55 protein-coding genes (2 of these 55 only partly in view) are annotated in these 57,395 nt (G+C 66.0%); 18 read left to right on the plus strand and 37 right to left on the minus strand.

Annotation, left to right across the window (positions count from 1 at the left end; genetic code table 11):
* Both OVA31_RS05100 and OVA31_RS05105 read right to left on the minus strand, forming a co-directional pair.
* A protein-coding gene (locus tag OVA31_RS05100) for a cytochrome P450 (protein WP_267630019.1) crosses the window boundary here: on the minus strand, window positions 1–1,168 show its 5' portion. The gene continues 74 nt to the left of window position 1, outside the view; 1,168 of the gene's 1,242 nt are visible here — the first part of the coding sequence; its start codon is at window positions 1,166–1,168; the stop codon falls past the left edge of the window.
* The gene (locus OVA31_RS05105; RefSeq protein WP_267630020.1) at window positions 1,168–1,749 is read right to left on the minus strand and encodes a TetR/AcrR family transcriptional regulator; all 582 of its coding nucleotides are present in this window, start codon (window positions 1,747–1,749) and stop codon (window positions 1,168–1,170) included. Before OVA31_RS05105 ends, OVA31_RS05100 begins: the two co-directional genes overlap by 1 nt.
* Window positions 1,750–1,813: 64 nt before the next feature.
* Here OVA31_RS05105 and OVA31_RS05110 point away from each other — a divergent pair, with 64 nt between their 5' ends.
* The 6 genes from OVA31_RS05110 to OVA31_RS05135 all read left to right on the plus strand — a co-directional run bounded on the left by OVA31_RS05110 (window position 1,814) and on the right by OVA31_RS05135 (window position 7,395).
* Window positions 1,814–3,280 (plus strand): aldehyde dehydrogenase, encoded by a 1,467-nt coding sequence (locus OVA31_RS05110; RefSeq protein WP_267630021.1) that lies wholly within the window; start codon window positions 1,814–1,816, stop codon window positions 3,278–3,280.
* 76 nt (window positions 3,281–3,356) lie between these two features.
* Window positions 3,357–4,106, plus strand: a complete 750-nt coding sequence (locus tag OVA31_RS05115) for an SDR family oxidoreductase (protein ID WP_267630022.1) — start codon at window positions 3,357–3,359, stop codon at window positions 4,104–4,106.
* On the plus strand, window positions 4,103–4,972 hold the full coding sequence (locus tag OVA31_RS05120) for an NAD(P)-dependent oxidoreductase (protein ID WP_267630023.1): 870 nt from the start codon (window positions 4,103–4,105) through the stop codon (window positions 4,970–4,972). Before OVA31_RS05115 ends, OVA31_RS05120 begins: the two co-directional genes overlap by 4 nt.
* A complete protein-coding gene (locus OVA31_RS05125; protein ID WP_267630024.1) occupies window positions 4,969–5,352 on the plus strand; it encodes a carboxymuconolactone decarboxylase family protein in 384 nt (127 codons plus the stop codon). Before OVA31_RS05120 ends, OVA31_RS05125 begins: the two co-directional genes overlap by 4 nt.
* A complete protein-coding gene (locus OVA31_RS05130; protein ID WP_420714141.1) occupies window positions 5,349–6,710 on the plus strand; it encodes an alpha/beta hydrolase domain-containing protein in 1,362 nt (453 codons plus the stop codon). The genes OVA31_RS05125 and OVA31_RS05130 overlap by 4 nt, the downstream gene beginning before the upstream one ends.
* A 31-nt stretch (window positions 6,711–6,741) precedes the next feature.
* Window positions 6,742–7,395, plus strand: a complete 654-nt coding sequence (locus tag OVA31_RS05135) for a PaaI family thioesterase (RefSeq protein ID WP_267630025.1) — start codon at window positions 6,742–6,744, stop codon at window positions 7,393–7,395.
* Window positions 7,396–7,454: 59 nt separating this feature from the next.
* On the opposite strand, the gene OVA31_RS05140 is transcribed toward OVA31_RS05135, so the two are convergent.
* Genes OVA31_RS05140 through OVA31_RS05150 form a run of 3 tightly spaced genes read right to left on the minus strand, consistent with a single transcriptional unit; the run spans window position 7,455 to window position 12,244 of the window.
* Window positions 7,455–8,174: an ABC transporter ATP-binding protein gene (locus OVA31_RS05140; RefSeq protein WP_267630026.1), complete on the minus strand. Its 720-nt coding sequence runs from the start codon at window positions 8,172–8,174 to the stop codon at window positions 7,455–7,457.
* A complete protein-coding gene (locus OVA31_RS05145) occupies window positions 8,171–10,954 on the minus strand; it encodes a branched-chain amino acid ABC transporter permease/ATP-binding protein (RefSeq protein ID WP_267630027.1) in 2,784 nt (927 codons plus the stop codon). Before OVA31_RS05145 ends, OVA31_RS05140 begins: the two co-directional genes overlap by 4 nt.
* A 48-nt stretch (window positions 10,955–11,002) precedes the next feature.
* The gene (locus tag OVA31_RS05150) at window positions 11,003–12,244 is read right to left on the minus strand and encodes an ABC transporter substrate-binding protein (RefSeq protein WP_267630028.1); all 1,242 of its coding nucleotides are present in this window, start codon (window positions 12,242–12,244) and stop codon (window positions 11,003–11,005) included.
* 329 nt (window positions 12,245–12,573) lie between these two features.
* On the opposite strand from OVA31_RS05150, the gene OVA31_RS05155 reads away from it, so the two are divergent.
* Window positions 12,574–13,512, plus strand: coding sequence for an amidohydrolase family protein (locus OVA31_RS05155; protein WP_267630030.1), 939 nt, complete (start codon window positions 12,574–12,576; stop codon window positions 13,510–13,512).
* A gap of 13 nt (window positions 13,513–13,525) precedes the next feature.
* On the opposite strand, the gene OVA31_RS05160 is transcribed toward OVA31_RS05155, so the two are convergent.
* The 4 genes from OVA31_RS05160 to OVA31_RS05175 all read right to left on the minus strand — a co-directional run bounded on the left by OVA31_RS05160 (window position 13,526) and on the right by OVA31_RS05175 (window position 17,494).
* Window positions 13,526–14,275: an amino acid ABC transporter ATP-binding protein gene (locus OVA31_RS05160; protein ID WP_267630031.1), complete on the minus strand. Its 750-nt coding sequence runs from the start codon at window positions 14,273–14,275 to the stop codon at window positions 13,526–13,528.
* A gap of 5 nt (window positions 14,276–14,280) precedes the next feature.
* Entirely contained in the window at window positions 14,281–16,020 is a 1,740-nt protein-coding gene (locus OVA31_RS05165; protein ID WP_267631410.1) for an ABC transporter substrate-binding protein/permease, read from the minus strand.
* Between the two features lie 161 nt (window positions 16,021–16,181).
* On the minus strand, window positions 16,182–16,457 hold the full coding sequence (locus OVA31_RS05170; protein WP_267631411.1) for a DUF2277 domain-containing protein: 276 nt from the start codon (window positions 16,455–16,457) through the stop codon (window positions 16,182–16,184).
* A 68-nt stretch (window positions 16,458–16,525) separates the two neighbouring features.
* Window positions 16,526–17,494 (minus strand): NADPH:quinone oxidoreductase family protein, encoded by a 969-nt coding sequence (locus tag OVA31_RS05175; RefSeq protein ID WP_267630032.1) that lies wholly within the window; start codon window positions 17,492–17,494, stop codon window positions 16,526–16,528.
* A gap of 49 nt (window positions 17,495–17,543) precedes the next feature.
* Here OVA31_RS05175 and OVA31_RS05180 point away from each other — a divergent pair, with 49 nt between their 5' ends.
* The gene (locus OVA31_RS05180; RefSeq protein WP_267630034.1) at window positions 17,544–18,233 is read left to right on the plus strand and encodes a class I SAM-dependent methyltransferase; all 690 of its coding nucleotides are present in this window, start codon (window positions 17,544–17,546) and stop codon (window positions 18,231–18,233) included.
* Between the two features lie 120 nt (window positions 18,234–18,353).
* On the opposite strand, the gene OVA31_RS05185 is transcribed toward OVA31_RS05180, so the two are convergent.
* The 5 genes from OVA31_RS05185 to OVA31_RS05205 all read right to left on the minus strand — a co-directional run bounded on the left by OVA31_RS05185 (window position 18,354) and on the right by OVA31_RS05205 (window position 22,572).
* Window positions 18,354–19,061 (minus strand): hypothetical protein, encoded by a 708-nt coding sequence (locus OVA31_RS05185; RefSeq protein WP_267630035.1) that lies wholly within the window; start codon window positions 19,059–19,061, stop codon window positions 18,354–18,356.
* A complete protein-coding gene (locus tag OVA31_RS05190) occupies window positions 19,040–19,318 on the minus strand; it encodes a hypothetical protein (protein WP_267630036.1) in 279 nt (92 codons plus the stop codon). The genes OVA31_RS05185 and OVA31_RS05190 overlap by 22 nt, the downstream gene beginning before the upstream one ends.
* 148 nt (window positions 19,319–19,466) lie before the next feature.
* Entirely contained in the window at window positions 19,467–20,228 is a 762-nt protein-coding gene (locus OVA31_RS05195) for an SDR family NAD(P)-dependent oxidoreductase (protein ID WP_267630037.1), read from the minus strand.
* Entirely contained in the window at window positions 20,225–21,172 is a 948-nt protein-coding gene (locus OVA31_RS05200) for an alpha/beta hydrolase (protein ID WP_267630038.1), read from the minus strand. Before OVA31_RS05200 ends, OVA31_RS05195 begins: the two co-directional genes overlap by 4 nt.
* A complete protein-coding gene (locus OVA31_RS05205; RefSeq protein WP_267630039.1) occupies window positions 21,169–22,572 on the minus strand; it encodes a flavin-containing monooxygenase in 1,404 nt (467 codons plus the stop codon). The genes OVA31_RS05200 and OVA31_RS05205 overlap by 4 nt, the downstream gene beginning before the upstream one ends.
* Before the next feature lie 122 nt (window positions 22,573–22,694).
* On the opposite strand from OVA31_RS05205, the gene OVA31_RS05210 reads away from it, so the two are divergent.
* Complete coding sequence (locus OVA31_RS05210; protein ID WP_267630040.1) at window positions 22,695–23,312, plus strand: TetR/AcrR family transcriptional regulator; 618 nt, start codon at window positions 22,695–22,697, stop codon at window positions 23,310–23,312.
* Between the two features lie 156 nt (window positions 23,313–23,468).
* On the opposite strand, the gene OVA31_RS05215 is transcribed toward OVA31_RS05210, so the two are convergent.
* The 5 genes from OVA31_RS05215 to OVA31_RS05235 form a co-directional block, all read right to left on the minus strand.
* Entirely contained in the window at window positions 23,469–24,326 is an 858-nt protein-coding gene (locus OVA31_RS05215; RefSeq protein WP_267630041.1) for an LLM class F420-dependent oxidoreductase, read from the minus strand.
* Between the two features lie 73 nt (window positions 24,327–24,399).
* Complete coding sequence (locus tag OVA31_RS05220; RefSeq protein WP_267630042.1) at window positions 24,400–25,437, minus strand: prenyltransferase; 1,038 nt, start codon at window positions 25,435–25,437, stop codon at window positions 24,400–24,402.
* Window positions 25,434–26,162, minus strand: a complete 729-nt coding sequence (locus OVA31_RS05225) for a class I SAM-dependent methyltransferase (protein ID WP_267630043.1) — start codon at window positions 26,160–26,162, stop codon at window positions 25,434–25,436. Before OVA31_RS05225 ends, OVA31_RS05220 begins: the two co-directional genes overlap by 4 nt.
* Before the next feature lie 36 nt (window positions 26,163–26,198).
* Window positions 26,199–27,482 (minus strand): glycosyltransferase family 4 protein, encoded by a 1,284-nt coding sequence (locus OVA31_RS05230; RefSeq protein ID WP_267630044.1) that lies wholly within the window; start codon window positions 27,480–27,482, stop codon window positions 26,199–26,201.
* A gap of 2 nt (window positions 27,483–27,484) precedes the next feature.
* A complete protein-coding gene (locus tag OVA31_RS05235) occupies window positions 27,485–29,164 on the minus strand; it encodes an FAD-dependent oxidoreductase (RefSeq protein ID WP_267630045.1) in 1,680 nt (559 codons plus the stop codon).
* Window positions 29,165–29,263: 99 nt separating this feature from the next.
* On the opposite strand from OVA31_RS05235, the gene OVA31_RS05240 reads away from it, so the two are divergent.
* A complete protein-coding gene (locus tag OVA31_RS05240; protein ID WP_267630046.1) occupies window positions 29,264–30,094 on the plus strand; it encodes an acyl-[acyl-carrier-protein] thioesterase in 831 nt (276 codons plus the stop codon).
* A 7-nt stretch (window positions 30,095–30,101) separates the two neighbouring features.
* Here the strand turns inward: OVA31_RS05240 and OVA31_RS05245 are convergent, their stop codons facing one another.
* The 8 genes from OVA31_RS05245 to OVA31_RS05280 form a co-directional block, all read right to left on the minus strand.
* On the minus strand, window positions 30,102–30,650 hold the full coding sequence (locus OVA31_RS05245; protein ID WP_267630047.1) for a DUF3558 domain-containing protein: 549 nt from the start codon (window positions 30,648–30,650) through the stop codon (window positions 30,102–30,104).
* Window positions 30,647–31,543, minus strand: a complete 897-nt coding sequence (locus OVA31_RS05250; RefSeq protein ID WP_267630049.1) for a DUF3558 family protein — start codon at window positions 31,541–31,543, stop codon at window positions 30,647–30,649. Before OVA31_RS05250 ends, OVA31_RS05245 begins: the two co-directional genes overlap by 4 nt.
* A 13-nt stretch (window positions 31,544–31,556) precedes the next feature.
* Entirely contained in the window at window positions 31,557–31,751 is a 195-nt protein-coding gene (locus OVA31_RS05255) for a hypothetical protein (protein WP_164311027.1), read from the minus strand.
* A 139-nt stretch (window positions 31,752–31,890) separates the two neighbouring features.
* On the minus strand, window positions 31,891–33,546 hold the full coding sequence (gene atzF, locus OVA31_RS05260) for an allophanate hydrolase (RefSeq protein ID WP_267630050.1): 1,656 nt from the start codon (window positions 33,544–33,546) through the stop codon (window positions 31,891–31,893).
* Window positions 33,543–35,597, minus strand: a complete 2,055-nt coding sequence (locus OVA31_RS05265) for a 5-oxoprolinase/urea amidolyase family protein (RefSeq protein WP_267630052.1) — start codon at window positions 35,595–35,597, stop codon at window positions 33,543–33,545. The genes atzF and OVA31_RS05265 overlap by 4 nt, the downstream gene beginning before the upstream one ends.
* A 31-nt stretch (window positions 35,598–35,628) precedes the next feature.
* On the minus strand, window positions 35,629–36,294 hold the full coding sequence (locus tag OVA31_RS05270; protein ID WP_267630054.1) for an urea amidolyase associated protein UAAP2: 666 nt from the start codon (window positions 36,292–36,294) through the stop codon (window positions 35,629–35,631).
* A 30-nt stretch (window positions 36,295–36,324) separates the two neighbouring features.
* The gene (locus OVA31_RS05275; protein ID WP_267630055.1) at window positions 36,325–37,170 is read right to left on the minus strand and encodes an urea amidolyase associated protein UAAP1; all 846 of its coding nucleotides are present in this window, start codon (window positions 37,168–37,170) and stop codon (window positions 36,325–36,327) included.
* A gap of 145 nt (window positions 37,171–37,315) precedes the next feature.
* On the minus strand, window positions 37,316–38,857 hold the full coding sequence (locus OVA31_RS05280) for an amino acid permease (protein WP_267630057.1): 1,542 nt from the start codon (window positions 38,855–38,857) through the stop codon (window positions 37,316–37,318).
* Window positions 38,858–39,081: 224 nt separating this feature from the next.
* On the opposite strand from OVA31_RS05280, the gene OVA31_RS05285 reads away from it, so the two are divergent.
* The 3 genes from OVA31_RS05285 to OVA31_RS05295 all read left to right on the plus strand — a co-directional run bounded on the left by OVA31_RS05285 (window position 39,082) and on the right by OVA31_RS05295 (window position 42,184).
* Complete coding sequence (locus OVA31_RS05285) at window positions 39,082–39,741, plus strand: TetR/AcrR family transcriptional regulator (protein WP_267630058.1); 660 nt, start codon at window positions 39,082–39,084, stop codon at window positions 39,739–39,741.
* 351 nt (window positions 39,742–40,092) lie between these two features.
* Window positions 40,093–41,658 (plus strand): DUF222 domain-containing protein, encoded by a 1,566-nt coding sequence (locus OVA31_RS05290; RefSeq protein ID WP_267630059.1) that lies wholly within the window; start codon window positions 40,093–40,095, stop codon window positions 41,656–41,658.
* Window positions 41,659–41,680: 22 nt separating this feature from the next.
* Complete coding sequence (locus OVA31_RS05295; protein WP_267630060.1) at window positions 41,681–42,184, plus strand: MarR family winged helix-turn-helix transcriptional regulator; 504 nt, start codon at window positions 41,681–41,683, stop codon at window positions 42,182–42,184.
* 42 nt (window positions 42,185–42,226) lie between these two features.
* Here the strand turns inward: OVA31_RS05295 and mmsB are convergent, their stop codons facing one another.
* The 3 genes from mmsB to OVA31_RS05310 are packed head-to-tail and all read right to left on the minus strand — an operon-like array spanning window position 42,227 to window position 45,869.
* Window positions 42,227–43,096 (minus strand): 3-hydroxyisobutyrate dehydrogenase, encoded by an 870-nt coding sequence (mmsB, locus tag OVA31_RS05300; protein ID WP_267630061.1) that lies wholly within the window; start codon window positions 43,094–43,096, stop codon window positions 42,227–42,229.
* A gap of 44 nt (window positions 43,097–43,140) precedes the next feature.
* Window positions 43,141–44,307, minus strand: coding sequence for an acyl-CoA dehydrogenase family protein (locus OVA31_RS05305; protein WP_267631412.1), 1,167 nt, complete (start codon window positions 44,305–44,307; stop codon window positions 43,141–43,143).
* Window positions 44,308–44,312: 5 nt separating this feature from the next.
* Window positions 44,313–45,869: a CoA-acylating methylmalonate-semialdehyde dehydrogenase gene (locus OVA31_RS05310; protein WP_267630062.1), complete on the minus strand. Its 1,557-nt coding sequence runs from the start codon at window positions 45,867–45,869 to the stop codon at window positions 44,313–44,315.
* A 190-nt stretch (window positions 45,870–46,059) separates the two neighbouring features.
* Between OVA31_RS05310 and OVA31_RS05315 the strand changes: the two genes are divergently transcribed.
* Window positions 46,060–46,521, plus strand: a complete 462-nt coding sequence (locus OVA31_RS05315; protein ID WP_267630064.1) for a flavodoxin domain-containing protein — start codon at window positions 46,060–46,062, stop codon at window positions 46,519–46,521.
* 9 nt (window positions 46,522–46,530) lie between these two features.
* Here the strand turns inward: OVA31_RS05315 and OVA31_RS05320 are convergent, their stop codons facing one another.
* Window positions 46,531–47,397, minus strand: a complete 867-nt coding sequence (locus tag OVA31_RS05320) for a DMT family transporter (protein WP_267630065.1) — start codon at window positions 47,395–47,397, stop codon at window positions 46,531–46,533.
* A gap of 104 nt (window positions 47,398–47,501) precedes the next feature.
* Between OVA31_RS05320 and OVA31_RS05325 the strand changes: the two genes are divergently transcribed.
* The 3 genes from OVA31_RS05325 to OVA31_RS05335 all read left to right on the plus strand — a co-directional run bounded on the left by OVA31_RS05325 (window position 47,502) and on the right by OVA31_RS05335 (window position 48,816).
* Window positions 47,502–47,792, plus strand: coding sequence for a hypothetical protein (locus tag OVA31_RS05325; protein ID WP_267630066.1), 291 nt, complete (start codon window positions 47,502–47,504; stop codon window positions 47,790–47,792).
* Window positions 47,789–48,283 carry a SixA phosphatase family protein gene (locus OVA31_RS05330; RefSeq protein WP_267630067.1) on the plus strand — a complete coding sequence of 165 codons (495 nt, stop codon included), beginning with the start codon at window positions 47,789–47,791 and terminating at the stop codon, window positions 48,281–48,283. The genes OVA31_RS05325 and OVA31_RS05330 overlap by 4 nt, the downstream gene beginning before the upstream one ends.
* A 149-nt stretch (window positions 48,284–48,432) precedes the next feature.
* Entirely contained in the window at window positions 48,433–48,816 is a 384-nt protein-coding gene (locus OVA31_RS05335) for an ArsR/SmtB family transcription factor (RefSeq protein WP_267630068.1), read from the plus strand.
* Window positions 48,817–48,831: 15 nt separating this feature from the next.
* Here OVA31_RS05335 and OVA31_RS05340 read toward each other — a convergent pair whose 3' ends face one another.
* From OVA31_RS05340 to OVA31_RS05360, 5 genes are all read right to left on the minus strand, one after another.
* The gene (locus OVA31_RS05340; protein WP_267630069.1) at window positions 48,832–49,785 is read right to left on the minus strand and encodes an esterase/lipase family protein; all 954 of its coding nucleotides are present in this window, start codon (window positions 49,783–49,785) and stop codon (window positions 48,832–48,834) included.
* Window positions 49,782–50,915 carry a DNA polymerase IV gene (locus OVA31_RS05345; RefSeq protein ID WP_420714194.1) on the minus strand — a complete coding sequence of 378 codons (1,134 nt, stop codon included), beginning with the start codon at window positions 50,913–50,915 and terminating at the stop codon, window positions 49,782–49,784. Before OVA31_RS05345 ends, OVA31_RS05340 begins: the two co-directional genes overlap by 4 nt.
* A gap of 369 nt (window positions 50,916–51,284) precedes the next feature.
* A complete protein-coding gene (locus OVA31_RS05350; protein ID WP_267630071.1) occupies window positions 51,285–52,016 on the minus strand; it encodes a hypothetical protein in 732 nt (243 codons plus the stop codon).
* Between the two features lie 356 nt (window positions 52,017–52,372).
* Window positions 52,373–53,176, minus strand: a complete 804-nt coding sequence (locus tag OVA31_RS05355; RefSeq protein WP_267630072.1) for a carbon-nitrogen hydrolase family protein — start codon at window positions 53,174–53,176, stop codon at window positions 52,373–52,375.
* Window positions 53,177–53,181: 5 nt separating this feature from the next.
* The gene (locus tag OVA31_RS05360; protein WP_420714142.1) at window positions 53,182–54,885 is read right to left on the minus strand and encodes a flavin monoamine oxidase family protein; all 1,704 of its coding nucleotides are present in this window, start codon (window positions 54,883–54,885) and stop codon (window positions 53,182–53,184) included.
* Between the two features lie 129 nt (window positions 54,886–55,014).
* Here OVA31_RS05360 and OVA31_RS05365 point away from each other — a divergent pair, with 129 nt between their 5' ends.
* Window positions 55,015–55,380 carry a VOC family protein gene (locus OVA31_RS05365; protein ID WP_267630074.1) on the plus strand — a complete coding sequence of 122 codons (366 nt, stop codon included), beginning with the start codon at window positions 55,015–55,017 and terminating at the stop codon, window positions 55,378–55,380.
* 93 nt (window positions 55,381–55,473) lie between these two features.
* Here the strand turns inward: OVA31_RS05365 and OVA31_RS05370 are convergent, their stop codons facing one another.
* Window positions 55,474–57,395 carry the 3' portion of a DNA-directed RNA polymerase subunit beta' gene (locus OVA31_RS05370; RefSeq protein ID WP_267630075.1) on the minus strand. It continues 2,035 nt past the right edge of the window, so only the last 1,922 of its 3,957 coding nucleotides appear in the window; the start codon falls outside the window, past its right edge; the stop codon is at window positions 55,474–55,476.

Raw genomic sequence — 57,395 nt, forward strand, 5'->3', positions numbered from 1 at the left:
CGATGTCGATGTCGACACTGCGGATGGAACGCGCAACCTCACCCAGCCCGATGTTGGACTCCAGTCGGGCCAGGTGTGCGCCGAGACAGAAATGTGTACCCATCCCGAAACTCAGCAACGCCTGGCTGCAGTCCCGACCGATCTGGTACTGGGCGGCATCGGCGCCGAAGACGTCGGTGTCCCGGTTGGCCGAGCCGACCAGCAACAGGACCCGCTCACCCGCGGGGATCATCTGGCCGCCGTACTCGACGTCGGACAGCACTCGACGCAACACCATCTGAGTGGAGTTGTCGTAGCGCAGCGTCTCTTCGGTCCAGTCCGCGACCGCGTCGGGATCGGCCAGCGGCTTCGCCAGCTCATCAGGGTTACGCCAGCCCCAATACAGCGCATTGGCAAGGAGTTTGGTGGTCGTCTCGTTACCCGCAACCACCATCAGGACCATGAACCCGACGATCTCGTCCTCGGTCAGGCGGATCTTCTCACCGGTGGCGTCGTCGTCGACCTCCGCCTCGATCAGCGCCGACACCAGGTCATCCCCGAGGTTCTTCCGGCGATCGGCGATCAGCTCCGAGTAGTATTTGTGCAGCTCGATGTAGGCGTAGATCGCTGCTTCCGGGATGTCGAGAACGCCCTCTTCCCGGTGCAGCAGCAGATCCGACTGATGGCGCAGATGCGCGCGATCGGCCTCCGGCACACCGAGGAGTTCGGACACCACATCCATCGGCAGCAGGCCCGCGAAGTCGGCGATGTAGTCGAACTCGCCCATGTCGAGACACTTGCTCCAGTGCTGGTGGGTGAGCGCCGTGATCCGTCCGGACAGGTCGCCGACCCGGCGAGGGGTGAAACCCTTGGAGACCAGCTTGCGGATCCGCATGTGCTTCGGGTCGTCCATGGCCAGGAACGACATCGACTTGTGCGCGTCCGGACCGTACGAGGACGGATCCATGGACACGCCCCAGCTGTTGGACAGCTTCACACTGTCCCGGAATCCGGCGCGGACATCCTCGTGGCGGGCCAGCGCCCAGAAGTCCATCGCCGCATTGTGATAGACAGGCGCCTCGCGGCGAAGCCGGTCGTAGGTCGGGTACGGATCCTCGTGGAAGTCGTACTCATACGGGTCGAACGGGACGAGATGCTCCATTCCCGTTCCCGTGGCGGTTTCGGTCATCACTTCTCCATCAGTAGATGTGCGGCTGCGACAAGACGTTCGGAGGTCTGCTCGTACGTCATGTGGCCCATTCCCGCGTGCACCAGACCGCCGGCGTAGATCATCTCGAGTGCATCGAGAAGGGGGCCCGGATTCTCCGGCTCCACCTCGAGTGCCTCGGCGAGACGCCTGCGGATGAAGCCACCGATCCGCAGGCGGAGGTGTTCCACGTCGGGATCGGTCCCGAGGAGCGCCATCGTGACCGCGCCACCGAGCTGCCCCTCCCCGGCGACCACCATGGACACCTCACGAAGCACCTGCGCCACCCGCTCGGCGGGTGTCGTCGTCAGGTCGGGCTCACCGACGCCTGCGCTGAGTCGACGCCAGAAGACCTCGGCGACCAGGTGACTCTTCGACGAGAAGTAGGTGTAGGCGGTCGCGGGTGCGACACCCGCCAACTTGGCCACGGTTCGGACGGTGAGTCCGTCGAATCCCTCGTCGTTGAGCACCTCGACCGCCGCATCCGTCAATCTCGTGACGGTCTCGGCCTGCTGCTGGGTCAGTCTTCGGCGAGTGGATTCCTGGGATACAGGACTGGACATGTGAGCGAGGCTACACTAGGTTTGAACTTGAGTCCAGACACCTGTCCAGATGGAGTTCCAGCCAATGTCCTTACGTCCTGCATCGTCGTCGGAACTACTGATCGACGGCAAGCTCACCCCCGGCGCGGGCGGCACCTTCGATGTCGTCAACCCGGCCACCGAGGAAGTCCTCGGCCAGGCGGCCGATGCCACCGCGGCCGACATGGACGCAGCCATCGCCGCCGCCCGCGTCGCCTTCGACACCACCGAATGGTCGCGCGACCACGCATTGCGGGCCCGTTGCCTCCGCCAGCTGCGCGACGCGCTGCTGGCCCATGGTGACGAGCTGCGCGACCTGACGGTCGCCGAGGTCGGTTGCCCCGTGTTCCTCACCAGCGGACCGCAATTCGAGGGACCGGTCACAGATCTCGGCTATTTCGCCGATCTGGCCGAGTCCTATCAATGGACCACCGATCTCGGTCGGGCCAAGCCCATGGGCATCAAGAACGTCCGGGAGATCCGCAAGGAGGCGGCCGGAGTGGTCGGCGCGATCACACCGTGGAACTTCCCGCACCAGATCAACTTCGCCAAGATCGGTCCGGCATTGGCCGCAGGCTGCACCGTGGTGCTCAAACCTGCGCCGGACACCCCGTGGTGCGCGGCCCTGGTCGGCAAGGTCATCGCCGAGGAGACCGACTTCCCGCCGGGCGTGATCAACATCGTCACCTCCACCGATCACGCGCTGGGCGCGCAGCTGTCCACGGATCCGCGCGTGGATCTGGTGTCCTTCACCGGGTCCACCGCAACCGGCAAGAAGGTGATGGCCGGCGCTGCCGAAACCCTCAAGAAGGTGTTCCTGGAACTCGGAGGCAAGTCTGCATTCATCGTCCTCGATGACGCAGACCTCGCTTCCGCCTGCTCGATGGCTGCGTTCAACGTGGTCACCCACGCCGGGCAGGGCTGCGCCATCACCACCCGTCTCCTCGTGCCACGTGAGAAGCTCGACGAGGCGATCACCGCGACCCGTGACTCGCTCGCCGGGCTCGCGGCAGGTGACCCGACCGACGCCGGAACCATCTGCGGCCCCTTGATCTCCGCCACCCAGCGCAATCGTGTCGAGTCCTACATCGAACTCGCGAAGGCCGAGGGCGGCACCGTCGAGATCGGCGGCGGCCGGCCGGCCGACAAGGCCAAGGGCTACTTCGTCGAGCCGACCTTGATCTCCGGTCTCGACAACTCCGCCCGCGCCGCACAAGAGGAGATCTTCGGTCCGGTGCTGGTCATCCTCCCGCACGACGGCGATGACGACGCCATCCGCATCGCCAACGACTCACCGTATGGGTTGTCCGGAGCCGTCTGGGGTACAGATACGGCACGGATCGACCACGTGGTCAACGGCGTTCGGACCGGAACGATGGGGATCAACGGCGGCATCTGGTACTCCGCCGATGTCCCATTCGGCGGATACAAGCAATCCGGCATCGGCCGGGAGATGGGCGTCGCGGGCTTCGAGGAGTACCTCGAGTCCAAAGCGGTCGCGACGCCGGCCTGAGTGATCGACCCTTCGTGACGCTCGCAAGCTCGGTCCTGCGGGACCGGGCAATCCCCAACAAACAGAAAGCAGGACAATGAGTTCCGACAACCGCTCGAACCGCTTCGCCGGCAAGACCATCATCGTGACCGGCGCCGCCGGAGGCATCGGTGAGGCCTACGCCCGCGCACTGGCAGGCGAAGGCGCCAATGTCGTGGTCGCCGACCTCAACGACGCGCAGGGCAAGCAGGTCGCCGCCGACATCGGCGGTCTGTACGTCAGCACCGACGTCGCCGACGAGCAGTCGGCACAGGCCCTCGCCACCGCGACGGTGGACGCCTACGGCACCATCGACGGACTGGTGAACAATGCCGCGATCTACGGCGGCATGAAGCTCGACTTCCTGATCACCGTGCCGTGGGACTACTACAAGAAGTTCATGAGCGTGAACCTCGACGGCGCGCTCAACGTCACCCGCGCGGTCTACCCGCACATGAAGGACGGTGGCGCCATCGTCAACCAGTCCTCCACCGCCGCTTGGCTCTACAGCGGCTTCTACGGCCTCGCGAAGGTCGGCGTGAACGGTCTCACCCAGCAGCTGGCCACCGAACTCGGCGGCCAGAACATCCGCGTGAACGCCATCGCGCCGGGTCCGATCGACACCGAGGCGACCCGTTCAACCACGCCGAAGGAGATGGTCGCCGACATCGTCAACCGTCTGCCGCTCAAACGTTTCGGCACCCCTGAGGATCTCGTCGGCATGTGTCTGTTCCTGCTGTCCGACGAGGCAGGTTGGGTCACCGGGCAGATCTTCAACGTCGACGGCGGACAGGTCATCCGATCATGACGGTGCGCCTGGGTTACGTCGGTCTCGGCAACATCGGCGGGCCGATGGCCGGCCGCCTGGCCAAATGGGAAGGTGGTCTGACCGCCTTCGACCTCTCCGAAGATGCGCTCGGGAAGGTCGTCGACCAGGGCGCCGCCGCCGCCACCTCACTGGGCGACCTGGCGGCAAAGGCCGACATCATCGGCATCTGCGTCCTCGATGACGCCCAGGTGCGGACCGTGGTCACCGGTGACGGTGGCCTGCTGAGCGCCGCCGCACCGGGGACCATCATCACCGTCCATTCGACGATCGGCCCCCAGACCGCCGTCGATCTCGCCGCGGAGTGCGCGGAACACGGTGTGACCCTGCTGGATGCGCCGATCTCGGGCGGCGCAGCCGGTGCCGAACAGGGCAGACTGGCCATCATGGTCGGCGGAGACCGCGCTTCCTACGAACAGCTCAAAGAGCCCTTCGGTCTCGTCGCGGGCATGCTCGTCCACGCGGGCGACGATGTCGGGGCCGGCACCAAGATGAAGCTGGCCCGCAATCTCCTGCACTTCATCTCGTTCACCGCAGCAGCCGAGGCCGCCAAGCTCGCAGAGGCCGCCGGTATCAGTATCACCAAGCTGGGCAAGGTGGTTCGCCACACGGATGCGATCACCGGTGGTGCCGGCTCGATCATCCTTCGCGACACCACCGACGAAATCGCACCCGACGATTTCTGGTATGACATCTTGACACCGGTACGCAGGCTCGGCGAGAAGGACCTGTCGCTCGCGCTCGAACTCGGACGTGAACTCGGCGTCGATCTGCCACTCGGCGACATCGCACTGCGCGACTTCGCCATCGGGCTGGGCGTGCCGCATCGAGAAGGAGAGGACGCATGACGTCAGCTGATGAGACCACCAGCCCGCAACGCCAGAAGGGCCTGGACATGATGTCCAAGGTCTACGGCTGGGAGATGTCGGACGGACCGGGAGACTTCTTCGCACATACCGCCGACCAGGTGTTCGGCGAGGTCTGGACACGGGAGGGACTCTCGGTCCGCGACCGCCGCCTGATCCTGCTCGGCGCCCTCGCCCAGGCGGGCCAGATCGACGTGGCCGAGATCCAGGCCGGCGCAGCGCTGGCGAACGGTGAACTGACGGCCGAACAGCTCGAGGAGATCAGCCTCTTCCTGTGCTACTACGTCGGCTGGCCCTTGGGCACCAAGATGCATTTCATGTTCGGCGACGTCATCGGGAAACACCAGAAGAAGCAGAAGTGACCCCTGGAGTCGACTTCACGGAGCTGACCGGGGGCGGCGGCTGCTCGATCATGAGCGCCACCCCCGGCCCCGACCTGGAGGCCAATGGCTTCCAGGAGAACGAGTATGCCGCATCCGGGGTCGCGACCCGCTACGCCCACGCGGGCCCCGATTCGGTGGCGCCACTCGGCGAGGACAAATTCGCGACGCGCGTGCTGGTGCGCAGGCCGCGTCTCGATGCCGATTTCAGCGGCACTGTCGTCGTCGAGTGGCTGAACGTCAGCAGCGGGTCGGACGCGGCACCCGAATACACCTACCTGGCCGAAGAACTCGTCCGAGGCGGTTACGCGTGGGTCGGCGTCTCGGCTCAGTACACCGGCGTGATGGGCGGCTCCGGCTCGGTGGACGGTCTCGGTGCCGGCACCTCGGGCACGCTCGCGGCCAAGGACCCGGAACGCTATACCGGCCTTCATCATCCGGGAGATGCCTACTGTTACGACCTCTTCGGGGCCGTCGGGAGGTCGCTGCTGTTGCCGTCCGCTGCGGGCGCCGAGCATCCGCTACGCGGACTGTCCGTCCGGCGACTACTCGCCGTCGGCGAGTCACAGTCGGCAATGGCGCTGACGACCTACGCCAACCTGTTCGCCGCCGAGCATGCGGTGTTCGACGGGTTGTTGATCCACAGCCGAGCCGCCGCCGGCCTGTCACTGGGAGAGGCAGGCACCGCTATCGATGTCGACGCCGTGTTCGCCCAGGAACCCGTGACCATCCGGACCGATCTGCCCATCCCGGTCTTCATCGTTCAAACCGAGACCGACGTGCTGACGAACTTCCGCTTCTACCGGGCACGCCAGCCCGACACCGATCGGCTGCGTGTCTGGGAGATCGCGGGCACCTCACACGCCGACCTCCACCAGATAGGACCGTACGAGCACATGCTCGGATGTCCGACACCCGTCAACCGCGGACAGCAACGATTCGTGTTACGCGCCGCATTGCACCATCTGCGAGACTGGGCCGACGGCGGGCCGGTGCCCCCGGCGGCGATGCCTCTGGAGCTCGACGCCACAGCGAACACAACGCAATTCGCTCTCGACGAGGTCGGGAACGTCCGAGGTGGCGTCCGCACCCCGTGCGTGGACGCGCCCATCGAGATCCTCAGCGGCATCGTCGGCGACGACGTCCCGCGCATCTGCGTGCTGTTCGGTTCCACCCTCCCGATCGCACCGGACATCCTGGCCTCGCGATACGCCGGACGCGACGACTACGAGCAGCGCTACCGGGCGGCCACAACGGCAGCGGTCGAGGCGGGTTTCATCCTGGCGGCCGACCGCGACGAGGCGCTGGCCGACGCCCGTCCCGACGTGATCCCCGACTGACCCGCTCGCTGACGGCAGGAGACGAGACACCATGGAATTCAGGCTCGAAGACATCTCCACGCAGGAGTTCGAACGTCGACGTGCGCTGTTCGGTCCTCTCGCAGACTCCGTTCGCGAACTGATCGACGCGGTGATCCGCACCGAGGTCGACGAGGACGTTGTCCGTGACGCCCACGGTCAGATCGCCTCGGTGGTGGAATCATTGCGCACCAGGCAGATCGACGGCGCCTTCGGCGTCCGCCACACCGCCGACATGAAGGGCATGCCGTGGGGCAATGCGGTGATCGGCCTGCGGAACGCGGTGGCTCCGCCCTTGCAGTTGACGCGGCATGACAACGGTCTGGTGACCACCGATTTCACGCTCGGGGCCGCATATGAGGGGCCGCCGGGCTGTGTGCACGGCGGAGTGTGTGCGATGGTCCTCGACCACGTCCTGGGCCAGGCCGGCAGCGCCGACGACGTCCCCTGCTACACCGGCACCCTCACGATGCGATATCTGCGCCCGACACCGCTCGGCCGGTTGCATGCCGAGGCCATCATCGTGGAACGCGACGGGCGCAAGAAGATCGTGCGAGGAGCGATCTCTGACGCTGGTGGCGAGACCGTCACGGCTGAAGGCGTCTTCATCGTCCCCAAAGACTGGGCGGGCGTCATGCCCGAGACTCCGCGCCCACCCACCCGTTGATCAGGGCTGCGCAGACCTGATGGTCGACGCGCCGAACGCAATTACCGACCCACAACGGGTCAGTCGGAGCCGCCGAGGTACGCGCGCTCGATCCGCCCCAGGTCGTGGGCCAGCACAGACGAGTCATCCGTCAACCTCACCTGGCCGTGCACCAGCACGAGCGCACGATCGGAAACCTCGAGGGCGAGCCGCACATGTTGTTCGACCAGGATCACAGCCGTGCCACTCGCCGCGACGTCACGCAGGACCGGCAGGATCGACTGCACCACAACCGGCGCGAGGCCCATGCTGAGCTCATCGATCAGCAGAACCCTCGGTCGCTGCAGCAATGCGCGGGCGATGGCCAGCATCTGCTGTTCCCCACCCGACAACTGCCCCGCGGCCACTCCGAGTCGCGAGTTCAACGCCGGAAAGTGCTGTAGTACTTGCTCGAGAGACTCTCGCGCAGAGCGCCGCCCTCGCGAGCGGATCGCAAGTCGCAGATTCTTCTCGGCGGTCAGTCGGCGGAACAACGCACGGTCGTCGGGGACCAGGACCACGCCCGCGCGGACCGCAGCGCGTGGCTTACCCGAGGGCAGCACCGTGCCCGAGACCGAAACCGACCCACCCAGACCGGGCAACAATCCGGCCAACGACATCAGCAAGGTGGTCTTACCGGCCCCATTCGGCCCGAGGAGCGCGATGACCTCGCCGGCCTGCACCGCGATGTTCAGATCGCGCACACACGGGGCCGAGCGAGCGTAACCGGCATCCAGATCCGTGCACTCCAACAGCGTCATGTCGGCACCTCCTCGGTCGTCACCGCGGGCGAACTGTCCGTCTGCTTCTCCGCGACGTGCTCGGACGATCCCGCAGGCGCGCCGAGATAAGCACCGATCACCGCCTCGTTCGAGCGGATCTCTTCTGGTGTCCCGGTGGCGATCACCGACCCGAGGTCCAGCACGATCACGCGATCGCAGACGCTGAGGACCAGGTCCATGTCGTGGTCGACGAGCAACACGGAGACGCCGAACCCACGCGCTGCCGCAAGGCGCTCCCCCAGCCAGCTGCTCTCCGTGCTGTCGAGCCCGGCCGCAGGTTCATCGAGCAATGCGACCTGCGGCCGCCCCGCCAGGACCCTGGCCACCGAGACCAACTGCCGTTGCCCCTGGGAGAGATCTGCGGCCACGACATCGGCCAGATGCCGGATCTCCAACAACGTCAGCACGGTGTCCACGACCTCCGTGGTGTCTCCCGACAGGCGCGTCGCGCCGACGGTCACGTTCTCCGCCACGGACAGCTCGTCGTAGAGCTCGATGTCCTGGAACGTGCGGCCCAGCCCCAACCGGCTCCGCCGATGGGGGGCGAGATCACTGATCTCTTTGCCGTCCAGGACAACTCGACCGCTCGATGACGCAAATCCGGAAATCGCATCGATGAGCGTCGTCTTACCCGCTCCGTTCGGACCGATGAGACCGATGATCTCGCCCTGCCGGAGGTCGAAACTCACATCGTCGACCGCGACGACCGGACCGTAGTTCACCCTCACCCCCTCGACCGAGAGAACCGTCTTCGCGCCCACCGCCACGGCCGAGTCGATCACGGATGTCGATGACCCCGGATCGGGTGCGGTGTCGACCACCGCACGTCGCCTGGCGACGGCCGGCACACGGATCCGGTGGAAGTATCCGGCAAGGCCATCCGGACTCGTGACCACGGTGAGCACCAACAGGATTCCGCTCGCGAGCATGTAGTAGTCACCGAAGGCCAGGTAGCGATCGGAGATGAAGTAGAGGACGCCGCCCGGGGCCAGCAACCCCGCCAGGAGCCCGCCCGACACCGACGTCACGCCTGCCACGTAGAACACTGCGAACAACCCGATGCCGGCGAAGACGGTGTACGAACTCGCGGTGGCGATCGTCTGCTGATATGCGAGCAAAGCGCCACCGAGCCCGGCAACGAACGACGCGATGGCGAACGCCGAAAGCTTGGTCACACCCACGTTGATCCCCGCGGCCGCTGCGGAACGTTCGTTGGCCCGCACTGCCAGCATCGAGGCCCCGAGCGCGCTGCCGCGCAGTCGTGCCACACACCACGCGACCGCTGCGAGTACGACGAGGCAGACCAGCCCGAACGCCACTCGCGGATATCCTTCGCCTGAACCGATTCCCAGATCGAGGCCGAACAGGGTCGGCGATTCGATCGGCGCACCCTGCATGCCGCCGTTCATACTCGGGTTCCGGAACCAGAAGGCCTCCAAGAAGACCGCGAGGGCCAGTGTCGCGACCATCAGCGGCAGTCCACGGACCCGTAGAGCCGGAAGGCCGACCACGACACCGATCACCATCGCTGCGCACGCTGCCAGGATGGGCGCGACCGGGAAGGGGATCCCGAGGTCGGAGGTGAACCGGCTCAGTCCGAAGGCGCCCACGCCCGCCAGCGTGAGCTGAGCGAGCGAGACCTGACCGGCGTAGCCGGTCAACACCACCTGCGACAGAGCGATGACGGCGAAGATCATCGAGGCGATGACGGCGAGGCGCAGGCTGCCCGAGGTCGCGAACAAGGCGGCGACGGCGACCAGACATCCGATCAGCCCGGGGACCACCACGTGACGAGGACGCGGTGATCGCCCGAGATCTTGGCGTGTGATCGAACCTCGACCCGGTATGGCCTGTCCCCGGACGAGGAGGAAGACGACGATCAGCAGGAGTGGAACAGCCTCGGCCACACCTGCATCGGGAAACCAGGCCAAGGTGGCCTGCAGGTTGGTGGCCTCGGATTGGAGCATCCCGATCACGAGTCCGGCGCCGACCGTCAGCGCGATGGCGGAGAAGTTTCCCACCAAAGCCGCGGCCAGTGCCGGCACGATGAACATCGTGTAGGCAACCGGATTGAGCGGGACGATGGGCGCGATGACGATCCCGCCGAGGCCGGCCGTTGCCGACGACAGCGCCCAATTGCTGACCGCGATCCGATCCGGTGAGAGGCCGGTGACCAACGCGCCCTTCTCCGACTCGGCGGCGGCCTCGGTGGAGATTCCGAACCGGGTGTAGCGCAACACAAGTCCGGCACAGATAGCCAAACCGATGACCACGGCCGCAAGCCACAGGCGATCCGTGGACACCGCACTGTCGCCGATCCGGATGACGCGCGGGGTGAAGATCGCACTCACGGTCGGGGTCTCGGTACCGACCCGCAATGCGATGAGCGCCTGGATCACGAGCATCAAGCCGATCGACGCGACCGCCTTGGCCAATGCCGGGGCAGCTCGCATCTGGCGGAAGACCAGCAGATAGAGCACGACACCGAGCACCGCCGAGATCATCACCGAGACAACCATCGCCGGCAGAATGGCCCAGTCGCCCCCGACGTCGACCGTGGCCGGGAATCCCGGGATCGGGTTCAGGAGTTCGCCATGCCGCAGAAACCCGTAGGTGTAGGCCGCATACAGCGCGACCGCGCCGGTCGCGAAATTGACGACGCCCGAACTCTTGAACGTCATCACCAGAGCGAGTCCGAGTGCCGCATAGACCGCACCGTTACCGAGGCCGAGCGCCAGGAAAGCGAGATGTTGAGTCATGTACGCCCCCGATCGGGGGCCGGCGCTGCGGCCCCCGATCTTCCCGAACTAGTTGTTGACTGCGACGGTGTTCTCGAGCTTGGTATCAGCGTTGACGTCGCTGACCAGAATTGACTTGCTGCACAGAGTCTTCAGTTGCGGAACGGCAGTGCCGTCACAGCTGAAGGTGAGGCCCGGTGCGGCAGGCAACGGAACGTTCTTGGCGGATGACAGCGCCGTCATGAAGTCCTGTGGCGTGACCGGCCCGGTGAGCGACTTGCCGACCTCACCGAGCGACATCATCACCTGGTAGCCCAGGTAGGCAAGACCCGCCGGATCGGTGCCGGCCGCGTAGGTGGCCATCACGCTGCGGTACAGCTCCGAGGAAGGATCATCCGAGTCGAGTTTGACCGTGGTGAATGCCTTTGCACCGGTCACCGCGTCGGCGCCCACGCTGTCGATGACCTGCTTGTCCAGGCAGCTGGCGATGAGGTACTTCTTGACCGTCGGCGCCGCGGTCTGCAATGCCTTGATCGTCGAGATGCACTGGCTGGTCTCGCCCAACACGGTGACGGCACCTGGATTGTCGGCCAGACCGGCAGTGATCTGAGGCGTCGGATCCGCGGCGGACGCCGGGATCGTGATGACGTCCATCTCGACGCCTGCCTGCTTGAATGTCGGCACTCCGATCGCCTTGACCGAGGATGCGGCGTCGCCCGCGTCCGAGATCACAACCGCGACCTTCTTGATCCCTTCTTTGGCCGCGGTGGCGGCTTGACCTGCAAATACGGCAAGGATGCCACCCGAGAGCATGAACGCACCCGGCGTCATCATCTCGACCTGCGAGACGGGCGCCTGGGCCACATAGGGAATGCCGGCGCCCGCAACGATCGGCAACATGACTGCGCCCTGTGAGCCGAACGGTGCAACGACGACGGAGACCTTCTGTTCGACCATCTGGTTGGCACAACTCGTTGCCGACGCGGGGTCTTCCTGCTCCTTGCAGACGACCAGGTCGATCTTGTGACCGCCGATCCCGCCGCCGTTGTTGTTCAGGTATTCCGTTGCGGCCTCACCACCTTCGCGAACCATCGGCACCGTGATCGGACCACCCTCCGGGGTGATGAAGCCGACCTTGATCGGGCTTCCGGTGGCCGCGTTCGACGGCAAAGCCGACGTGGCACCGGCGGAAGCGGAATCCGAGGAACTGTCGTCGGCGCACGCCGACAGACCCCCCAGGGCGAGCACGGCGACGGCGCCGACCGTTGTCGCCGTGCGGAGGGCATGTTTGACCGATTGCGATGGTTTCACTGCTGGTCCCTTCAGAGGTGAACGACGGACCCGGACGGTTCACGAGCCGCAGTGGAGCCGCCGGCCGAAACATCGCGCTGGTCATGCAGCTTCCGGCAGAACTGTAACGCGTTGCATTTGCCGTTCGACCCGAATTGGGAAAACCCGACATCGTTGCCCGACCGATCCAAGTTGGTCACTCGCCCAACATATTTAGCGCTCATGCCGGCACCCGCACGGCACGTGCCCGTCCCCGGTGTGGGCATCGCAGTGACACCTACTCACTCATGAACTCACTGGAGAACCGGGCCGCGGACCGTGCGACGTTCGACAGTAGTAGCGTCAGAGGAGTGAACAGCGCTGTTCCCGACCGACCCGCATCCGCGGCCGAAAGCCTGCCGGAACCCTTCAGTTCGGCGGAGACCCAGCGTCTGCGCGACGCCTGGCAACGCCTCGGCCTGCCCGGCCTGATCGACATCCACACCCACTTCATGCCGAAACCGGTGATGGACAAGGTGTGGGCGTACTTCGACTCCGCCGGTCCCCTGATCGGACGCGAGTGGCCGATCGCCTACCGCGCCGACGAGGACGTCCGGGTGGCTACCCTGCAGGACTTCGGGGTCCGCGCGTACTCGTCCCTGGTCTATCCACACAAACCGGATATGGCCGAGTGGCTGAACGGGTGGGCGGCCGATTTCGCGGCACACCATCCCGACTGTCTGCACACCGCGACATTCTATCCGGAGGAGTCGGCGCCCGCTTACGTCTCGAAGGCCATTCAGCGCGGGACCCAGGTGTTCAAGTGCCACATCCAGGTCGGCGATTTCTCGCCGCTGGATTCGCTGCTTGACGGCGTCTGGGCGCAGATCGCCGACAGCCAGCTCCCGGTCATCATCCATTGCGGTTCCGGTCCGGCGCCGGGCACCCACACCGGTCCAGAGCCGATCGCCGCACTCCTGCACCGGTTCCCGTCGTTGCCACTGATCATCGCGCACATGGGAACTCCCGAATACGTCGAATTCCTCGACCTCGCCGAGCGTTATCCGGAAGTACGGTTCGACACGACCATGTCGTTCACCGATTTCTCCGAGGAGGGCGCGCCGTTCCCGAAAAGCGAACTCCCCCGGTTGCGCGACCTCGGCGACCGCATCATGTTCGGCAGCGACTTCCCGAACATCCCCTACCCGTACACCCACGCACTCGAGGCCGTCGCGCGTCTCGATCTCGGCGACGACTGGCTACGCGGGGTGCTCTACGAGAACGCCGCCGAGTTGTTCGGGGTCGGCTGAGGTCCGCTGCCTCTCACAACACCTGAGACAGAAAAGCGCGCAATCGTTCTGATTCCGCCGCGTCGAAGATCTGCTCGGGTTTGCCGGTTTCCACCACGGCACCGTGATCCATGAACAGGACGCTGTCGGAAACGTTGCGGGCATAACCCATCTCGTGGGTGACGACGACCATCGTCATCCCTTCTTCGGCGAGGTCGGCCATCAGCGCCAGCACCCCTTTCACGAGTTCCGGGTCGAGTGCCGAGGTCGCCTCGTCGAAGAACATCACCTGTGGTTCCATCGCCAGCGCCCTGGCGATCGCCACGCGCTGTTGCTGTCCGCCGGACAGACTTCCCGGCCGGGCGTCGGCCTTGTTGGTCAGGCCGACGATCTCGAGCTGACGCATCGCGACGGCACGGGCCTCTTCCTTGCCGAGACCGCGGAGCTTGCGCGGCCCGAGTGAGATGTTGTCCACGACGGTCTTGTGCGGGAAGAGGTTGAAGTGCTGGAACACCATGCCGATCCGGCGCCGGAGCTCGTCGGGATTGTCCCCGAGAACCGATCGACCGTCGAGGAGCACGTCGCCCTGATCGGGTTCGTGTAGCCGGTTGAGTACTCGCAGCAGCGTCGACTTCCCGGATCCGGATGGCCCGATCACGGTCGTCGTGGTCCCCGCGTCGACCTGGATGTCGACCCCACGCAAAACGTGGTTCTTGCCGAACGACAGGTGCAGGTCGGTACCGGTCAGGGAGACCGCCTCGCGTGCGGTGATGGTGTCGGCCATGTCGCTCATCCCTTCTCGACCGCCGTTGCCGGCAGCGGGTCGTCCTCGACGTCGGCGGGGCGGCCGGTGCGCAACCGGTTGTCGATGTAATTCACGAGGTGTGTGAGGGGAATCGTCAGGACGAGATAGACGATGCCCGCCGCCACCAGCGGCGAAAGGTTGCCGGTCTGCGCGTTGAGGTCTCGGCCGACCGCGAACAGCTCTCGTTGACTGGCCAGCAGGCCGAGGAAGTAGACCAGCGAACTGTCCTTGATCAGGCTGATGAACTGATTCATCAGCGCCGGTAGGACGCGCCGCACACCCTGTGGGATCACGACGAGCCGCATCGACTGCCGATAGCTGAAACCGATGGCGCGCGAGGCCTCCATCTGCCCGTCGTCGACGCTCTGGATACCCGATCGGAAGATCTCGCCGATGTAGGCGGCGGCGAGCAGTGCCAACGCGACGGCGCCGAGCCAATAGGGGTTGTTCCCGGTGAGGTTCTTGACCACCGGGCCCACCCCGAGACCGACGAGCAGAATCACCACCACTGCGGGCAGACCGCGGAAGATGTCGGTGTACACACGGGCCGGCCAGCGCAGCCATCGCGAGCGGGAGATGCCGGCGACGGCCAGCAGCATGCCGAGGATGGTGCCGAGGACACCGGACACGAGCGACAGGATCAGGGTGTTGACCAGTCCGGTCTTGATCAGGTCGGGGAAGGACTCCCGGTAGAGGTCCCAGTTGAAGAACGTGCTGCCCAGCTGGGCGAAGGTGCCCTTCGGTGCGGTCGACTCCTCCGCCTTCCCCGCGTTCTCGGCTTCGTTCTCCTTGGCGATGGCGGCGAAATCCGGCAGTTTCGGCTCGGGTGCGGCCTTGCTGCCGGGCTTCCAGCCGTCCGGCAGTTCACGCGGCACCCAGTCGGTGTAGAGCTTCGCATAGGTGCCGTCGGCGATGATGGCGTCGAGTCCGGAGTTGAGCGCCGCGACGAGTTCCGGTTTGTTCTTGCCGACCGCCCAGGCGACGAAGTTGTTGACACTGAAGGTGTTCTCGACGATGGCGGTGCCGTCACCGTCCTTCACCGCTCCCTCCGCCTGCTGCGAGGGGGCCACCCAGGCGTCGATCTGGCCGCTCTTCAGGTTCGCGTACGCGGTCGCATAGTCGGGGAACTTCACCGGGTCGAGCTTGAGCGTGTTGATCACGTAGTCGTCCTGGACGGTGCCCTGGACGACGCCGATCCTGGTGGAGTCACTCAGGTCCGAGAAGCCCTTGATCGATCCGCTCGTCGGTGCGACCAGCGAGAAATAGCCGAAGTCGTAGCCGTTGGTGAAGTCGACCGTCTTGCGTCGCTCGTCGGTGGTGGTGATCGACGACGACCCCACGTCGAACCGGTTGTTGGCGACCTGCGAGAGCAGTCCGGCGAACTCGGTCCCGGAGAACTGGATCTGCAGGCCGAGCTTGGCCGCGACCGCCTTGAGCAGCTCGTTGTCGAAGCCGGTGAAGACGCCCTGCCCGTTCACACAGATGCTGGGGCCGGCGTCGGACAGGGTGCCGACCGAGATCGTGCCGGGTTTCAGCAGGCCGAGAGCGTTGGTGTCGATCTGGTCGACCGGGGTCGTGGTGGCGGTGGTGTAGCGGTCCTCGCCGCCCTGATCCGCCGCCGCCATGTTGGTCGGGGCCGCCGATGCCGACGCCGCACCGGCAGGCGTACAACTGTCCGGCGGCGCGGCGGCAGCGCGAGGAGCAGGGCCCCCGACGGCGGCCATCAGTCCGATGATGGCCACGACCACCAGGAATGCCAGGTGGCGGACCGGTCTGGGAGCGGAGCGAGCCGAAGCCGGACGGGTGGCAGTCACCTCAGCACATTAGCGAGCGATGACGGCGAACACCCAACACTTCCGCTCATCGCTGCGCGAAACCCCCGGTGTCAGACCGACCCCTGTGCCGCCATCCGCGCCCGCACCTCGGGACGACGCAGCGGTGGCACGGTCTTGGGCGGCTGCCGCCGCTCGGGCAACACGTCGAGCAGCGCGTGGGTGGCCTCGGTGACCTGCTGCACGGCCAGCTCGAAGGCCTCGACGTTGGCCGACGACGGATGTCGGATGCCACTCACCTTGCGGATGTACTGGCGGGCCGCTGCCTCGATCTCCTCGTCGGTCGCCGCGGGCTCCAGACCACGCAGCTCGGTGATGTTGCGGCACATGGTGGGCTCCTGGTCTCGATACGTCTCCTCGCTTCGCTCGTCGACCACTCGACCAGCGGACAAGGTGTTCAGTCAGCGATCTTGACGACCGCTTTCCCCAGGATCCGCCCTTCGGCCAGATCGGTCAACGCCTTGGGCAGTTCGTCGAGCGAATAGGTGACGTTGACCTGCGGCTGGAGACCTGCGGCGATCATCTCGGCCAGTTCGTCGTGCAGCATCTCCGGCACTCCGGGATGGGTTCGCACGTACTCGCCCCACGCGGCGCCGACGACGGAGATGTTGCGGAACAGCACCCGGTTGAGCTTGACCGTCGGGATACCGCCCGCAGCGAAACCGATGACCACATAGCGCCCGTCGGGGGCGACCTGACGCAGCGCCTCGTCGAAGACCTCTCCGCCCGAGGGGTCGATCATGACGTCCACGCCTTCGGGTGCGACCTCCCGGAGCTTGTCGCCCCAACCATCTTCGAGCGCGACGATCTCGTCGGCACCCGTGCTGCGCAGCAGCTCCTCGGCGCCCTTGCGATGGACGATGGCGATCACCTTGGCGCCCATCGCCTTTGCCACCATGATCGACGCGGTACCGACGCCGCCCGCAGCGCCGAGGACACCGACGATCTCGCCGGGCGCGGTCTGTGCGCGGAGCTTCAGCGCGAACAACGCCGTCTGGTAGTTGATGCCCATCGCCGCACCCTGGTCGAAGGACAGCCCCTCTGGTAGCGGCAACAACTGCTCGGGCGCCGCGGCGACCTGCTCGGCGAAACCGCCGACGATGGACGCCACCAGCACCTTGTCGCCCGCCTTCACCGACGAGCCGGCAGGAGCCTCGCGGACCACGCCCGCCACCTCGGTACCCGGGGTGAAGGGCGTCGGCATGCGCAGCTGATATTTGCCCTGACTCATCAGGAGGTCGGGGAAGCAGACACCACACGACTTGATGTCGACGAGGACCTGTCCGTCGGCCGGCGTCGGGTCGGCGACGTCGGTCAGTTCCAGTCCAGCGGGTCCCGTCTCGGCGGTGAGCACTTGTGCTTTCATACGGCTCACCCTACGCGGCCGGCAATATCGACCGGATAGGATCAGCGGTATGACTGCATCGTCGGCAAGGACGCCGAACGCACCATCGCCGGAGCGTCTCAAAGTGGCCGAAGAGGCCCCCGGATTCATGCCGCTCGACGAGGCACAGACACTTTTCGAGATCGCGGGAGAGTATCTGGCCCAGCCGAATTCGACTCGAGTCGGAATCGAGATCGGCACCTACTGTGGCAAATCCACCGTCTTCCTCGGCGCGGCCGCCGAACACTACGGGGCGACCATCGTGACGGTCGATCATCATCGTGGCTCCGAGGAGCACCAGCCCGGCTGGGAGTACCACGACAAGTCCCTCGTCGACCCGCACACCGGGACGCTCGACACCTCGACGCGCTTCCGCCGGACCATGTACGACGCGGGCCTCGAGAACACCGTGATCGGCATGCTCGCAGGGTCGGCCATCGCCGCGAAGGTGTGGGGCAAGCCTGCCGACTTCGTGTTCATCGACGGTGGCCACAGCATGCAGGCCGCGCAGAACGACCTCGACGGCTGGGCGCCCTGGGTGCGCATCGGCGGCGCCCTGCTCATCCACGACGTGTTCCCGAACCCGGAGGACGGCGGACGGCCGCCCTACGAGATCTATCGTCAGGCGCTGGCCACCGGGCAGTTCACCGAGGTGCGGGCCGAGGGCTCGCTGCGCGTGCTCCGTCGCGACGGCGGCGAGGTCGGCACCCCCCTCGGCTGACCCCACCCCACCCCGGTCCCGCCCCGCCCCCCGTTCGTCCCCCGGGTATCACTTCGCCCACCGCAAGCACGCGGAGGACGAGACCATACCCGGGGGACGAACGGGGGGCGGAGGATGCCGTCACCGGAGGATGCCGGCGGCTCGGAGGGCTGCGATCACCCTGGCGTGGAGAATTCTGGGGCGCATGGAATCCGACCATGTCCATCGGACGACCAGCGGTCCCGTCGCGCGGATCGCATCCTCGCGGAGTTTCTCCTCATAGATGACGTCCTCGGGCAGCGGGTCCCCGAACGGGCTCGACCGGTGATACTTGAGGCGACCGTCGAACTCTCCGACAACTCGGAGCACGCCGTCGACATCCCGCCAGCCGAAGTCGCCGCGCACCGTCTTGCGTTCCCCCTCGAGGTCCACCGGGATCACGACCTGCAGATCAGGTGTGGGGATCAGTGGGTTCTCGGAGAGCACCAGTCGGCTCACGGACTCACCGACGCTCTCTGACAATCCGTTCGCCGAGACCACGGTCGATCGCAGCATCGCAATGCCGTGGTGCCGTCGCAGTTGGTCGACCTGCTCTCCGATCTCTCCCATCGTCACGCCGAGGTGCAGACCCGAATCGAGAACGCAGACCCCCTGGGCAAATGTGCCGGTGCGCGCGACGTCGCATATCGCTCGGGCACGCGAGGTGACCGGGATGTCGTCGACGATCTCGATATCGGATTCTCTGAGTGCGGCCTGCTGGACGATCCCGCGCTTGATGGTCTTCCCCGTTGTGGCGGAGGTGAAGTGGACGGCCGTGAGATCAGGTCTCAGCAGCGGGATGTGATGCATCGCGGCCCCGAGACGTGGCTGGCGGTGCGCTTCGGTCCTCCGTTGAGCGATGCGGCGATGACCGTCGCGCGGTATCGCTCGAGTTTGGCGGAATAGCCGTCGGCGGACTCGCCTGAGGTTGGTAGGTAAGCGCCGTGCCAGACGCGTTCCTTGGCCCCGGTCGTGACGTCACGACGCAGCCCGGCGTCGGTCATGCCCTTGTCCAGCGCGTCGGCCCGGAACACCAGATGTTCGGCGCCGATGTCGAAGTCGTCCATGACCCGTCATCATGCCGCGATCTCGCGCCGGTGCCCCGAATCCATCCACAGGCCGCATCACCGCCGGCCGCCCCAAGTTCCTCCCCCCGATCTTGTTTCGCTCTCCGACTGCGGCCGGACGAGGAAGCAAGACCCGGGGGACGAACCGTCAGGACATCATCGCCCGCACTTTGCCGAGCACGTCGGGGTAGCGCTGCAGGTGCGCGCCGCCGTTCACGTCGAAGGCGGCTCCGGTGATCCACGCGGCCTTGTCCGATGCGAGGAACACCGCCATGTCCGCTATCTCCTCCGGACGACCGCTGCGGCCCAACGGAGTGTTCTCGATGTACTCCTCGGTGAGCCCCGGAACCATCGACAGTCCGGCTGTGAGCGGGGTGTCGACAACGCCGGGCGCGATCGCATTGACCCGCACCCGGCGCGGCGCCATCTCCAGCGCGGCCACCTCGACGAGCATCGTGACACCGGCCTTCGACGCACAGTAGGCACCGACACCGTTGCCGGGCTGACGCCCGTTCAGGGATGAGATCACGGTGATACTGCCGCCCTCGACGACGCGTTGGCCTGCATGTTTGAGCACCAGGAACGACCCGGTGAGGCAGACGTCGATGGTGGTCTGCCAGTGTTCGAGCGGCAGTTCGGTGATGGCGCCGGGAATCGTCAGACCGGCACAGCTCACGACGGCATGCAGATCCGGTACCGCCTCGAAGCCCGCGGCCACCGATTCCTCGTCTGTCACGTCCATCGTCACCGCGTTGGTGGTACCGCCGATCTCGTCGGCGGCCGTCCGCGCCGCATCGGCGTTCACGTCGGCGATGGTGACGGCATATCCCTCGGCGGCCAGCGCCCGCGCGGTCGCCAGACCGATACCCGACGCTCCGCCGACGACAACGGCAGCAGGCGAGCCGCTCATGAGTCACCGCCCGTGGCGGCCGTCTCGGCTGCGGGCGCGAGGTGTGCGGTCAGGAATGACAGTTGATGCGCGACAGCGGGTTCGAACCAGTCCTTGCCCGCGAAGACGTCGAAGTGATCGCACGGGTAGTGTCGCACCTCGGCGCGCGCCTTGAATCCCGCCTTCGCCGCGGCGTGGGGTGGTGCGCCCTGATCGAAGTCGGCGATCTGCATCAGGACCGGCGCGGTGATCGCATCGGCAGACTTGTCGGCGCGGAAGTTGCCGAGTTCCAATCCGATCGACGCGTCCACCTCGTTGCGCCACGACGGACCGGCGATCGCGAGATAGTCCTCGTAGAAGCCCGGCGACGTCAGCGCGGCCTTCTCTCCCGGCCTCCCGACCACCGGCATCATCGTCGGCGGCCGTCCCATCTTGCCTGCAAGGGCGCTGCCGATCCCGACGACGGTCGATCGCGCCATCCCACCCGCACCGACCTGTGGATAGTGGTGAACTCCTGCCGCGAGACCGTTGACGAGCGGCACCATCGCGATCACGGCGCAGATGTCGGACCGGTCTGCGGCCACGACCAGCGTGTGACCACCGGATTGCGAGACGCCCCAGAGGATGACGCGCTCGGGGTCGACCCCCTCCTGACGCTTGGCCGCGACGATCGCCGCGCGATAGTCATCGGCTTGTCCGGCCATCGAGATCCGTTGTCGTGGTTCGCCACCCGACAAGCCGAATCCTCGATAGTCGAAGGCGAACACCGCGAGTCCGGCGTCGGCGAGGCGCTGCGCGTAGGGCTCGAGACCGGAGTCCTTGGTGCCGGCGAACCCGTGTGCCATCACCACCACGGGCCGACCCGCCGGGGTGTCGAACTCTGACGAGTCAGAGCCCGGGAAATACCAGGCGTCACAGCCTGTTCCGTGGGAATCGAAGGTGATGGTCGTCCTGGTCGTCGTCACTGCGGACCTCCCGGTGCGGCCGCGGCGGCGACCATCGGCTCGTCATGCTCCTCGACCCGGGCCCATGCAGGCGCGCCCTGAACCCTGGCGCGACCGAGACCCGCCGGGATCTCCTTGGCGCGGATGTTGTGTTCGTAGAGGTAATGGTCGAGTTGCTGGGTGTGCCGGGGCCGGTCGAGCATGTGACCGGTGAAGAACTGCTGATCCTCGGCGATCACCCGATGCATCTCCGGCTCCGACGGCAGGCGATACCGCCCGACGGCGTAGGCGCCGAGCAGTCGTGCCTGACATTCGACGAACGGGAACAGTGTCGGGGTCGCTTGCGCGAACCCGGCGAACACGAGATCGTCGATGCCCGGGTAGAACATTCGCTTGTACAGATCGATCCGATTGTCCGGTGCGCTGATGAAGTCCGGATCGAAGAACGGGAAGGTGATGTTGTAACCCGTTGCGTAGATGATGATGTCGAAGTCGTCGGAAGTACCGTCCTCGAAATGGACGGTGTCACCGTCGAACCGCGCGATGTTGGGCTTCGGGATCACGTCACCCGAGCCGAGGCGCAGCGGCAGCTCCACCGACTGCGTCGGATGCGCCTCGAAGAACTTGTGATTCGGCGTCGGCAGTCCGAAGTCCTCCGGACGTCCAGCGGTCATCGGCTGCATGACCTGCATGAATTTCCGCTGCCACGAGAACGGGATGTACGGCGAGGTGTGGTAGTACCGGTCGGCCGGTTTGCCGGCGAAGTACTTCGGCACGATCCAGGCGCCCGATCGCGTCGACAATGTCAGCTTGTTGCCGAGCGCCTTCGACGACAGCTCAACCGCGATGTCGGCGGCGCTGTTCCCGAGACCGACAACCAGAATCCGCTTGTCCGAGAACTCGTGCGGGGTCTTCGGATCGATGTAGTGGTGCGCATGCATGGTGGTCCCGGCGAACTCGCCGGGGAACTCGGGAAACCTCGGGTCCCAGTGGTGTCCGTTCGCGACCACCAGGAGGTCGAACCGGCGTCGACCGCCCCGTTGGGTCTCGAGTTCCCACCCCCCGCCGTCGAGCCGACGGGCATGGGTGACACCGTTCTCGAACTCGATGTTGTCGAGCAACCCGAACGCCTGCGCGTAGGAGTCGAGATAGCGCTTGATCTCTGAGTGATGCGGGAAGTCGGGGTACTCATCGGGCATCGGGAAGTCACGGAACGACAGCTGATGCTTGGACGTGTCGATGTGCAGTGAGCGGTATGCGCTGCTGTGACCGTTCGGGTTGCCGAACGCCCAGTTCCCACCGATCCGGTCAGACGATTCGAAGCAGGTGTACGGCACGCCGTAGTCGGCGAGCATCTTTCCGGACGTGAGACCGCTGATCCCTGCCCCGATGACCGCGGTACGCGGTAGATATGTGCTCATGGTTCCTCGCCTGAGTTGCCCGCATACCGGGCGGTAGACAGATTATTCATTCTGTCTACCGCATTTCGACGCCAGGGTAAACAGAATCCGGAATTTGTCTACAGATTTGCTAGGGTGCGAACGTGAGCGAGGCACCGACGAATCCGCAACCGACGGGCTCCGTCACTGCCCGACTCCTCGACGCGTGCGAGAAGCTGCTCGCCGAGAAGGGAATCCGCTCGACCACCATGCAGGAGGTCGCGGAGACGGCCGGGGTGTCCCGGGCCTGGCTCTATCGACACTTCCCGGACAAGTCCACGCTCATCGGCGCCGCGATCGTGCGGCTCAACGAATCGTTCTGGGGTGACGCCGTCGCCGAACTCGAGGCAATCGACGGCCTCGATCGGCAGGTGAGTGCAGGCGTACGCATCGGCCGTGGCGCCTACGACGATCCCGGAACGCTGCTGATGCGGTTGCGGACCACCGAACCCGACGAATTCGCAGCGTGCGCCGGCGCCGGAGTTGCCGGCCTGATACCCGACCTGGCAGCCTTCTGGCGCCCGTTCATCGACGCCGCCGCCGAGCGCGGCGAGATCCATCCCGATCACGATCTCGACGAGGTGTCCGAATGGGTCGCGCGGGTGCTGATCAGTCTGGGCACCGTCCCCGGCGACGCGGTCGATCCCGATGACGCCGACGCGGTGCTGCGTCAGGTTCGGCGGTATCTGATGCCGGGGTTGCGGGCATCTCCGGGTCAGTGAATAGGCATGTGGCGCAAGTGGTCTCGATACGCCTCTCGCCTAGCGGCTCGACGCTGCTCGACCAGCAGGTAGAAGCTCCACCCGCAGGTTGAGTAGCGACGCACGAGCGGAGCGAGTCCGACGCGTATCGAAACCGAGCAGGCGCGATGGAGCCCCTCAGACCGCGGCCGGGGCGAGACCGAGTTTCCCGGCGAGCTTCGCGAGGTAACCGCTCGCGCGCTCCACACTGTCGTCCGGCAGTCCGTAGAGGACGGTGGTCACACCGATCTCACGCCACTTGTCGAGGCGTTCGGGAACCGGCTTGAAGTCGAGTACGACGATCTGCGGTTCCCCGTCGCGGCCCGCCTCCGACCAGATGCGCTTGAGGAGTTCCACCGAACCCTCGATGTCGTCTTCACCGGGCGTGGTGATCCAGCCGTCCGCACTGCGTGCGATCCACTTGAAATTCTTCTCGTTGCCTGCCGCGCCGACGAGGGTCGGGATCGACGATTGCGGCGGCTTGGGCCACGCCCAGCTGGCACCGAAATCGACGAACTCTCCGTGATATTCGGCCTCTTCCTGAGTCCACAACGCACGCATCGCCTCGAGGTATTCGCGCAGCATGGTCCGCCGGCGCTTCGGCGGCACGTGATGATCACCGAGTTCGTCGAGGTTCCAGCCGAATCCGACGCCGAGGGTGACACGGCCGCCGGAGATGTGATCCAGGGTGGCCAATGTCTTCGCCAGCGTGATCGGATCCGACTGCACCGGAAGAGCCACCGCGGTGGCCAGGCGGATCCGTTCGGTGACCGCGGCGGCCGCGGCCAGGGAGGTCCACGGATCCAGAGTCCTCATGTAGCGGTCATCGGGCAGCGAGGAGTCGCCGGTCTGCGGATGCGCCGCGTCGCGCCTGGTGGGGATGTGACCGTGTTCCGGCACGTAGTACGCAGCGAATCCGGCCTCTTCGATCAGCGGGGCGAGCACATGGGGCTTGAGCCCACGATCACTGGTGAACTGCACGATTCCGAATTCCATGAACCCTCCAACGCCGCGTCGCGATATGTCACGTCCAACCCTGGACGACTGACTGGACACCAGTCTAGGTCATTCAGCGCCCGACGGCCAGGTTTTGTCGCACGTCGCGGAAGATCCCGTTGGCCGCACTGGTCCGACTGATCGCATCAGCAGCGAGAATGACCGCCGCCGACGTCCAGCAACTCTTCTCTACCGGCCACCGTTTGCCGTCGGAATAGACCAGACCGGTCCAGTAGGAGCCGTCGGGATCCCGAAGGTGCTGAATGGATTCCACGAGCGTGACCGCATCTCCGGTGTCCCCGAGCGCATCGAGGGCCAGCGCGAGCTCGCAGGTCTCGGCGCCGGTGACCCACGGCCGATGGTCAACGCAGCGAACACCTTTGCCGTCGACCACGAACTCGTCCCACCGGCGTGCGATGTGTTCCTGGCCCGCCCGGCCTCGCAACGCGCCGCCGAGAATCGGGTAGTACCAGTCCATCGAGTGATCCGACGGCGGTTCGAAGATCTCCGGCCGGTCGCGGATCGCGTCGCCGAGCGCGGCGTGCGCGGTCACCCACTCCTGATCCGGTTGACCTACCTCGTCGGCGATCCGGATCGCGCAGTCGAGCGCCTGGAAAATGCTTGCGTTGCCGGTGATCTGGGCCTGGTCGAACATCGCTCCGGTGCCGTGGTCCCCGCCCCACCGGAACGCGCCGTCGGGACGCTGGAACTTCATCACCAGGTCGATCGCCGACCACACCATCGGCCACATCCGATCGAGGAACCTCGTGTCACCGGTGATCAGGTAGTGATGCCAGACCCCGACCGCGATGTAAGCGCAGAAGTTGCTGTCGACGTTCGCATCCTCGACGTGGCCGATGACGGTACGGATGGGCCACGAACCGTCCTCGCGCTGCAGGCGCCGCGACCACTCGTAGGCCGCCTCCGCCTCCGCGACACGTCCGGTCACCGACAGCGCCATCGCCGACTCGATATGGTCCCACGGATCGGTCTGACCACCCGGGAACCACGGCAGTGCACCCGAGTCCTCTTGCATCGCAGCGACAGCGGCGCCCGTGGCGTCCGTCTGCTGCGCGGTCAGTACCCCGGCGATCGCCGGAAACTGCGTCACGGTGTCCCGGAGTCGGCCGGCTTCCGTAGGTACAGGGCCACCGACTTGCCGATGAACGGGTTGAGTGCCTGCTCCCCCGCCCGGGTCAGCCACGGCTTGCTCATCATGTCCCAGACGAGCAGCTGGTGATATCCCTTCACCAGGAGGTTGTCGTTGTTCTCCACGCCGACAGCACATTTCAGCCACCAGTACGGCGCGTGAAGTGCGTGCGAGTGATCGGTACCGGTGACCTCGAGCCCCGCGCGGGTCAGCTTGTCGGCCAGTTCGGACGCCTTGTAGATCCGGACGTGACCGCCTTCCACCTCGTGGTACTCATCCGACAATGCCCAGCAGACCTTCTCGGGCCAGTAGCGGGGCACGGTGACGGCAGCGACCCCGCCCGGCTTGAGTATCCGCACCATCTCGGCCATCGCGGCTTCGTCACCTGGGATGTGCTCCAGGATCTCGGACATCAGGACGACGTCGAAGCTGTTGTCGGCGTACGGAAGACGAAGTGCGTCACCGACCTCGGCCCGCGCTTTCGCATCGGCCGGCACGTGCCCTTCGGCCATCATCGCGTCGAACATCTCGCCGACATCGGCCATGTCGGATTCGGACTGGTCGAAGGCGATGACATCCGCGCCGCGCCGGAACATCTCGAACGAGTGCCTCCCCTGCCCGGCACCGATATCGATCGCCTTGGTCTGCGGACCCACCCCCAGGCGGTCGAAATCCACTGTCAGCACGCGTGTTCCCTTCGTCGATCCGTGATGTTGCTGTGGTCAGCCCGCGACCGGGCCGGGCTCGGTCGCCACGCCCCCATCGCGCGCGACTCGTTCCAGAACGGTTTCGTAGTGAGCCGCGGTCTTGGCGGCCACCGCCGCCCAGCTGTACCGGTCCTCGACGCGGCTCCGGCCGCCCTGACCGAGTCGACGCCGCAGCTCGGCATCGTCGAGCAGGCGTCCGATGGACTGGGCGAGTTTGCCGGAATCGCCCGGCGGCACCAGCAGAGCCGCCTCCTCCTCGGTTCCGACGACCTCGGGAATCGCACCGGCGCGGGTCGCGACGAGCGGGGTCGCGCAGCTCATCGCCTCGACCGCAGGAAGCGAGAAGCCCTCGTACAGGGATGGGACACAAGCGACCTCGGCCGACGCCAGTAGGTCGGCCATCTCCTCGTCCTCCAGGCCGGAGACCACGCGGACCCGATCTCCGATGGCCAGGTCGTCGATCATCTTGGCCGACGGACCGTTCGGGTCGAGTTTGGACACCAGTACCAGTTCGACCTGACGCTCCGCACTCAGTTTCGCGATGGCCTCCAGCAGGTACGAGACACCCTTGAGCGGCGCGTCGGCACTGGCGACGCAGGCGACGCGTCCCGGGACACGTTCGACGCCCGGACGGAAAACATCCGTGTTGACGCCGAGCGGGATCGTGGTGATGCGGCCCGACGGGATGTCGAATGCCTTGCGGATGTCGACCTCGCTGCTGCGGGACACAGTGAGCAGTTCGGGGATTCGCCGGGAGACGCGACCCTGCATCCGCAGGAACGAATGCCATCGCCATGCGGTGATCTTGCGCCAGCCCTTGGCCGCCTTGACCGCCAGTGTGCGATCGCGGGTGATCGGGTGATGGATCGTCGCGATCAGAGGGAAGCCGGCCTTCTGGATGTCGAGCAAGCCGTAACCGAGGCATTGGTTGTCGTGGACGATGTCGAAATCGTCCCTCCGCTGCTTCAGCAGTCGGGCCACCCGCAGACTGAAGGTGAGTGGCTCACCGAAGCTCGCGGTCCACATCGACCCGACCTCGAGCGCATCGATCCAGTCGCGGTACTCGCTCGGTCGCGGGGTACGGAACGGGTCCGGCTCGTCATAGAGCGCCATGCTCGGCACCTTGGTGAGCTTGACTCCCGCATCGATGGCGACCTGGTCGAGTTCGGGATATGGCTGGCCGGAGAAGATCTCGACCTCGTGCCCGAGCAGTGCAAGCTCTCGGGACAGGTGACGGACGTAGACTCCCTGACCGCCACAATGCGGCTTGCTGCGATACGACAGCAGTGCGACGCGCATCCCTACTGCACCGGTTCCATACCGGCGGCGACCTCGAACTCGTTGAGCGAGACGAACTTCACGCGTCGGCGACCGGCAGACTTGCCGGCATTCTTCTCGGCGGCATCGATGGCCTTCCAGCCATCCATGTCGATCCGACGGGCACCGCGGTCCGACACGATGTCGGCGACGTCGTCGCGAGACGTGGCCGGGCTCGAGAACGACCCCGCCACATAGTCTTTCAGTACGGCCTCCGCGGTCTCCTGACCACATATCCGATTCATGCCGATCCCCCCGGTCGCACCACGTTTGATCCATCCAGTGACGAAGAGTCCCGGCACGACCTCACCGTCGGCCGCGACCTGAACCCTGCCGTCGGTGTTCGGCACGACGCCGTTCACATCGTCGAACGGCAGGTCGATGACAGGTACGCCACGATAGCCGATCGCCCGCAACACCACTCCGGTCTCGATGTCGAAGTGCTCCTCCGACGGGGTCACCGCCACCCGTTCGGTGCCCGGCGCGTACACGTTGCGCACGCACGTCAGCCGCTCCACGTGCCCGTCGCCGCTCAGCTCCATCGGCGAGACCAGGAAGCGGAACACGATGCGCCGGTTCCCCTCGGTGGCCGGCCGCTCGGCGAACTCCCGCGCCAGGCGGATCTTGGTCGCGATGGTGGAATCCAGGGTGTCGTCCTCGAGTGCGGCCTCACTGGCCGGATCGAGGACGAGTTCCTCGGGATCGATCACGACGTCGACACCCTCGACATCACCGAGCGCCAGGAACTCGCTGTTGGTGTACGCCGCCTGCGCGACGCCACGCCGGGCGAGCAAGACGACCTCCTTGACATTCGACTCACGCAACGTTGCCAGCGCGTGATCGGCGATGTCGGTCTTCGCGAGTTCGTCGGGATCGCTGACCAGGATGCGCGCGACGTCGAGGGCCACGTTGCCGTTTCCGACGACCACCGCCCGCTCCGACGACAGATCGACGTCGAGGTCGGCATAGTCGGGATGGCCGTTGTACCAGGCGACGAACTCGGTGGCCGGGATGGATCCGGACAGATCCTCTCCCTCGAGCCCGAGACGTTTGTCGGTGGACGCACCGACCGCGTAGACCACCGCGTGATAGCGCTCGACGAGCTCGGCGTGCGTGATGTGCTTTCCGACCTCGACGTTCAGGAAGTACTGGAAGTTCCGCTTTGCCGCCGTCGCCGCGAAAGTCTTCTCGACGCCCTTGGTGGGTGCGTGGTCGGGCGCGACGCCGGCCCGCACGAGACCGTAGGGCGTCGGCAGCCGATCGAACATGTCGACCTTGACCTGAGGCTTGCGCACGAGTTCCTCGGCCGCGTAGAAGGCCGCCGGACCGGCGCCGATGATGGCGACATGCAGTTCGCCGTCGGGCAACTGCGGCGCCTTCTTCGGGGGTACCAGGCCGCCCTCGACGTCGTGGTCCTTGTAGTAATCGGCGTTGATCTGCAGATACGGTTCGTCGCGCTCCTCGAGTTGGTCATCGGGGAGGATCGCCTCCACCGGACACTCGTCGATGCACGCGCCGCAGTCAATGCACGTCTCCGGATCGATGAACAACATCTCCGCCGTGAAGAACTCCGGCTCATCGGGCGTGGGATGAATGCAGTTGACCGGACACACGCTGACACAACTGGCGTCGTTGCAACATGGTCGGGTGATCACATGCGCCATCTGCTGTTTCCTCGTAATCCAACACGTGGAACGTGTTCTAGTTTTCTCGTCCTGCGTATCTTAACTGTAAAGATACCGGTGGCTGAAAGTAGGGACCGAGTGAGCACCTCGCAAGCAGCGGGAACAACGTTCGAACCATTGTCCGATCGCAAGGAGGGAGCTCGATACTTCGAGGCCGACTATCGCGTCCGGACCGGAGACGTGGACCAGGATATGCGCGTGCGGCTCGATGCCGTGGCGCGCTACCTGCAGGATGTCGCCAACGACAACATCGAGGCCACCGACTACGGCGCCTCCGATCCGTTCTGGATCGTCCGGCGGACCGTGATCGACGTGATCCGCCCGTTCTCCTGGCCTGCCGCGGTGACCGCGCAGCGGTGGTGTGGGGCACTGTCCACACGCTGGACCAACATGCGCGTGCGTCTCAGCGCCGAACACGAGACCAACCGCTTCAACCCCGACGAACGCGAACCGGGACTCATCGAGACCGAGGCGTTCTGGATCAATGTGAACGATCAGGGGATGCCGTCGCGCATCACCGACGAGATGTTCGAGATGCTCTCGGAGATGACCGATGAACACCGGCTGCGCTGGAAGTCCATGAATCCGGACAAGGCGCCCGATCCGTCGTCGATCGAGCTCGAGGACCGCGAGCACGTTCTGCGCATCACCGATTTCGACCCGTTCAAGCACCTCAACAACGCGGCCTACCTGGAGGCGATCGAGGACGAGCTCGTCGCCCATCCCGATCTGGTGGACGGTCCGCACCGCGCTGTCATCGAGTATCTGCGGCCGATCGTGCCCGGCTTGCCGATCACCCTGCGACGGGTACGGGAACCGGAACGGCTTCTCGTGTGGATGCTGATCCCGGGTGACGACGGACCGGTGGTCGCGGCGACGGTGTCGGTGTCGAAGCTGCCGAGAGCGTGACGCCTGACTACTGACCGCCGCTGAGAAGCAGCTCCATCAGTTTGATCGGCGCGGCACACGGGTCCGCGGGCACCGCTGCCGTGCGCGGTTCGACCCACCATGTGAAGACACCGCGACTCGGGGCGCGCGCTGTGACCCCACAGACTGCGGGTCGCTGCGGATCGCGCTGGGTGAACGCCGCCTGGCTGGCCACCTTGATGTTCTCGGTCTCGTAACCGAGCTTCTTGGCGGTCTGCTTCTCGACGTTCGGGTCCCCCCACTCGAACCAGTTGAAGGTGACACTCGCCGAGGTGGCGCCCTCGACGAGCCAACGGCAGATCGCCCCGTTGAAGGTGCCGCGGGCGACGCTTCCGCCGACCGCCTGCGCGATCTGCGCCGTCGAGAGGACCTCGCATTCGAGGAGCAGCTTGTCGTACTGATCGGTGTCTACGTGTCCCTGCTGCTCGCCGTCGGCGGCGCCGACGGCCACCGGCTCGCCGTCGATGTCGCGGGCGCACGCCGTCCCGAGACCGAGGACCAGCAACAGCACCGCGATCAGCGTGAACAGGCGTTTCACGATGCACGCTCGATCGAGAGCCGGGAGAGTTCGCGGGTCGAATCGCAGATCTGATCTGTCGCGGGCGGCGGCTGTGCGCTCCCGAGCGCCTGCGTACCCGCGCTCACCGACCATTCGAAGAAGTCGGCGCCGAAGGCGATACCGATCTCGCAGATCCCCATGTCGGATGCGATGAACCCCTTGTGCCCGTCGATGTCGATGTCCTTGGTGGATTCGCGTGACAACTGCTCGGTGGCCCGTTCGCGGCCGATCGGGGACCCGCGATACCAGTTGAACGAGGCCACCGGCCCAGTGCGGTCGTTGCTGCTGTCCCATTCGCAGACGGACGCATTGTTCACGGTGTTGGCCAGACCGGCGAACTTGGTGATCCGGGTGACCTCCTCGGTCGTGACTCCTCCACACGCGCCGAAGAACGGACCCGCACCGGCCTTACCCGGTGCGTCGGCGGTCGTGGGTGCAGCCGGGTCGTCCGAGTCGTCCGAGCAGCCGGCGAGGGCCACGACCACGACGAGGACAAGGGAGACCAGGAGGCCGCCCTGCATCCGCAGGCGGTCGAGTTCGCGTCGTTCTCGCTTGGTCGGTCGCCCGGCGCCGCGATCCCGGCGCGGCTGGCTCGCGACGATCTCGCGCGGAGGTGGGGGCGGGCTGCGGTCGATGTAGCACTCGGCCGCGGCGGGCGCGGAAACACGTTTGCCGATCAGCTTCGTGACCTCGACGACCCGCTCGTGACCGTGGAGGCGCACCCGGACTTCGTCTCCGATCGCGACGGGTTGTGCAGGCTTGGCGGTCACGCCGTTCACTCGCACATGTCCGCCACGGCATGCCGCACCGGCCGCTGACCGGGTCTTGGTGAGCCGGATCGCCCAGATCCAGCTGTCGACGCGTGTGGTCATCGCTCCTCGGGGTCTACTTCTGACGAGTCAGAAAGTAGTAGCCGGCGCCGGCACCCACAAGGCCCAGCAGGATGGCGAGCGGCCAGTTCAGCAGGAACCCGACGAGGAGGAACACCACGATGCCCGGGGAGACCGCGACGAGACTCATACCGGGGTGCTGACGGACGACTTGGGAGACCGCTTTGCTCTTCGCCGGATCTACCGCCATGGCTCCTCCTTGGTGAGCGGAACGGGGTGACGCTGAGGTTGTCTCCACTGTAACCACGAGAGCGACGCATGCCGCGTGACCGGCGCCGGGGCGGCGCGGCCGTCCCGTCGCGGGGACGCGTCCTCGCGGCCGTCCGCTCTCACCAGCGTGTTCGATCCAGCTGCTCACCGTGATCGCCGGCATCCGCCGCACAACCGAATCCGACCACCCACCGGCCGTCGGACAGCTCGACGCTGCCGAGCATCATCGGGGCTGGTAGCGCGGCCAGGAACTCTCCCAACGCGGCCGGCGACAGCGTCCACACCTCGCCCTGGATGGCCTGGCCACGCTCGGGGTCGCGGAGGAGGCCCGGCTTGGCGGGGACGGTGTCGAGCGCCACGAGGCGGTAGTTCGGCGCGGTGGCCACCTCACGCGACCATCGCGCTCCCCGATCCGAGAGTTCGTGGGTCAACGGGCCCCCGCGCATGTGCGCACCGAACACTGCAAGTTCGGTTGCCGGGGCGCCACTCACCTCGGGCCAGGCAGGCGCGGCATCGGCGGTGCCGTCGAGAAACCGGCGCGCGAGATCGGCGATAGCCGCATCGTCGTGTGCACGCCCCAGGAATGTGACGCCGAATTCTGCACGGGTACCGTCGGTCTCGTCGGTCTGACCGGCCGGCACCGCGAGACCACACAGATCGAAGAGGTTGCAGAAATTCGTGTAGGTGCCCATCCGGGAGTTCACCCCGATCGGGTCCGCGTCCACCTCGGCCAGGGTGGGGTGCATCGGCGCCGTCGGCACCAGCAGGGCATCCGCATCGCCCCACTCCGCCATCGCCTCGGTGTGGAGTTCCGCAAGACGACGACGGGCACGCAGCAGATCAACCGCATCGAAACGCTTTGCGCCGCTGATGATCCCGGACACCACAGGGTCCAGCCCACACCCGGCGGCGTCGACGAATTGTCCGACCGCATCGTAGCGCTCGGCGACCAGGGCATCCTCGTACAGCAACTTCGCCGCGGCCAGGAACGGCCCGAGGTCAATGGGCTTGATCCGTAGTCCCGCGGCCTCGGCCCTGGTGACCGCCGCAGCGAAGGCATCGCGCCACGCGTCGTCGAGTTCGGGCAGATCCGCGGGTACCGCGACGGTCGGCTGCTCGGTGGCGGCCAGCCGCGTGGCCGGACCGAACGGTCGCTTTCCCTGCGCTCTGGCCATCACGGCCATCGCCCGATTCGCGAGATCGAGGTCCGCCGCGAAGATGGTCGCCGTGTCGTAACTCGCGCAGGCGGGCACCACACCCTCTGTCGAGACCACGCCCAGCGTCGGCTTGATCCCGACGATTCCCTGCAGGCCTGCGGGGACGCGTCCCGACCCGGCCGTGTCGGTCCCGATCGCGATGTCGGCTAACCCCAGGGCCACGGCGACGGCCGAACCGGAGCTCGACCCACCCGATATCCGGTCGAGACGTCGCGAATCCCGAACGGCCCCATACGGACTCCGAGTGCCGACGAGTCCGGTGGCGAACTGGTCGAGGTTGGTCTTGCCGATGATCACCGCTCCCGCCGAGCGCAGCGCGGCAACCGCCGGCGCGTCTGCCGACGGCACATAGGCGTAGTCGGGGCACGCGGCGGTGGTCGGGAGCCCGGCCACGTCCACATTGTCCTTGACCGCGAGGACGATTCCCGCCAGTGGCCCGCCGGTGGCCAGCGAGTCCTGATGTTCGGCCAGCACCTCGCTCTGGGGGCGAAGTGCGATGAACACCTCCGGACGGTCGGCCTCGTCGATACGCCGATAGATGTCGGTGATCCTGCTCATGCGACCTTCCCCTGTTCCGCGACCTCCCCTTGCCCGACGGCGTCCGTCAGTGCATCACCCGCCGGTACACTTGCGAACTCACCCTGACGCGACCACCGCTCGCGCTCCTCGGCACGCGCTGCTTCCATCGTGGCACGCCGCCTCGCGATGTCGCCGGCGTTCTCGTCGAGGAACTGCTGGTGCTCGGCGAGCGAGAAGGAGCCGTCGGAGATGCGCACACTGTCGCCGCGGCCTGCTTCCACATCAGCCCGCATGTCGAGGAGTTCCGCCGAACTCACCGGGTACCAACGGATCTGGTCGAAGAACCGGAGCAGCCAGGGGTGCTCCGGGTCGAAGCCCGGCGCAGGCGCCGGATACCGGTGGTTCCACACCTGTGTGGTGCGGCCGACGAACTGGTAACCGCCGGGCCCCTCCATGCCGTAGATGCACATGTAGGCGCCCCCGATCCCGACCGCGTTCTCCGGCGTCCAGGTGCGCGCCGGGTTGTATTTGGTGGTGACCAGGCGATGACGCGGATCGAGCGGCACGGCAACCGGAGCGCCGAGGTAGACGTCGCCCAGCCCCAGCACCAGGTAGCTCGCGTCGAACACGATCTCATGGACATCGTCCACGGACTCCAGACCGTTCATCCGGCGGATGAACTCGATGTTCCACGGACACCACGGTGCGTCGGAACGAACACCGAGCATGTAGCGCTCGATGGCCTCGCGGGTTGCCGGGTCGTCCCATGACAACGGCAGGTGCACGGTCCGGCTCGGGACGACGAGATCTTCCGCGGCCGGCAACTGGCTCTCACACTCGTTGAGCCAAGCGAGCATTCGCCCCTGCGACCACACATCGGGGTCCGCCTTGATCTGCAGTGACCGAATTCCCGGCGTCAGGTCGATGAGTCCGGCGGGTCGCTCGGCGTCGATCCGCTCGCTCAGTGCGTGCACCCGGGCACGCAAGGCGAGATCGAGGTGCATGTCGCCGTACTCGACGAGGATGTTGTCGTCGCCGCTGCGGCGGTAGGTGACCGAGGTGGAGCCGTCCGCGGTGGTGGTGGAACCGAGGATGCCGCCGTCCGGATCGCCGCCAGAGGAGAGAACATCCACAAAGCATGCGCGGCGTCCCAGCCCGGTCTCCGACGGTGACGCGGTCCGATCGCTGCGCACCGGGACGAACTTCACCGTGTCGCCGGGCTTGAGCTGTCCGAGCTTCCACCGCTGAGCTGTCACGACGGTCACCGGGCAGACGAAGCCACCGAGGCTCGGCCCGTCCGGCCCGAGCAGGATCGGCGTGTCGCCGGTGAAATCCAGCGCACCGACGGAATAGGCGTTGTCGTGGATGTTGGAAGGGTGCAGGCCGGCCTCACCGCCGTCGGTGCGGGCCCACTGCGGCTTCGGACCGATCAGCCGGATACCGGTGCGGTCGGAGTTGAAGTGCACCTCGTAAGCCGTGCCGAGGAGGTCCTCGATGTCGTCGGCGGTGAAGAACTCCGGCGCGCTGTGCGGTCCGACGGTGACGCCGAGTTGCCACGTGTGGGTGAACGCCGGCTGCTCGTCACCGAGGACTCGCCGCACCGCGCCGGTGGACAGTCGCGCAAGCGCCAGTTCGTCGCCGTCGTCGAGCTTACGACCGTTGTGACCGCCGAACCGCCCGAGAGTGAAGGTCGACTTGCTGCCCAGATAATCCTCGGCGTCGACCCCACCGGAGATCGCGATGTAGGCGCGCATGCCGAGATCGGCCGCCGCACCGACGTCGAGGACATCGCCGGCCTCGACGTCGATCGGCACCCATTGCGGCACAATCGATCCGTTGACGGTGACCACCGCGGGTGCACCGGTGACCGCCACCCGCGCCGACGCCGCGAAGCGCAGGGCCGGGCCCATCATGGTGGCTTCGAGCGCTGCCGCGTGATCAGGATTGCCCACCGCCTGGTTGGCGAGCCGGAACGAGAGGTCGTCCATCGGTCCCGACGGCGGCACACCGACCTTCCAGTAGCCGACCCGGCCGGGCCAGTCCTGGATGGTGGTGAGCGGCCCCGCACGGAGAACGGTGATGGTGGCCATGGGGAGTCAGCTCCTCGTGTCTGTTCGCGGTCTAGCCCGCTGCGGGGCGCGTGACGATGACGCGGACCGCCGTCGGGTCGAATCCGTTGCAGGGGTTGTTGATCTGCGGGCAGTTGGAGATCAGCACCAGGGTGTCGACCTCCGCACGCAACGCGAGCCGCTTCCCGGGTGCGGACAGCCCGTCCACGATGCCGAGGGAACCGTCGGGATCGACCGGCACGTTCATGAAGAAGTTGACGTTGCCGACGAGGTCTCGTTTACCGAGGCCGTGGCGCGCACCGCCGATGAGAAAGTTCTCCACACAGGCGTGCTGATGTTTGGTGTGGTGGCCGTATCGCAACGTGTTGGACTCCTGCGAGCAGGCGCCGCCGAGTGTGTCGTGATTGCCCACCTCGTCGTCGACGATGGTCATCATCGGAGCGGATTCCTGGTCGCGGATCACCGTGCCGGTGGTGAGGAAGACGTTTCCCTGCGCGGCGATGGTGGCCTGCGCGGAGTATCGGATCGTATGGTCGTGGCCGCCATAGAAGAGAGTGTCGACGGCCTGGTTGCCGTAGAGGTCGACGATGGTCAACACGTCACCGGCGGCGATGACGCCGGACCACGGAGCCCGCTCGCCGACCTCGGCGTCGTCGATCACCGCTCCGGGCACGAGGGCCAGGTCGGCCGCGTCACGTTGAGACATGGTGGTGGTCATGGTGTTCTCCTTGCAGGGTCGGTCGGGTGCTCAGAAATGGGCCGCGGCCCAGGCGTCTTCGGAGTTCGCCACGGCGCGCTGGTATTCCGGATCGGTCGAGCCGACCGACGACAGCAGGTCGTCGAGATCGTCGGGCGCCTGCCAGCCGAGCACCTCGAGGGGGCCTGCCGTGAACACCGGCGCGGGATCGAGGGGATGTGCGGTGTTGACGATCGCAACGATGCACGGCAGATGCAGGATCAGGTCGACGGACTTGTCCAGCCCCGCCGAGCCCTTGGAAGTGAGCGTGCCGTCGGCCTCCACCACGACGCCGTGGAAGAACGAGAGCGACGGCGCCACGTCGGCTGTGCCCAGCCCGTTCTTGGCAGCGGCCAGGGTGAACAGCTCTCGTCCGGCCGGGCTGTCCGAATGAGCTGCTCCGGCACCGTACTTGGCCAGGTTCGATCCCACGGTGGTGGTACCGCACAGGGCGTCGTGATGGGCGCTGTCGTCGGCGACGACGGTGGCGAGTACCCGGCCCTGGTCGCTGAGCAACGGGTGCCCGGTGGTGACGTATGCCTGCCACGGCACCTTGACGGTGTCGGCGACGTTGAGCCGCTCCCACGGTGCGTCCACGCGCCACAGCATCAGGTGTGCGCAGGCGCTGCCGGTGACGTCGCGGAGGCGCAACCTGGTGCCGCGGGCCAGTACCTTGCTGGTGTAACGACCGCCGGGAACCGTTTCGGCCCAGGTCAATTGGGATGGATCGACGTCGGCGGGCGGATTCGGCCAGGCGCTGGCCGGCACCACCGGCATCGAGTCCGTGAGGGTGCCGGCCTGTGAGCGTGCATGCTCACGGGCGCCTGCGGTGCTGGCGGTGGTTGCGGTGCCGGACATGGTGATGAAACTCCTTGGAGGGTGGGATGGGTGGTCGACCCTTCGAGACGCTCGCAAGCTCGCTCCTCAGGGATCGAGGGACGTGGCGGGGTTCCGGAGCCCGGTCCCTGAGGTGTGAGCGAAGCGAGCCACGAAGGGCGGGCGACTACGCGCCGACGGTGACCGGCTTGGGATGTTCCTTGCCCCGCGGGAAGCAGGCGATGCCGACGAGCACGGTGATCGCGATGCAGATCGGACCCGCCCAGCGCAGGATCGGCATCTCCCCCGCCGGATCGAACACCTCGGCCCGCGGCCAGGACAGATTGACCACCATGAACGCGCCGTAGAGGACCGCGAGGAGGTTCACGACGATACCGAGACGACCCATCGAGAACAGCTTCTTGCCCTCGGCATCCACCGCGACGCCGCCCTTCGGCCAGCCCTGGAATCGGCGGTACAGCATCGGCGCGGTGACGGCGAGGTAGGCCAGGTAGATGAGGATGATGCAGACGCTGGCAAGGGTCGCGAAGATCGCCGAGTTGCCGACGTTGACCACGAGGATGCCGATGCAGAGCAGTCCGATCAGGATCGACGGTGCGATCGGGGTGCCGGTGCGTTCGTTCACGTGGGACAGCGTCTTGGAGAACGGGAGCCGTCCGTCGCGAGCCATCGAGAACATCAGCCGCGAGCACGCCGTCTGGATCGCCAGGGTGCAGATGAAGATGGCGACGGCGACATCGCACAGCAGGACCTTGCCCCAGAAGCTGCCGAGAACCGAGTCGAGAACGTAGGGCAGACCGCCGGTGGCGAGTTCGTCGTCGAGGGTGGGCGCCGCCATGAGTGCACCGAGCAGCATCAGTCCGCCACCGATCGCGGAGACCGTCAGGGCGAGACGGATCGTTCGGGGAGCGACCCGCCGCGGGTTCCTGGTCTCCTCGGCGAGTTCACCGGCCGAGCCGAAGCCGACCATGACGTAGGCGGCCATGAGGCCCGAGACGATGAACGCCCAGATGTAGCCGGGTTGCTGGCCGGGGATGCCGGTGTCGAAGACGACGTCAGGCCCGCGCTTGGCGTGGGTGAACAGCGCGAGGACCACCGCGACGACGCCGACGAGCTCGCAGGTGACGCCGATGTTGTTGATGCGGCTCATCCAGGAGATGCCGACGCAGTTGATGGCCGTGACGATGACGAGCAGGATCGAACCGAGCAGCACCGCGTTGGCGGCACCGCTGGTACTGGTCAGGGTCGGGTCGTCGCCGATGATCTGGAACCCGCTCCACACCGACGGCAGGACCACCTGCAGTGCAATGGCCGCGGCCGAGGCCGTGACGACCTGGGCGATCATCATGAACCAGCCGCCGAACCAGCCGATCACCTCTCCGCCCATTCGCCGCGACCACTGGTAGATGGCGCCCGAGATCGGGTAGCGCGCGGCGATCTCCGCGAAGCAGAGCGCAACCAGGAACTGACCTGCGTAGACGATGGGCCACGTCCAGAAGAACGCCGGCCCGCCGAACCCGAAGCCCAGGCCGAACAGCTGAAAGATCGTGGTGAGGATCGACACGAAGGAGAAGCCGGCGGCGAACGACGCGAACGTGCCGAGAGATCGGTGCAACTGTTGGTCATAGCCGAACTCGGACAGATCATCGGCATCGCCGCCCGACGATGTCGGCGGCTCGGCCGGAGGGGTGATGGCGGTGGAGGTCATGATCGTTCGCCTCTCTGCTGAGGGTCGGGAGCTCCACGGTGAGCTTTTATCTGTCGAGTGACAGATAACCGTTCGGCGATTTCTGTCGAATGACAGAAATGTTTCGAACCGGAAAACGCACGCTACGTCTGTGTAACACCACCCCAGGTCAGCGCGTCGGCACGGGCGGTAACGGTGCACTAGGGTGATTCTGTCGACCGACCAACAACACGAACGGGGACGAGATGGCGACGCCTCCGGCTTCATCGCGCACGGCCGCGAGCCCGGGACGGCCACGGCTCGTCAAGCCGAAACGCCGGGGCGAGACCGCCCGCGACGAGATCCTCGACGCCGCAGCCGAGCTGTTCACCCGCCACGGGTACACCGGGACGTCGACGCGGATGATCGCCGACGCCGTCGGAGTCCGGCAGGCATCGCTATATCACTATTTCAAGACCAAGGACGACATCCTGGCCGCTCTGCTCGCGACCACCGTCGATCCCTCACTCGAGCAGGCGCGTGAGCTCCTGACGTCCGAGGGGGAACCGCTGCAACGCCTGCTCGATCTCGCCCGCTACGACGTCACGCAGCTTGCGGCAGCGCGGTGGAACCTCGGCGCACTCTATTTGTTGCCCGAGCTGGCCGACGTGAGGTTCGGCGAGTTCCGCGCCGCCCGCCAGGAATTGTCGGCCGCATACGAAGCGCTCGCCACCGCGGCCCTGGCCGACGTGTCCGACACTCGCGGACTGTTGCCCTTCCGGCTCGTCGAGTCGGTCATCATGATGCGGTCCGACGAGACACGCGGCGAACTCGGCGCTCACACGGTCACCGGACTGGTCGACACCATCGTGGGCGCCATCGAGATGCTGATGGAGCACAAGCCGACGCAATCGGCCGACGAGTAGGGCTGAGAGGAGCCTCCGGAAGCGAGGAAGTCCCGGCTCGTCGAGCGAGATCTTCACTCGAATCACATTGTGGGGATGTCGAATACATTTGCAGGGAGATATCTCCTGCCTCAGGTCACCGACTGAGATTCTCTGGTTTGCCAACCCGGCAATCACATTCCGCTGCCGATCGGATTCACGTCGATCGCGGCTGAGCCGAATCTTGTCGGTGTCGTGCCTTAGATTGGTTGTCAGCAGGATCGGTTGATGATGAATCCGAGGTCGGCCTCCGTTGTTGGGGCTGGTTTTCGAAGAGATATGTGGGAACGGTCCTGGTGTTCCCTGATCTCTTCGTGCGAAAGGGTGTCCTCGGTGTCGGGTCCGGCGTGGTCGTTGTCGTCGTGGTGGGGTGTCGCCTCACCATGGCCCGACCTCGCACCGCTGTTCACCGGCGATGTCGGTGCCGACGAGATCCCCGACGCCGACACCAACGACCTCGTGGGCTCGTTCGTCGCACTGCAACGCGGCCAGTCGTTTCTGGCGTGGCAGCGCTACCGCACCGCGGCCGAGCTGCATTCCCGGATCGTCGGCAACACTCCCGATCCGCACGCGTTGTTCCTCAAGGATGGTTTCGCCGACTGCGCCGCCCGGATCGCGGTGGCGTTGAGCATCACCCAGCAAGCCGCCGAAAAAGTCATCAACCAAGCCCTCGCGTTGCGCGACCGGCTACCCCTGATCGCCGAACGTCTCCGTGACGGACGTATCTCGGCCGAACTGGTCGCGACGATCATCTCCCGCACCGACCTGATCGACGGCCACGACCACGCGACCCTCATCGACGGTGAGATCGCGGCCGCCCTCGACCTCCATCAAGGAGCATGGTCACGCGAACGCCTGCAGGACATGGTCGACCGGATCGTATTCCGGCATGATCCCGACGCCGTACGCGAACAACGCCGCCGCGCCCTCGACGCGCGCGGCATGTGGGTGCACGCCGGGAAAGATGGCACGGCCACACTGACCGCGACCATGGCGGCCGAGAACGCACGCATCGCCGCAGCCGCAGTGAAAGCCCTGGCCGCCGCGGTGTGCGAGTGCGATGGCCGCACCCGACAGCAACGCGCGTCGGATGCCATGTTCGCCCTGTTGTCGGGTACCCCCTTCGAATGCCAATGCGGTACGTCGCAATGCGGCGCCCAGATCCCCGAACCCGCCACCATCCCGCCGGTCGACTCCACGGTCGTCATCCACGTCGTCTGCGACGAAGCCACCCTCAACGGCACCGCCGACCATGCCGGCTATGTCGCCGGGCACGGGGTGGTCTCCGACGAGCACGTCCGCGATCTCGCCGCGCGCCCCGACGCCGTCATCAAACGGCTCGTCCCGCCGGGCACACCCCAGAACCCGGACGGCTCATTCACGCTGCCCGCACATCTGACGTCCGACCCGTATCGGCCGTCGGCCGCCCTGGACACCTTCGTACGGATTCGCGATGGCTACAGCGTCATCCCCGGCAACACCACCTCGTCCTTCGACGCCGACGTCGACCACGTCGCCGAATACGATCACCACTTCCCCGCGTTCGGCGGGCAGACCACCCCCGACAACCTCAACGCCAAAGACCGCTTCGGGCACCTGCTCAAAACCTTCGGCAACTGGGTCGACGACCAGTACCGCGACCACACCGGCAGATTGCGCACCGAACTCACCACCCCGGAAGGACTGATCATCTCCGGCGTCCCCGAACACCTCGACATCCTGTTCCCTGGACTGCGCCGCATCCGATTCACCGCGCCATCGCAAGCACCACCGTTATCCACGCCGGGACCGCAGCCATCACCGCCCACCCGCTCGCAGAGCCGGGTGGCGGCCAAGCACGCCCGCAGACAACAAGAACGCGAACGCAACCGCAAACGCCGCGAGGCCACCGACGACTGATGCGATCGCTAAGGTGATCTGCATGGCAGGCCGCAGCATGCGTTTCGATCCGATCGCCGAGGCGCGTCAGAACTGGTCCGATGCCGGCTGGGGCGACGTCGCCGACGGGATGGTCGCGGTCACCTCGGTCATGCGTGCCCACCAGATCCTGCTGGCCCGCGTCGAATCGGCGTTACGCCCCTACGATCTGAGCTTCTCCCGTTTCGAATTGCTACGGCTGCTGGCATTCTCCCGGCAGGGCGCTTTGCCGATCACCAAGGCGAGTGACCGGCTGCAAGTCCATGTCACCAGCGTCACCCACGCGATCCGGCGCCTCGAGGAGGCCAAGCTGGTCCGCCGCGTGCCTCATCCGACCGATGGACGCACGACTCTGGTGGAGATCACCGACCTCGGCCGCTCGACCGTCGAGGACGCGACGGCCACGCTCAACACCGAGGTGTTCGGCGACGTCGGGATGAGCGACGACGAGATGGCCGCGATGGTGACGGCGATTCAGTCGCTTCGGCGAGACGCCGGGGACTTCTGAGCCTCGCCTCACGTCAGAAACGTCATTGCGCGGGTTGCTGGTTCAGTGCAGCGACGTGATGATCGCGCTGAAGTCCAGGCCGGCGTGCTGTTCGGCAAATGCCTTGTACAGCTGGGCGGCATGGGTACCGAGTGGCGCCCGGGACCCGGTGCTGGCCACCGCATCCATCGCCAGACCCAGATCCTTGTTCATCAGTGCCGTCGCAAAGCCGGGCTTGAAATCGTTGTTCGACGGCGAGGTCGGGACCGGACCGGGAACCGGACAGTTGGTCTGGACCGCCCAGCAGTTGCCGGTGGCACCGGTGATCACGTCGTAGAGCGCCTGGTCGGAGAGTCCGAGCTTTTCGGCGAGCACGAACGCTTCACCGACCGCGATCTGCTGAACGGCGAGCACCATGTTGTTGCACACCTTCGCGGCCTGGCCCGCGCCGGCGCTGCCACAGTGGATCACCTTGCCCGCCATCGGGTCCAGCGTCGAGCGCGCGGCGATGAACGCGTCGTCCGCACCGCCGACCATGAAGGCGAGCGTGCCCGCGACCGCACCCTTCACCCCGCCGGACACCGGGGCGTCGAGTTGGGCGAAGCCGTGCTCGGCGGCCTGCTCGTTGATCTCCCGCGCGTCATCGACCGAGATGGTGGAGCTGTCGATGAAGAGCGCGCCGGTCGGCGCCGCGGGCAGGATGTCGGCGTAGCACTTCTTCACGATCGGCCCGCTCGGGAGCATCGTGATCACCACTTCGGCTGCCGCCACGGCCTCGACCGCCGTCGGGAAGGTCTCGACACCGTTCCCCTGCGCAGTCTTCACCGCCTCCGGCACCGGATCGAACCCGTGCACGGTGTGTCCGGCCGTCACCAGGTTCGCCGCCATCGGCCCACCCATGTTGCCCAGTCCCAGAAAGGCGATCGTCGTCATTGTCGAATCTCCCAATGTGAATTCGGTTGTGCTGGTGAATCAGTTCAGTTCTCGCGATAGCGCGCGGCGATCGACCGTCCGACCACGACGCGCATGATCTCGTTCGTGCCCTCCAGTATCCGGTGCACACGCAGATCCCGGACGATCTTCTCCAGACCGTATTCGGTGAGATAGCCGTATCCGCCGTGGAGTTGCAGCGCCTGATCGGCCACCGTGAAGCAACTGTCGGTGACGAATCGTTTGGCCATCGCGCACTGCTCCACCTTGTCGGGTGCGCCGGCATCGAGGGCAGCCGCTGCCTGCCACAGCATCAATCGCGAGGCCTGCAGGGAGGTGGCCATGTCGGCGAGGGTGAACCGGATGGTCGGCTCGTCGATCAGCGCACCTCCGAATGCCTTCCGCGATGCGACATAGGTCGCGGCACGGTCGAACGCCGCCTGCGCACCGCCCAGAGAGGACGCCGCGATGTTGAGCCGACCGCCGTTGAGGCCGTTCATCGCGATCCCGAAACCGATGCCTTCCTCACCGCCGAGGAGGTTGGCGGCAGGCACCCGGACCTCGTCGAGGATGACCTGCGCGGTGGGCTGGGCGTGCCAGCCCATCTTGCGCTCCTGCGCACCGAAACTCAGTCCCGGAGCGTCCTTTTCGACGAGGAAGGTGGAGATCCCACGGGCGCCGCTGTCGCCGGTGCGGGCCATCAGCACGTAGACGTCGCTGGTACCAGCACCGGAGATGAACTGCTTGACGCCGGTGAGGACGTAGTCGTCGCCGGATCGGACCGCCCTGGTGGACAACGCCGCCGCATCCGAGCCCGCGCCGGGCTCGGTGAGGCAGTAGCTGGCCACCGCTTCCATCGACGCGAGACGTGGAACCCAGTGGGCACGCTGATCGTCGGTGCCATAATGATCGACCATCCAGGCACACATGTTGTGGATGGACAGGAAGGCTGCGACCGCCGGATCCGCCGAGGCAAGCTGCTCGAAGATCCGCACGCCGTCGAGCCGACGCAGGCCACTGCCCCCGACATCCTCCGAGCAGTAGATCGCACCCATGCCGAGCTCGGCCGCCTCGCGCAATTCGTCAACCGGAAAGTGGTGGTTCTCATCCCATTCCAGCGCAAACGGCGCCAGCCTCTTGGCCGCGAATCCGGCCGCGGTCTCGACGATGACGCGTTCGTCCGCGTCGAGACCGCCGTCGGTGATCATCGTCATCGACATCAATCCATCGTCGGGATGACGAACTCGGCGCCGTCCTTGACACCGGACGGCCATCGGGTCGTGACGGTCTTGGTCTTGGTGTAGAACTGGATCGATGCCGGGCCGTGTTGGTTGAGGTCCCCGAATCCGGACCGCTTCCAGCCGCCAAAGGTGTAGTAGGCCACCGGAACCGGGATCGGCACGTTCACGCCGACCATGCCGACGTTGACCCGTGCGGTGAAGTCACGGGCGGCGTCGCCGTCCTGCGTGAAGATCGCGACACCGTTGCCGTACTGGTGATCCGAGGCCAGCGCGAGCGCCTCCTCGTAGTCGGCGGCCCGCACGATCTGCAGCACCGGGCCGAAGATCTCGTCCGTGTAGCTCGTCATGTCCTTGGTGACGTGATCGAAAAGGGTCGGCCCGATGAAGAACCCGTTCGAGAGGTCCTCGTCGCCGTACTGCTGCTCGTCACTGCTCCGCTCGCGCCCGTCGATGACGAGTTCGGCACCTTCCTCGACGCCCTTGCCGATATAGCCCTTCACGCGCTCGAGTGCGGCGGCCGTGACCAGCGGCCCGTAGTCGGCCTTGGGGTCGAGACTGTGGCCGACGCGCAACGCGTTGACCTTGTCGACGAGCTTGGCCCGCAGGCGTTCGGCGGTCTGCTCACCGACCGGAACCGCGACGCTGATCGCCATGCACCGCTCGCCGGCACTGCCATAGCCTGCGCCGATCAGCGCATCGACGGCCTGATCCAGGTTGGCATCCGGCATGACGATCATGTGGTTCTTGGCGCCACCGAAGCACTGTGAGCGCTTGCCGTTCGCAGCGGCCGTCGAGTAGATGTACTGCGCGATGTCGGAGCTGCCCACGAATCCGAGCGCCTGCACGTCAGGGTTGTTCAGCAGCGCATCGACCGATTCCTTGTCGCCGTGGACGACCTGGAAGACGCCGTCCGGCAAACCTGCCTCGCTGAACAGTTCGGCCAGTCGCACCGGCACCGATGGATCGCGCTCACTGGGCTTGAGGATGAACGCGTTGCCACAGGCCAGCGCAGGCCCCGCCTTCCACAGCGGGATCATCGCCGGGAAGTTGAAGGGCGTGATGCCCGCGACCACGCCCAGAGGCTGGCGGATCGAGTGGACGTCGATACCGCCGCCCGCTCCCTCGGTGAACTCACCCTTCAGCAGGTGCGGGATGCCGATGGCGAACTCGATGACCTCGATGCCGCGCTGGATGTCGCCCTTGGCATCGGGATGGGTCTTGCCGTGCTCGAGCGAGAGCAGGGTGGCCAGTTCGTCGGCATTCTGGTTGACCAGATCGACAAAGCGCATCAGCACGCGGGCACGGCGCTGCGGGTTCCAGGCCGCCCACTCACGCTGCGCCTCGACGGCGGTGGCGACCGCGGCGTCGACCTCGGCGGTGCTGGCGAGCGGAACCCTGGCGGCGACGGCGCCGATGCTGGGATTGAAGACGTCGGCGAAACGACCGTCGGTGGCGGTCACCAGACCACCGTTCAGGAAGTGCGGAACGGTACGAACGGCGTCGGTGTGGACGTTGGCTGCATCAGTTGCGGACACGTGTAGATCACCTTGATTCACAGTCGGATGGCAAGCAGGCCGATGTGGCTTGCATCTCTCAATAGTAGGACATCCAAGTAAATCTGCAACCCCCTCCCACCTGCGAATTACCATCGAGTGGCGAGTTAGGGTAGCCTATCTTCAACTATATGCTCGTGACCTCCGAGGTGAGGTCGAAAGGGGTTCTGTCATGTCCGTCGTCATCTTGTACGGCACGGAAACAGGCAACTGCGAGTTGGTCGCGGACGCCATCTCCGATGTCCTCGCGGTGAATCACGACCCATCGATCTATGACATGAGCGAGTACTCGGTGGAAGATCTCGATCCCGCCGACTTCCTGATCGTCGTGTGCTCGACCTATGGCGAGGGTGAGCTGCCCAGCGGTGCCGAGCCGTTCGCCGAGGAACTCGACGATGTGGCGCCGGACCTGACCGGCGTGCGTTTCGCGGTGTTCGGGCTCGGCGACAGCGTGTACGGCGAGACCTTCAACCACGGCGGCGAGATCATGGCCGAGAAGCTGGCCGCGCGCGGAGCCGTGCAGGTCGGCGATCACGCACGCCACGACAACTCGTCGGCGGTCAAACCGGCCGCACTGGCCGCCGAGTGGGCCGAGGGCATCACAGCGGTCATCGAGCCGGTCAACGCCGGCTGACGTCCCTCCTCACGGGACCACGACCTCGTCGGGCGCGGCGTTCCGAGTCCGGCAATTGGCCTCGTCGGCACGGACCGCGGCAAGTTTGGCGAGTTCGAGGACGGCACGGACCATCAGGGCGAGCACGACGCCGAGGAACAGCGCGGTCGGCACCGAGACATTGAGGTTCTCACCGAGGAGCACGACACCCAGTCCCATCGAGACCGCGAGTTCGATCACCGTCAGCGCGGGGAACGACGTCTGCAGCTCACCGGCGCCGAACGCCCGCTGCTGGGCGACCACACCACCTGCTGCCACCACGAGGAACATATAGAACTCCGGCTGGAGGAATGCTCCCGCGAAGTCGTGGATGAACTGATAGGCGATGGTCTTGACCAGCAGGGCCGACATGCCGAACAGGGCACCGGCGGTGACCCCGTACAGAAGGGCCTTGTAGTGCTGATTGGACCGTTCGGCCGCGAGCACGCAACCGACCAGGACGATGATCACCGCACTGATCGTCACGACCATCAACAGGCCGCCGGGCCGTCGTAACGACGGCTCGGGCCGTGAGATGGCGAGGAAGACGGTCACGCAGATCACCAGCACCGCGCCCCAGGTCCACTCGGGTTTCAACGGCCACCGATGATCGGCCCACGCCTCCATCGGCAATGCGAACAGGATCGCGAGCACCACGAGCGGTTGCACCAGCAGAATCGATCCCAGCCCCAGGGCCGCGACCTGCGCCGCGAAGCCGCACAGGGCGACGGTCGCACCGATCCACCAGCCCCGACCGATCGCGCCGCTGGCATGGGATGCGCGTTGACGCATCACCGTACCGCCGGCGATCAGAACTGCTGCGAGGATCGACAGCAGCGCGGGAACCCAGGAGTGCACCCTGTCCAGGCTATCGGTTGGCGAGCATGGTTCAACCTGTCCGGATCGACGCCGGTCACGGTGTGTGTCCCCACGATGTCGGCTCGGCGTCGTAGGTTGGGTGCATGCGGTACCAGGCCGAACTCGAACGTCTCACCACATTGGACGCCGACGCCATCAGCCGCGCCTGTTCGTCACGGGACGCGGTCATGGAACTGATCGACGTGGCGATCGACGAATGCATCGAGTACGACGAACTCGCCGACGAGCACTTCGCGACCGGTGACCACGAGCACGCCGCCTTCTGCCGACAGGAAGCTGCGGCGTGGCGTGCGACCACAGCGGTGCTGCGGTCGCTCGGGGGTTCTCGGGCTGCGACGAATCGGCCGCGCAGTCGTACCGCGGGCGCGGCATGACGCGCATGTTGGTGCTGATGCGCCACGGCAAGTCCGGCTACCCGTCGGGGGTCGGAGACCATGAGCGCCCCCTGGCCGACCGCGGCCGACGTGAAGCCACACTCGCCGGGCAATGGATGGCCGACGAGGGGCTGGCGATCGACGCGGTGGTGTGCTCGACAGCCACCCGGACGCGCGAGACCTTGGATCGCACCGGCATCTCCGCGCCCACCACCTACGTCGACGACATCTACGGTGGCGCACCGCACGAGATCCTCGAGGCGCTGAGGGTCCACGCGCCCGCCGACGCCGCGACGGTACTGGTCGTCGGGCATTCGCCCGGCATGCCGACCACGGCCCTCACCCTCGATTCCGACGGATACATCGAGCGTTTCCCGACTTCGGCCTATGCCGTGGTGACCATCGGACTCCCCTGGGACCGGATCGGAGTCGACGTCGACCCGGACGCCCATCTCATCGGCGTGCGTATCCCCCGGGCCGCCGACGGCTGACCGGCCCGGCGGGGTTCTCCGCGTCGTGACGTCCACCGAGCATTCCGATGCGGTAACGTTCAGATTGGATTGCGGAATTGCGCAATCCGTGTATCCGTCAAACCATTGGGCCGCCGCTCCCGGATCGTCGCTCGCAAGGAGATCTCCACGTGCCGAACAGGACCTCGACCAGCTCAGATGGTCCCGAGCGGCCGCTGTACGAGATCAAGGCAAACCTGTTCAAGGCACTCGCCCACCCCGCACGCATCCGAGTTCTCGAGGTACTGAGCGCGAACGGAGATCCGACGGCGGTGAGCGAGTTGCTCACGATCACCGAGATCGAGCCGACACGACTCTCACAGCACCTTGCCGTGCTGAAGCGGCATCACGTGGTGGCGGCCGAACGGGTGGGCAACGCGGTGTTCTACGAACTCGCCCATCCCGAGATCGCCGAACTCCTGGTGATCGCCCGGACGTTTCTCGCGGCCACGCTGGGTGCACGCCGCGACCAGCTCGACGCCATCGCATCGTTGCCGCCGCTGACCAGGTCGTGAGTGGGCCCGGCGCGGTCACGCACCGGTGACTGGCGGGACATAGAGACACGGGATCGGCGCACGACGGCCCGGATCGAGTGCGTTCAGGACAAAACCGGCCGAGCGCCGATTCGCGATTATCGAGAGATGATCCGAATGATCGAGCGGACAGCCTTGCTGCACAACGATATTTGTGACTTGCGTCCCGGGCGGTCCCGCCAGGAGACCATTGCTGTAGGGCGTCACGATCTCGTCGTCGCGAGTCGTGATGTTGGTGTAGCGAACTCCCGGTAGGTACGGGGTACCCCGGCGCACCGCGTGATTGAAGTCCGTGTCGGACGGAGGTGCCGAGCAGTCCGCGCAGTGCGGGGGCGTCAGCGGCGCGATACCCAGTCCCCGCTGCACGAGCGACACCATCTCGCTGCGGGCATCGTCTTCGTCGGGCCCTTGCCGCCAGTACGGGGCGAGCGACACATAGTTCGCGACCTTCCCACGCCCGCCCAGGTATTTCATCCAGTAGGTCGGGATCTCGGTGCCCAGCGAATGGCCGACGATGTCCACCTGCTCGGCGCCGGTGGCGGCCAGAACACGGTCGGCGAATGTCTTGATCTGCCAGGCGCCGTCCTGCTTCACCCCGAGCCCACCCAATGCCGAGGCGGGCCAGACCGTGGACAGCGCCCCGTAGGTCGGCGCGTAGACACAGTAGCCGGCGTTGGCCAGTACCGGCGCGAGCGTCGCCCAGTTCGTCTGTCGGCCACCACCGCTGCCGTGCACCAGGATCACTGGTCGCGGATGCGCGCGTGAGGGCCGGCATTGAAAATTGTTGGTACCCGGTAGCGATCCACCCGGGTTGCCGAGCTCGGCGGTGATTCCGGCGAGGAAGTCATAGGTCACCGGTAGCGGTTCGGGACGCGCTGCTGCCTGCCCCGGAGCCACCAGCCCGATGAGCGACAGCAGCCCGGCCACCGCCCACACCCACCGCCACTTCATGATTCGTCCTCCGCCTCATCCGCTTCGTCGGTGACCAGATCCAACCGCACGCCGAGGAGTCGGACGGGTCGATCCCGTTCGAAGTCGTCGAGCAGTGAGACCACGACGGGCTCGATGTCGTCGTACACGGTGGTCGGCCCGGCCAGCTTGCGAGACTTGGTGCGGGTGAAGAACGTCGACGTCCGCAGTGTCACCGCAACCCGGAACACCACCCGCTCCTCGGTCAGCACCTGGTCGAGCACGTCCCGGGCCAATACCTTTGCGGCTCCGCGCATCTCCTCATGATCGACCAGGTCGACGGGAAACGTCCGCGACTTCGAGTGCGAACGGGCCAGCCATGGCTCCTCGGTGATCGTCGAATCGCCGCCCCCGCGACACAGCACGTACAGCCAGTTGCCCTGATGGGGACCGAAGGTCTCGATCAGGTCCTTGCGAGACGTCGCGATCAGCTGGTTCACGGTGTCGACACCCTGTGCGGCGAGTTTCGCAGCGGTCTTCGGGCCGACACTCCACAGATCGCGACACGGTCCGTCGCCCATCAACTCCAGCCAGTTCCGGGAGTCGAGGAGGAACACCTTGTCGTCGGTGGACTTCTTGGCGAAGCCGGTGGCCATCTTCGCGCGCTGTTTGTTGTCGCTGATCCCGATCGAACACGCGAGGCCGTTCCCGGTCAGGACCGCCGCCCGGATCTCCTGGGCGATCTGGCGAACCCGCGCATCGTCGATCTCCGTCCCGGTGACGTCGACAGCCCCGTCAGCCGGGATCGGCTCGACGCCCACATAGGCCTCATCCCACCCCCACACCTCGACGGGATGTCCGAAACTCCGTAAGACCGACATCACCTCGCCCGAGGCGACGTCATAGGCCGGGATGTCCAACGGCAGATAGACCGCGTCGGGCAGCTTTCGATGCGCGGCTCGCAGCGGCATCCCTGCTCGCACTCCCACATCGCGCGCCTCATAGGACGCGCAGGTCACCACTTTTCGCGCCTCGGTGGGATCGCCGTTGCCGCCGACGATCACCGCGACGTCGACGAGCTCTGGGCTCCGCAACCGCTCGACCGAGACCTGGAATTGGTCGAGGTCCACGTGGAGCAGCCAGCGGTACCGCCGCGGAGTGTCAGCCACGATCTCAGAGTACGACGACCGGCGACGGCGGCCGACCGGCTGTGTTCTTTCGGGTCGGACCGGCCGTCGACGGCCGTACAGCCGACGGTCCGATCCGACCCGACCCCGCGACGACGCCCTCCCCTGCGTCGACGTCGACAGGCCTACGTGTGCGGTTCGCAACGAACCAGCAGCACACTGTTGTTCACGTTCGGAAGACGGTTGCAAGGTGACACCGGACAGTGTGACGCCTCCACAAAATCCCCCTGACGTGCTGAAATCGCAGCCCCCGACGGTTACCCCCGAGTAGGTTACCGTTGCGTAAGCTACCGCATGGTAAGTGACCTGTCCAGTGGTCTGTGACACTTTTTCTTCCGGATGTGATCCACGCCGTCACTGTCGCGGCGAGATCCGCAGCTCCTGGGAGTCGAGGCCGACGCCGCGGCACGCTTCGCGCAGCGCATCGGGGTTGTAGACGAGCAACGATGATGCCGAGGTGTCGCGCTTTCCGCCGCTGAACGGAACCGACCATCGGACCGTGTCGGGGTCGGCGAAGAAGACGCTGGCCTTGCTGATGTAGATCGACAACAACTGGCGAGCGTTCGCGCTGAGGCCGGGTAGCGCCTCGCCCAGCACTCGTCGGAGAAGGGCCCGATCGTCGTGCAGGGGACGCGGTCGCAGGTGCAGCGCCCGTGACGCCGTCCGACAGTCGGTCGGGTCGGTCAGCGCATGGACCGCGACGAAGGCGAACGCGATCCGGACAACGGCGACCCCGTCGGGATCTGCCGACCACCTGGGGTATGCGACGATCGACTGCACCGCACGAACGGGCAGGGCGGACGGGATATGCGCGAGATGCCGCGGACCGCAGCCGCTTTCATCGAGAGCCTCGACGACCATCTGCTTGAGGATGCCGACCCGTTGCCCGTGCTTGCGGAGCATGCCGGACAAGGCGATCGACGACTCGAAGCTCAAGGCAAACTGCTGGGGCGCATCGAGTACGGCGTCGAGTCCGGGTATGACGACCAATTCCATGATCTCGATGGCCTCGAGTAATTCCAGGGGCCGTCGGAAGGAATCGTCGGCCAGACCGCGCATGCGGATGGTACTGAGTGTGTCGGGCATGGGTCCCCCTTGCGTTGGTCCTGCGGAGTGTTGTCCTGCGGACGTCACGTCACGACCCCGCCCCGACACGTGACGCATGACGAACGAACCTGCCGGCTCGGCGACCGGCACCGGATTGTGAGTGGTGATCGAAACCTCTTGCCGGAGATGACACCTCGGTCCGGTTGGCGACAGACGCCGCCTCCGGTCGAGATGAAAACCGACCCCCCAGCGCCCCTTACTGCTCAGTAACTTGCGGACGCGTAACGCTACCGTAGGGTACGGAAGCCACTCTGTCCAGAGGCAAATCGGGCCACTACCTCGGACTTCCGGTTATCGAACGTTCGGTCGCGGCGGCGCCCCGACCGTTGCCGAGGTCAATAGAGGTCCGGCCGCCGGTCTGCGAGGTAGGGGTAGCGCCGTCGTGACTCCACGAGGATCGAGCGATCGAGATCGGCGACGACGAGAGCTGGCCCGCGATCGGCGGCGGCGAGAACCTCCCCGGTCGGGGCGACGATCTCGCTACGGCCGCCGTAGACCAGATCCCTTTCCCTGTCACAGTAATTCGCATATGCCACGAAGGTCTGGTTCTCCAGTGCCCGAGCGCGGAGGAGCACATCCTGGACCGCGTCGTACTCGATCATGTTGGCGGTGGGCACGCACACGACGTCGGCACCGCGCACGGCCAGCGACCGGACCAGTTCCGGGAACTCGACCTCATAACAGGTCAGGAGACCCAGTCGCCAGCCACCCAGATCGGCGACCGGGGGCATGGTGCTACCGGGTGCGACCATCTCGCGGTCGAGATCGCCGAACAGATGGGTCTTGTGGTGCGTGGCCACTGGGGAACCGGTCCGGTCGACAAGCCGGATGGCGTTGTACACCAATCCATCCAGTCCCCGCTCGGCGCATCCGTACAAGATGCCGATGCCGTGACGTCGCGCCATCGACCTGACCTGCTCGGCGATCGGGCCGTCCGGCGGGTCTGCGACACGACCCGCCGCGTCGGCATCGAGGTGATATCCCGGGACGACCATCTCGGGCGTGATCAGAAGGTCCACCGATCGCCGAGCGGACTCGTCGAGCACGGTGTCGAGACGCGCAAGGTTTCCCGCGACATCGCCGGTTCGAGGTACGCACTGCCAGAGAGCCATCCGGAGGTCGTGTGCAGTGATCGTCAATGCCGTCACCCCCCGATGTCGATCGGACCGAGGTCGTCGTACCGGTCCCCGGGACCCGGATTGTCGGGGTGCGACGACCCGCCGAAGTGGTGGATCACACCCCACACGGCGTTGAGCGCGGTCTGCACGGCGCCCTCCACCCAGGCGGGCATGAACGACACGTCGTCGCCGGCGATGAAGATGCCGCGCTCGGCGGCCGGCAGTTGCTCCTGCCGGTGGAAGTGCCCGTACATGCGGGTGTTGTATCGGTAGTGGCCGGGCAGTGCTCCCTTGAATGCGCCGAGGAAGTGCGGCTCGGCCTCCCAGGACACGGTCAGGGGACGACCCACGATGTGTTCGGCGATGTCGACGTCGGGATAGATCTTGCGTAAAGCGTCGAGTGCCAACGAGACTCGCCGATCCACGGGATGGGGCAACACCTTGAGGGCGTCACTCATCCAGGTGTAACTGAGACAGATGACCCCTGGCCGGTCGGGCCCGTTGTCGAAGAGGTAGGTGCCGCGCGTCAACCGGTCGGTCAGTGTCATGCTCATCGTGTCGCGGCCAGTCGTCGGGTTGCGATCGGTCCAGAACGGCCGGTCGACCATGACGAACGTCTTCGACGACTGCATGTATCGCGTCCGATCCAGTGCCATCCACAGATCCTGACTGAAAAGGCTTTCATCGCACTCGATCTCGGTGGACAGCAGCCATGCCTGGCAGGTGGCGATCACCGCCGGGAACTCCCGCGAATCACCCCAGTGGTCGACGACCTCGATGCGATCGGGGCCGAGACGCCGGATCGCAGAGACCCCGGCCCGCGGGACGCCACTGTGCAACGACGAGAGACTGGTACCCACCGGCCAGTGCCGGATGTTGGCCGGGCTGTCGGACCACAGTCTGCGCGGCACCTGCTCGGCCCCGCCGACGATGAGGTGTTGGTTGGTGTCGCAGTTGGTGACCACCACCCGAAGGATCTCCAACATCGAATTCGCGAAGTCGGAATCCCAACCGCCGGTGCCGAATCCGACCTGCCCGAAGAGCTCACGGTGACGGAAGGTCAGCGATCCGAACTCGTCGGAGGTGGCCAGGAAGTCGTAGAAGCTACGATCGTCCCAGTCGATGACGAGCCGGTTCCACAGCTCCTTGAGTCGTGGAACGTCACGTTCCCGGATCGCGTCCTGCAGCGCGGAGAATCCGGCGACGCGTTCCAGCGCACTGTCCCAGGCATTCTCGATCTCGGTGTAGATCGGCGGCAGGTCGTCGAGGGTGCGGGCGTACAGCGTCTCACCACCGAGGTCGATCACCGTGCTGCCCGCGGCCTCGGTGAGCGGGTTGGGGAACGGCCGGCTGCGGAGACCGAAGGTGTCCACGTAGTGGAAGAACGTCGACGACGATGCCGGGAACCGCATGCCGCCGAGTTCGGCGACCTCGGGCTCACCCGGAACGAAGTGCTCCGATCGCAGGCGGCCGCCGATCCGCTCGGGTTCGTAGACCACCGGTCGCAGCCCGACCTTCATCAACTCGTAGGCGGCGACCATCCCGGCCATTCCCGCGCCGATGATCGCGACCTCGGCACCAAGTGCGTCGGCCGGCACCGATCCGGTACCGGCAGGATGGGTGATCCAGTCGTCGTGGGCGAACGGGAAATCGGGACCGAAGATGGTCACGGGCCGGTCGGGCTGCACCGTCCCAGCGTATGGCCCGGATCCGATCGGCGCGCCACACATCGTCCGCTGGCGCGTCGGGACATCATTGACTCACTTCTCGAATGCGGACGCGGGCTGTCCGCTATTCGGAGGAGACTCGATGTGTATCGGAGCTCGACGTACACAATCACCGCAGAGAGAGAGAAGATCATGGACTGGACACTCGAGGTTGCGTTTCTGCCCGTCACCGACGTCGACCGGGCGAAAGACTTCTACACCCGGATCGGTTTCAATCCCGACCACGACCAGTCCCCGACCGACGGCATCCGGTTCGTCCAGATGACGCCGCCCGGATCGAGCTGCTCGATCGCGTTCGGCAAGGGGATCGTCGACGGCGGTCCGCCGAATCCGGGAACGCTCATGCTGTGCGTCTCCGACATCAACGTCGCACGCAAGCATCTCCTCGACGCCGGCGTCGAGGCCAGTGAGGTCGACGAGCAGGCGTGGGGGCACTTCGTGTACTTCGATGATCCGGACGGGAACCACTGGAACGTGCAGTATCTGCCGTACCGGTAAACAGAAACGGCCCCCACGCTGAGCGTGGGGGCCGATCTGTGAGATTTCGTAGCAATAACGCGCGGAAACGCGTGTTATTGCTACGGATTCGGGCTAGCGGTAGTCGTTGGAGAACCCGTAGTCGTCCAGCGGCACTGCAGCACCGGCGGGGGCACCGAAGGTGCCGTCCGGGCTGTAGTACGTGTCGTCGTAGGACGGCACGGCGTAGGCCGCGGCACGCGCTTCCTCGGTCGGCTGAACCTGGATGTTGCGGTACCGGTTGATGCCGGTACCGGCCGGGATCAGCTTACCGATGATCACGTTCTCCTTGAGACCGATCAGCTTGTCGCTGCGGCTGTTGATGGCCGCATCGGTCAGGACACGCGTGGTCTCCTGGAACGACGCCGCCGACAGCCACGACTCGGTCGCCAGCGATGCCTTGGTGATACCCATCAGCACCGGACGTCCGGCCGCCGGCTCGCCACCCTCGGTGACGACGCGACGGTTCGCGTTCTCGAACTCGGCACGCTCGGTGAGCGAACCGGGCAGGAACTCGGTGGCACCGGAATCGATGATCGTCACGCGACGCAGCATCTGACGCACGATGGTCTCGATGTGCTTGTCGTGGATCGACACACCCTGGCTCCGGTAGACCTCCTGGACCTCGTTCACCAGATGCACCTGCACCTGACGCGGTCCCATCACGCGCAGCACCTCGTGCGGATCGGCGGCACCTTCCATGAGCTGCTGACCCACCTCGACGTGATCGCCGTCGGCGAGCAGACGCTCACTGCCGTCGTCGTGCTTGAAGACACGCAGACGCTGACGCTTGGAGATCTTGTCGTACACGACCTCCTCGGAACCGTCGTCGGGAACGATGGTGATCTTGTAGAAACGATCGTCGTCCTCGAGGCGAATCCGGCCGGAGACCTCGGCGATCGGAGCCTTGCCCTTGGGCACACGCGCCTCGAACAGCTCCTGGACACGCGGCAGACCACCGGTGATGTCCTCACCGACGCCACCCTGGTGGAACGTACGCATGGTCAGCTGGGTACCCGGCTCACCGATCGACTGCGCGGCGATGATGCCGACCGCTTCGCCGATGTCGACGAGCTTGCCGGTGGCCATCGAACGGCCGTAGCACATCGCACACACACCGGTACCGGTCGTACAGGTGAGCACCGACCGGACCTTGACCTCGGTGATGCCCGCAGCCAACAGGGCCTCGATCGCGGGATCGCCGAGATCGTGACCGCGCTCGACGATCACGGCCCCGTTCTCGTCGAGGGCGTCCTGGGCCAGCGTCCGGGCGTAGGTGGAGGTCTCCACGTGCGCATCACGGATCAGCGTGCCGTCGGCCTGCTTCTCGGCGATGGTGGTGGTGATACCACGCTCGGTGCCACAGTCGGTCTCGCGAACGATGACGTCCTGGCTGACGTCCACCAGACGACGGGTCAGGTAACCCGAGTCGGCGGTGCGCAGCGCGGTGTCGGCCAGACCCTTACGAGCACCGTGGGTGTTGATGAAGTACTCGGCCACGGTCAGGCCCTCGCGGAACGAGGACTTGATCGGACGCGGGATGAACTCACCCTTCGGGTTGGTCACCAGACCCTTCATGCCCGCGAGCGAGCGGATCTGGGTCATGTTGCCCGCCGCACCCGACTTCACGATCATCGGGATCGGGTTGTCGTCCGGGTAGTGGGCCTCCATCGCCTGACCGACCTCTTCGGTGGCCTGCTTCCAGATCTCCACGAGAGCGTCGCGACGCTCTTCCGGGGTGAGGGCACCGCGCTGGAACTTGCGCTCCAGGCCATCGGCCCGCTCCTCGTACTTGTCGAGGATCTCCTTCTTGGCCGGCGGCACCAGAACGTCTGCCATCGAGATCGTCACGCCTGAACGAGTCGCCCAGTGGAAGCCGACGTCCTTGAGCTTGTCCACCGTCTGCGCGACCACGATCATCGGGTAGCGCTCGGCGAGGTCGTTGATGATGACGGCCTGACGCTTCTTCGGCATCTGCTCGTTGACGAACGGGTACT

The organism is Gordonia sp. SL306, from assembly GCF_026625785.1.
Classification (GTDB): domain Bacteria; phylum Actinomycetota; class Actinomycetes; order Mycobacteriales; family Mycobacteriaceae; genus Gordonia.

Bases quoted from the DNA above. Each gene is read 5' to 3' on its own strand.
- OVA31_RS05230 (WP_267630044.1), bottom strand. From the start codon at position 27,482: ATGCGCGTCGCACTGCTGTCGTATCGCAGCAAGCCGCATTGTGGCGGT.
- OVA31_RS05160 (WP_267630031.1), bottom strand. From the start codon at position 14,275: ATGGCCGACACCATCACCGCACGCGAGGCGGTCTCCCTGACCGGTACC.
- OVA31_RS05340 (WP_267630069.1), bottom strand. From the start codon at position 49,785: ATGAAGTGGCGGTGGGTGTGGGCGGTGGCCGGGCTGCTGTCGCTCATC.
- atzF (WP_267630050.1), bottom strand. From the start codon at position 33,546: ATGAGCAGGATCACCGACATCTATCGGCGTATCGACGAGGCCGACCGT.
- OVA31_RS05165 (WP_267631410.1), bottom strand. From the start codon at position 16,020: ATGGCCGCCGTCGGGGGCCCTGCTCCTCGCGCTGCCGCCGCGCCGCCG.
- OVA31_RS05315 (WP_267630064.1), top strand. From the start codon at position 46,060: ATGTCCGTCGTCATCTTGTACGGCACGGAAACAGGCAACTGCGAGTTG.
- OVA31_RS05365 (WP_267630074.1), top strand. From the start codon at position 55,015: ATGGACTGGACACTCGAGGTTGCGTTTCTGCCCGTCACCGACGTCGAC.
- OVA31_RS05265 (WP_267630052.1), bottom strand. From the start codon at position 35,597: ATGGCCACCATCACCGTTCTCCGTGCGGGGCCGCTCACCACCATCCAG.
- OVA31_RS05170 (WP_267631411.1), bottom strand. From the start codon at position 16,457: ATGTGCCGCAACATCACCGAGCTGCGTGGTCTGGAGCCCGCGGCGACC.
- OVA31_RS05280 (WP_267630057.1), bottom strand. From the start codon at position 38,857: ATGACCTCCACCGCCATCACCCCTCCGGCCGAGCCGCCGACATCGTCG.
- OVA31_RS05360 (WP_420714142.1), bottom strand. From the start codon at position 54,885: ATGTGTGGCGCGCCGATCGGATCCGGGCCATACGCTGGGACGGTGCAG.
- OVA31_RS05250 (WP_267630049.1), bottom strand. From the start codon at position 31,543: ATGACCACACGCGTCGACAGCTGGATCTGGGCGATCCGGCTCACCAAG.
- OVA31_RS05180 (WP_267630034.1), top strand. From the start codon at position 17,544: ATGACTGCATCGTCGGCAAGGACGCCGAACGCACCATCGCCGGAGCGT.
- OVA31_RS05120 (WP_267630023.1), top strand. From the start codon at position 4,103: ATGACGGTGCGCCTGGGTTACGTCGGTCTCGGCAACATCGGCGGGCCG.
- OVA31_RS05125 (WP_267630024.1), top strand. From the start codon at position 4,969: ATGACGTCAGCTGATGAGACCACCAGCCCGCAACGCCAGAAGGGCCTG.
- OVA31_RS05215 (WP_267630041.1), bottom strand. From the start codon at position 24,326: ATGGAATTCGGAATCGTGCAGTTCACCAGTGATCGTGGGCTCAAGCCC.
- OVA31_RS05190 (WP_267630036.1), bottom strand. From the start codon at position 19,318: ATGGACGACTTCGACATCGGCGCCGAACATCTGGTGTTCCGGGCCGAC.
- OVA31_RS05270 (WP_267630054.1), bottom strand. From the start codon at position 36,294: ATGACCACCACCATGTCTCAACGTGACGCGGCCGACCTGGCCCTCGTG.
- OVA31_RS05255 (WP_164311027.1), bottom strand. From the start codon at position 31,751: ATGGCGGTAGATCCGGCGAAGAGCAAAGCGGTCTCCCAAGTCGTCCGT.
- OVA31_RS05135 (WP_267630025.1), top strand. From the start codon at position 6,742: ATGGAATTCAGGCTCGAAGACATCTCCACGCAGGAGTTCGAACGTCGA.
- OVA31_RS05110 (WP_267630021.1), top strand. From the start codon at position 1,814: ATGTCCTTACGTCCTGCATCGTCGTCGGAACTACTGATCGACGGCAAG.
- OVA31_RS05205 (WP_267630039.1), bottom strand. From the start codon at position 22,572: ATGAGCACATATCTACCGCGTACCGCGGTCATCGGGGCAGGGATCAGC.
- OVA31_RS05140 (WP_267630026.1), bottom strand. From the start codon at position 8,174: ATGACGCTGTTGGAGTGCACGGATCTGGATGCCGGTTACGCTCGCTCG.
- OVA31_RS05350 (WP_267630071.1), bottom strand. From the start codon at position 52,016: ATGCCCGACACACTCAGTACCATCCGCATGCGCGGTCTGGCCGACGAT.
- OVA31_RS05145 (WP_267630027.1), bottom strand. From the start codon at position 10,954: ATGACTCAACATCTCGCTTTCCTGGCGCTCGGCCTCGGTAACGGTGCG.
- OVA31_RS05105 (WP_267630020.1), bottom strand. From the start codon at position 1,749: ATGTCCAGTCCTGTATCCCAGGAATCCACTCGCCGAAGACTGACCCAG.
- OVA31_RS05295 (WP_267630060.1), top strand. From the start codon at position 41,681: ATGGCAGGCCGCAGCATGCGTTTCGATCCGATCGCCGAGGCGCGTCAG.
- OVA31_RS05235 (WP_267630045.1), bottom strand. From the start codon at position 29,164: ATGGCGCATGTGATCACCCGACCATGTTGCAACGACGCCAGTTGTGTC.
- mmsB (WP_267630061.1), bottom strand. From the start codon at position 43,096: ATGACGACGATCGCCTTTCTGGGACTGGGCAACATGGGTGGGCCGATG.
- OVA31_RS05325 (WP_267630066.1), top strand. From the start codon at position 47,502: ATGCGGTACCAGGCCGAACTCGAACGTCTCACCACATTGGACGCCGAC.
- OVA31_RS05285 (WP_267630058.1), top strand. From the start codon at position 39,082: ATGGCGACGCCTCCGGCTTCATCGCGCACGGCCGCGAGCCCGGGACGG.
- OVA31_RS05275 (WP_267630055.1), bottom strand. From the start codon at position 37,170: ATGTCCGGCACCGCAACCACCGCCAGCACCGCAGGCGCCCGTGAGCAT.
- OVA31_RS05185 (WP_267630035.1), bottom strand. From the start codon at position 19,061: ATGCATCACATCCCGCTGCTGAGACCTGATCTCACGGCCGTCCACTTC.
- OVA31_RS05330 (WP_267630067.1), top strand. From the start codon at position 47,789: ATGACGCGCATGTTGGTGCTGATGCGCCACGGCAAGTCCGGCTACCCG.
- OVA31_RS05195 (WP_267630037.1), bottom strand. From the start codon at position 20,228: ATGAGCGGCTCGCCTGCTGCCGTTGTCGTCGGCGGAGCGTCGGGTATC.
- OVA31_RS05305 (WP_267631412.1), bottom strand. From the start codon at position 44,307: ATGACGATGATCACCGACGGCGGTCTCGACGCGGACGAACGCGTCATC.
- OVA31_RS05175 (WP_267630032.1), bottom strand. From the start codon at position 17,494: ATGAAAGCACAAGTGCTCACCGCCGAGACGGGACCCGCTGGACTGGAA.
- OVA31_RS05115 (WP_267630022.1), top strand. From the start codon at position 3,357: ATGAGTTCCGACAACCGCTCGAACCGCTTCGCCGGCAAGACCATCATC.